Annotated in this window: 55 protein-coding genes and 1 pseudogene (1 of these 56 only partly in view); 28 read left to right on the plus strand and 28 right to left on the minus strand. The window is 70.1% G+C overall.

Translation table 11 applies throughout. The features are described from left to right. Nucleotides 1–177 precede the first annotated feature (177 nt). Together Pka01_RS30570 and Pka01_RS30575 are read left to right on the plus strand one after the other, a co-directional pair. Nucleotides 178–732 (plus strand): SigE family RNA polymerase sigma factor, encoded by a 555-nt coding sequence (locus tag Pka01_RS30570; protein ID WP_239115582.1) that lies wholly within the window; start codon nt 178–180, stop codon nt 730–732. Beyond that, nucleotides 732–1,367 carry a hypothetical protein gene (locus Pka01_RS30575; RefSeq protein WP_203886404.1) on the plus strand — a complete coding sequence of 212 codons (636 nt, stop codon included), beginning with the start codon at nt 732–734 and terminating at the stop codon, nt 1,365–1,367. Before Pka01_RS30570 ends, Pka01_RS30575 begins: the two co-directional genes overlap by 1 nt. Before the next feature lie 43 nt (nt 1,368–1,410). Here the strand turns inward: Pka01_RS30575 and Pka01_RS30580 are convergent, their stop codons facing one another. Further along, nucleotides 1,411–2,118, minus strand: coding sequence for a Clp protease N-terminal domain-containing protein (locus Pka01_RS30580; protein ID WP_203886405.1), 708 nt, complete (start codon nt 2,116–2,118; stop codon nt 1,411–1,413). A gap of 81 nt (nt 2,119–2,199) precedes the next feature. Then, complete coding sequence (locus Pka01_RS30585; protein ID WP_203886406.1) at nt 2,200–3,414, minus strand: acyl-CoA dehydrogenase family protein; 1,215 nt, start codon at nt 3,412–3,414, stop codon at nt 2,200–2,202. Nucleotides 3,415–3,640: 226 nt separating this feature from the next. Between Pka01_RS30585 and Pka01_RS30590 the strand changes: the two genes are divergently transcribed. From Pka01_RS30590 to Pka01_RS30615, 6 genes are all read left to right on the plus strand, one after another. Continuing rightward, complete coding sequence (locus Pka01_RS30590) at nt 3,641–4,090, plus strand: helix-turn-helix transcriptional regulator (RefSeq protein WP_203886407.1); 450 nt, start codon at nt 3,641–3,643, stop codon at nt 4,088–4,090. Between the two features lie 5 nt (nt 4,091–4,095). Further along, nucleotides 4,096–4,506: a VOC family protein gene (locus tag Pka01_RS30595; RefSeq protein WP_203886408.1), complete on the plus strand. Its 411-nt coding sequence runs from the start codon at nt 4,096–4,098 to the stop codon at nt 4,504–4,506. A 109-nt stretch (nt 4,507–4,615) separates the two neighbouring features. Continuing rightward, nucleotides 4,616–7,006, plus strand: coding sequence for an ATP-binding cassette domain-containing protein (locus Pka01_RS30600; RefSeq protein WP_203886409.1), 2,391 nt, complete (start codon nt 4,616–4,618; stop codon nt 7,004–7,006). Nucleotides 7,007–7,112: 106 nt separating this feature from the next. Then, complete coding sequence (locus Pka01_RS30605) at nt 7,113–8,201, plus strand: hypothetical protein (RefSeq protein WP_203886410.1); 1,089 nt, start codon at nt 7,113–7,115, stop codon at nt 8,199–8,201. 205 nt (nt 8,202–8,406) lie between these two features. Beyond that, entirely contained in the window at nt 8,407–9,135 is a 729-nt protein-coding gene (locus Pka01_RS30610; protein WP_203886411.1) for a DUF4232 domain-containing protein, read from the plus strand. Between the two features lie 116 nt (nt 9,136–9,251). Then, a complete protein-coding gene (locus tag Pka01_RS30615; RefSeq protein WP_203886412.1) occupies nt 9,252–9,845 on the plus strand; it encodes a hypothetical protein in 594 nt (197 codons plus the stop codon). Between the two features lie 76 nt (nt 9,846–9,921). Here Pka01_RS30615 and Pka01_RS30620 read toward each other — a convergent pair whose 3' ends face one another. After that, complete coding sequence (locus tag Pka01_RS30620; protein ID WP_203886413.1) at nt 9,922–10,638, minus strand: hypothetical protein; 717 nt, start codon at nt 10,636–10,638, stop codon at nt 9,922–9,924. A 160-nt stretch (nt 10,639–10,798) separates the two neighbouring features. Between Pka01_RS30620 and Pka01_RS30625 the strand changes: the two genes are divergently transcribed. From Pka01_RS30625 to Pka01_RS30645, 5 genes are all read left to right on the plus strand, one after another. Next, nucleotides 10,799–11,968, plus strand: coding sequence for a sensor histidine kinase (locus tag Pka01_RS30625; protein WP_203886414.1), 1,170 nt, complete (start codon nt 10,799–10,801; stop codon nt 11,966–11,968). Continuing rightward, nucleotides 11,965–12,621: a response regulator gene (locus tag Pka01_RS30630; RefSeq protein ID WP_203886415.1), complete on the plus strand. Its 657-nt coding sequence runs from the start codon at nt 11,965–11,967 to the stop codon at nt 12,619–12,621. Before Pka01_RS30625 ends, Pka01_RS30630 begins: the two co-directional genes overlap by 4 nt. An 80-nt stretch (nt 12,622–12,701) precedes the next feature. Next, nucleotides 12,702–13,019, plus strand: a complete 318-nt coding sequence (locus tag Pka01_RS30635; RefSeq protein WP_203886416.1) for a hypothetical protein — start codon at nt 12,702–12,704, stop codon at nt 13,017–13,019. Between the two features lie 69 nt (nt 13,020–13,088). Beyond that, on the plus strand, nt 13,089–13,523 hold the full coding sequence (locus Pka01_RS30640) for a hypothetical protein (protein ID WP_203886417.1): 435 nt from the start codon (nt 13,089–13,091) through the stop codon (nt 13,521–13,523). Next, entirely contained in the window at nt 13,523–13,897 is a 375-nt protein-coding gene (locus tag Pka01_RS30645) for a cupin domain-containing protein (RefSeq protein ID WP_203886418.1), read from the plus strand. Before Pka01_RS30640 ends, Pka01_RS30645 begins: the two co-directional genes overlap by 1 nt. Nucleotides 13,898–13,946: 49 nt before the next feature. Here the strand turns inward: Pka01_RS30645 and Pka01_RS30650 are convergent, their stop codons facing one another. Then, entirely contained in the window at nt 13,947–14,435 is a 489-nt protein-coding gene (locus Pka01_RS30650; RefSeq protein WP_239115584.1) for a lamin tail domain-containing protein, read from the minus strand. A 151-nt stretch (nt 14,436–14,586) separates the two neighbouring features. Next, complete coding sequence (locus Pka01_RS30655) at nt 14,587–14,877, minus strand: hypothetical protein (protein WP_203886419.1); 291 nt, start codon at nt 14,875–14,877, stop codon at nt 14,587–14,589. 149 nt (nt 14,878–15,026) lie between these two features. Between Pka01_RS30655 and Pka01_RS30660 the strand changes: the two genes are divergently transcribed. The 3 genes from Pka01_RS30660 to Pka01_RS30670 all read left to right on the plus strand — a co-directional run bounded on the left by Pka01_RS30660 (nt 15,027) and on the right by Pka01_RS30670 (nt 18,237). Then, the gene (locus Pka01_RS30660) at nt 15,027–16,232 is read left to right on the plus strand and encodes an NAD(P)/FAD-dependent oxidoreductase (RefSeq protein ID WP_203886420.1); all 1,206 of its coding nucleotides are present in this window, start codon (nt 15,027–15,029) and stop codon (nt 16,230–16,232) included. Then, nucleotides 16,229–17,149, plus strand: coding sequence for an RNA polymerase sigma-70 factor (locus Pka01_RS30665; protein ID WP_203886421.1), 921 nt, complete (start codon nt 16,229–16,231; stop codon nt 17,147–17,149). Before Pka01_RS30660 ends, Pka01_RS30665 begins: the two co-directional genes overlap by 4 nt. An 80-nt stretch (nt 17,150–17,229) precedes the next feature. After that, a complete protein-coding gene (locus Pka01_RS30670; protein ID WP_203886422.1) occupies nt 17,230–18,237 on the plus strand; it encodes a glycosyltransferase in 1,008 nt (335 codons plus the stop codon). A gap of 66 nt (nt 18,238–18,303) precedes the next feature. Here the strand turns inward: Pka01_RS30670 and Pka01_RS30675 are convergent, their stop codons facing one another. The 5 genes and pseudogenes from Pka01_RS30675 to Pka01_RS30695 form a co-directional block, all read right to left on the minus strand. Next, a complete protein-coding gene (locus Pka01_RS30675; protein ID WP_203886423.1) occupies nt 18,304–19,182 on the minus strand; it encodes a GNAT family N-acetyltransferase in 879 nt (292 codons plus the stop codon). Between the two features lie 190 nt (nt 19,183–19,372). Next, a pseudogene (locus tag Pka01_RS30680) lies at nt 19,373–20,118 on the minus strand (IS5 family transposase); the annotation flags it as partial. Between the two features lie 69 nt (nt 20,119–20,187). Further along, the gene (locus Pka01_RS30685; protein WP_203886424.1) at nt 20,188–21,279 is read right to left on the minus strand and encodes a WxL protein peptidoglycan domain-containing protein; all 1,092 of its coding nucleotides are present in this window, start codon (nt 21,277–21,279) and stop codon (nt 20,188–20,190) included. Nucleotides 21,280–21,354: 75 nt separating this feature from the next. Further along, entirely contained in the window at nt 21,355–23,328 is a 1,974-nt protein-coding gene (locus Pka01_RS30690; RefSeq protein WP_203886425.1) for a purple acid phosphatase family protein, read from the minus strand. A gap of 127 nt (nt 23,329–23,455) precedes the next feature. Then, entirely contained in the window at nt 23,456–24,661 is a 1,206-nt protein-coding gene (locus Pka01_RS30695; protein WP_203886426.1) for a HupE/UreJ family protein, read from the minus strand. A gap of 173 nt (nt 24,662–24,834) precedes the next feature. Between Pka01_RS30695 and Pka01_RS30700 the strand changes: the two genes are divergently transcribed. Then, nucleotides 24,835–25,506, plus strand: a complete 672-nt coding sequence (locus Pka01_RS30700; RefSeq protein WP_203886427.1) for a type 1 periplasmic-binding domain-containing protein — start codon at nt 24,835–24,837, stop codon at nt 25,504–25,506. A gap of 20 nt (nt 25,507–25,526) precedes the next feature. On the opposite strand, the gene Pka01_RS30705 is transcribed toward Pka01_RS30700, so the two are convergent. The 3 genes from Pka01_RS30705 to Pka01_RS30715 form a co-directional block, all read right to left on the minus strand. Beyond that, nucleotides 25,527–26,213, minus strand: a complete 687-nt coding sequence (locus Pka01_RS30705; protein ID WP_203886428.1) for a hemerythrin domain-containing protein — start codon at nt 26,211–26,213, stop codon at nt 25,527–25,529. A 273-nt stretch (nt 26,214–26,486) separates the two neighbouring features. Next, nucleotides 26,487–26,981 carry a plasmid transfer protein KilB gene (gene kilB, locus Pka01_RS30710; protein ID WP_203886429.1) on the minus strand — a complete coding sequence of 165 codons (495 nt, stop codon included), beginning with the start codon at nt 26,979–26,981 and terminating at the stop codon, nt 26,487–26,489. Nucleotides 26,982–26,986: 5 nt separating this feature from the next. After that, nucleotides 26,987–27,970 carry a DUF2332 domain-containing protein gene (locus tag Pka01_RS30715; protein WP_203886430.1) on the minus strand — a complete coding sequence of 328 codons (984 nt, stop codon included), beginning with the start codon at nt 27,968–27,970 and terminating at the stop codon, nt 26,987–26,989. A gap of 88 nt (nt 27,971–28,058) precedes the next feature. On the opposite strand from Pka01_RS30715, the gene Pka01_RS30720 reads away from it, so the two are divergent. Continuing rightward, complete coding sequence (locus Pka01_RS30720; protein WP_239115586.1) at nt 28,059–29,240, plus strand: metallophosphoesterase; 1,182 nt, start codon at nt 28,059–28,061, stop codon at nt 29,238–29,240. A 21-nt stretch (nt 29,241–29,261) separates the two neighbouring features. On the opposite strand, the gene Pka01_RS30725 is transcribed toward Pka01_RS30720, so the two are convergent. The 4 genes from Pka01_RS30725 to Pka01_RS30740 form a co-directional block, all read right to left on the minus strand. After that, nucleotides 29,262–30,092 (minus strand): NPP1 family protein, encoded by an 831-nt coding sequence (locus tag Pka01_RS30725; RefSeq protein ID WP_203886431.1) that lies wholly within the window; start codon nt 30,090–30,092, stop codon nt 29,262–29,264. Between the two features lie 162 nt (nt 30,093–30,254). Then, nucleotides 30,255–31,886, minus strand: a complete 1,632-nt coding sequence (locus Pka01_RS30730) for a dolichyl-phosphate-mannose--protein mannosyltransferase (RefSeq protein WP_308442299.1) — start codon at nt 31,884–31,886, stop codon at nt 30,255–30,257. Between the two features lie 105 nt (nt 31,887–31,991). After that, nucleotides 31,992–32,435, minus strand: a complete 444-nt coding sequence (locus Pka01_RS30735) for a type II toxin-antitoxin system PemK/MazF family toxin (RefSeq protein ID WP_203886432.1) — start codon at nt 32,433–32,435, stop codon at nt 31,992–31,994. A gap of 54 nt (nt 32,436–32,489) precedes the next feature. Beyond that, nucleotides 32,490–33,335 (minus strand): helix-turn-helix transcriptional regulator, encoded by an 846-nt coding sequence (locus Pka01_RS30740; protein WP_239115588.1) that lies wholly within the window; start codon nt 33,333–33,335, stop codon nt 32,490–32,492. A 214-nt stretch (nt 33,336–33,549) separates the two neighbouring features. On the opposite strand from Pka01_RS30740, the gene Pka01_RS30745 reads away from it, so the two are divergent. After that, nucleotides 33,550–34,974 carry an aldehyde dehydrogenase family protein gene (locus Pka01_RS30745; RefSeq protein ID WP_203886433.1) on the plus strand — a complete coding sequence of 475 codons (1,425 nt, stop codon included), beginning with the start codon at nt 33,550–33,552 and terminating at the stop codon, nt 34,972–34,974. 37 nt (nt 34,975–35,011) lie between these two features. Here the strand turns inward: Pka01_RS30745 and Pka01_RS30750 are convergent, their stop codons facing one another. From Pka01_RS30750 to Pka01_RS30760, 3 genes are all read right to left on the minus strand, one after another. After that, nucleotides 35,012–35,755 carry a hypothetical protein gene (locus tag Pka01_RS30750; protein WP_203886434.1) on the minus strand — a complete coding sequence of 248 codons (744 nt, stop codon included), beginning with the start codon at nt 35,753–35,755 and terminating at the stop codon, nt 35,012–35,014. Nucleotides 35,756–36,018: 263 nt separating this feature from the next. Beyond that, nucleotides 36,019–36,921, minus strand: coding sequence for an RNA polymerase sigma-70 factor (locus Pka01_RS30755; protein WP_239115596.1), 903 nt, complete (start codon nt 36,919–36,921; stop codon nt 36,019–36,021). 109 nt (nt 36,922–37,030) lie between these two features. Continuing rightward, nucleotides 37,031–37,726: a sensor histidine kinase gene (locus tag Pka01_RS30760; RefSeq protein WP_203886436.1), complete on the minus strand. Its 696-nt coding sequence runs from the start codon at nt 37,724–37,726 to the stop codon at nt 37,031–37,033. A 213-nt stretch (nt 37,727–37,939) separates the two neighbouring features. On the opposite strand from Pka01_RS30760, the gene Pka01_RS30765 reads away from it, so the two are divergent. The 3 genes from Pka01_RS30765 to Pka01_RS30775 all read left to right on the plus strand — a co-directional run bounded on the left by Pka01_RS30765 (nt 37,940) and on the right by Pka01_RS30775 (nt 40,502). Beyond that, nucleotides 37,940–38,866: an RNA polymerase sigma factor gene (locus tag Pka01_RS30765; protein ID WP_203886437.1), complete on the plus strand. Its 927-nt coding sequence runs from the start codon at nt 37,940–37,942 to the stop codon at nt 38,864–38,866. Between the two features lie 167 nt (nt 38,867–39,033). After that, nucleotides 39,034–39,858, plus strand: coding sequence for a GNAT family N-acetyltransferase (locus tag Pka01_RS30770; protein ID WP_203886438.1), 825 nt, complete (start codon nt 39,034–39,036; stop codon nt 39,856–39,858). Between the two features lie 170 nt (nt 39,859–40,028). Continuing rightward, a complete protein-coding gene (locus Pka01_RS30775) occupies nt 40,029–40,502 on the plus strand; it encodes a hypothetical protein (RefSeq protein ID WP_203886439.1) in 474 nt (157 codons plus the stop codon). Here Pka01_RS30775 and Pka01_RS30780 read toward each other — a convergent pair. Together Pka01_RS30780 and Pka01_RS30785 are read right to left on the minus strand one after the other, a co-directional pair. Beyond that, entirely contained in the window at nt 40,499–42,793 is a 2,295-nt protein-coding gene (locus Pka01_RS30780) for an LLM class flavin-dependent oxidoreductase (RefSeq protein ID WP_203886440.1), read from the minus strand. The genes Pka01_RS30775 and Pka01_RS30780 overlap by 4 nt on opposite strands. A gap of 124 nt (nt 42,794–42,917) precedes the next feature. Beyond that, entirely contained in the window at nt 42,918–44,354 is a 1,437-nt protein-coding gene (locus tag Pka01_RS30785) for a hypothetical protein (protein WP_203886441.1), read from the minus strand. A gap of 62 nt (nt 44,355–44,416) precedes the next feature. Between Pka01_RS30785 and Pka01_RS30790 the strand changes: the two genes are divergently transcribed. Next, nucleotides 44,417–45,157 carry a TetR/AcrR family transcriptional regulator C-terminal domain-containing protein gene (locus Pka01_RS30790; protein ID WP_203886442.1) on the plus strand — a complete coding sequence of 247 codons (741 nt, stop codon included), beginning with the start codon at nt 44,417–44,419 and terminating at the stop codon, nt 45,155–45,157. 33 nt (nt 45,158–45,190) lie between these two features. On the opposite strand, the gene Pka01_RS30795 is transcribed toward Pka01_RS30790, so the two are convergent. Further along, nucleotides 45,191–45,742, minus strand: a complete 552-nt coding sequence (locus Pka01_RS30795) for a DinB family protein (protein WP_308442300.1) — start codon at nt 45,740–45,742, stop codon at nt 45,191–45,193. 93 nt (nt 45,743–45,835) lie between these two features. Here Pka01_RS30795 and Pka01_RS30800 point away from each other — a divergent pair, with 93 nt between their 5' ends. Continuing rightward, nucleotides 45,836–46,789, plus strand: a complete 954-nt coding sequence (locus Pka01_RS30800) for a helix-turn-helix transcriptional regulator (protein ID WP_203886443.1) — start codon at nt 45,836–45,838, stop codon at nt 46,787–46,789. 9 nt (nt 46,790–46,798) lie between these two features. Here Pka01_RS30800 and Pka01_RS30805 read toward each other — a convergent pair whose 3' ends face one another. Further along, nucleotides 46,799–47,170, minus strand: a complete 372-nt coding sequence (locus Pka01_RS30805) for a gamma-glutamylcyclotransferase family protein (RefSeq protein ID WP_203886444.1) — start codon at nt 47,168–47,170, stop codon at nt 46,799–46,801. Between the two features lie 285 nt (nt 47,171–47,455). On the opposite strand from Pka01_RS30805, the gene Pka01_RS30810 reads away from it, so the two are divergent. Further along, complete coding sequence (locus Pka01_RS30810) at nt 47,456–48,871, plus strand: dihydrolipoyl dehydrogenase family protein (protein WP_203886445.1); 1,416 nt, start codon at nt 47,456–47,458, stop codon at nt 48,869–48,871. Between the two features lie 41 nt (nt 48,872–48,912). After that, on the plus strand, nt 48,913–49,308 hold the full coding sequence (locus Pka01_RS30815; protein ID WP_203886446.1) for a DUF488 domain-containing protein: 396 nt from the start codon (nt 48,913–48,915) through the stop codon (nt 49,306–49,308). Nucleotides 49,309–49,350: 42 nt separating this feature from the next. Here the strand turns inward: Pka01_RS30815 and Pka01_RS30820 are convergent, their stop codons facing one another. The 3 genes from Pka01_RS30820 to Pka01_RS30830 all read right to left on the minus strand — a co-directional run bounded on the left by Pka01_RS30820 (nt 49,351) and on the right by Pka01_RS30830 (nt 52,468). Then, nucleotides 49,351–50,145: a maleylpyruvate isomerase family mycothiol-dependent enzyme gene (locus Pka01_RS30820; RefSeq protein ID WP_203886447.1), complete on the minus strand. Its 795-nt coding sequence runs from the start codon at nt 50,143–50,145 to the stop codon at nt 49,351–49,353. A gap of 116 nt (nt 50,146–50,261) precedes the next feature. Beyond that, a complete protein-coding gene (locus Pka01_RS30825; RefSeq protein ID WP_203886448.1) occupies nt 50,262–51,131 on the minus strand; it encodes a polysaccharide deacetylase family protein in 870 nt (289 codons plus the stop codon). A 188-nt stretch (nt 51,132–51,319) separates the two neighbouring features. Next, complete coding sequence (locus Pka01_RS30830; protein ID WP_203886449.1) at nt 51,320–52,468, minus strand: methyltransferase; 1,149 nt, start codon at nt 52,466–52,468, stop codon at nt 51,320–51,322. A 119-nt stretch (nt 52,469–52,587) separates the two neighbouring features. Here Pka01_RS30830 and Pka01_RS30835 point away from each other — a divergent pair, with 119 nt between their 5' ends. Then, complete coding sequence (locus Pka01_RS30835) at nt 52,588–54,681, plus strand: sensor histidine kinase (RefSeq protein WP_203886450.1); 2,094 nt, start codon at nt 52,588–52,590, stop codon at nt 54,679–54,681. Here Pka01_RS30835 and Pka01_RS30840 read toward each other — a convergent pair. After that, nucleotides 54,678–55,286 (minus strand): response regulator transcription factor, encoded by a 609-nt coding sequence (locus Pka01_RS30840; RefSeq protein WP_203886451.1) that lies wholly within the window; start codon nt 55,284–55,286, stop codon nt 54,678–54,680. The two genes, Pka01_RS30835 and Pka01_RS30840, sit on opposite strands and share 4 nt — an antisense overlap. Nucleotides 55,287–55,384: 98 nt before the next feature. Between Pka01_RS30840 and Pka01_RS30845 the strand changes: the two genes are divergently transcribed. Next, nucleotides 55,385–56,013 carry the 5' portion of an ABC transporter ATP-binding protein gene (locus Pka01_RS30845; RefSeq protein ID WP_203886452.1) on the plus strand. The gene runs 103 nt beyond the window's last position, so only the first 629 of its 732 coding nucleotides appear in the window; it begins with the start codon at nt 55,385–55,387; its stop codon lies off the right edge, out of view.

Here is a 56,013-nt window from a genome sequence, read left to right on the forward strand (position 1 = left end):
AGCCGCACATGAAGACGTTCGCCGACGTCATCGCACTCCTGCGCTGACCGCCGGCGAAGCCGTGGCGATCTCGGCGGTGGAATTCCGCACGATTCTTCGCTGGGCTTCAGCAGATCGGCCTCTCGGACGTCTTACTGGATAGAACCTAGGGACTTTTTCAGGAAGGCGGCTCAGGGAGTGCCGACGACGGATCACCTGTCTTCGCCGCATGGCGACCGGTCGGCGAGCGCCGGACCACCACCGGTCCTCGCGGATCAGCTCACGCTGTTGTTCCAAGCCCATGCCGGACCCCTCGTCCGGGTCGCGGTGCTGCTGACCGGCGACGAGGGACTGGCCGAGGAGGTGGTGCAGGACGCCTTCATGGGTCTGCACCGCCGCTGGCAGCGCCAGGGGCCGCCGGACAGCCCGCCGGCGTACCTGCGCACCTCGGTCGTCAACGGATGCCGGTCGGCGCTGCGCCGGCGTCGGCTCGCCTCACTGGTCGGGATCGAGCAGCCGATCCAGGAGACATCGGCGGAGACCGCGGTCCTGCTCCAGGAGGAGCACGCCGCGGTCTTCGCCGCGATGAAGGACCTGTCGCGGCGGCAGCGGGAGGTCCTGGTGCTCCGCTTCTACCTCGATCTCGACGATCCGCAGATCGCCGTCACGCTCGGGGTGAGCCGCGGCACCGTGTCGTCCACGATCTCCCGTGCCCTCGCCGCGCTCGGCGCGCGTCTGGAAGGTGTCCAGTGATGAAGGAAGATCTCCAGGCGCGGGTTCGGAGCGCGTTTCAGGCTCGTACGGCTGCCGTGCCGGACCCTCAGCCGCCGAACTGGACGACGGCCCGCGGGCGCCGGGGCGGCTGGAGTCGTTTCGCTCCGCTCATGGCCGCGGGCGCCGTCCTGGGCGTGCTGGCGGGCGGGGCCCTGATCAGCGTCGCCGTCGGCTCCGATCAGACCGGGCCCGTGACCGCCGGCCCGGCTCCGGTGACCGCGTCGCCTGTCGCGTCCTGCGCCGCCGACCTGCCCAGCAGGGTGCTCCCGAAGTGGGCACGGACCGGCTTCACCGACCCGGAGCCCCGCATGCCGTACGTGCTGGGCGATCGCGGCGACATCGCCGCGATCATCTTCGGCTACCCGTTGACGGCGCCGCCGCTGCCCGATCGCAGCAACAAGATCCTCTGGGTCTCGCGGGTTCCTCTCGACCCCGGTGACCCGCTCCGCATCGAAGCTCGGCTCGCCGGCTCGGGAACGGTGGTCGAGCGCACGGTTCTCGGTGGCCCCGGCCCTTCGGGCATCGACCTTCCCCGCAGCGGCTGCTGGCATCTCACCCTGAGATGGTCGGGACACACCGACACCATGAGTCTGCGCTACAGCCCGCGGAACTGATCGACGGGGAGCGGGCTCGCGATCGGCCCGCTCCGGGTCGCCCCTACGGTTGGAGCCGCGCGATCTCCGCCTCGGCGCGTTCCTTCGTGACGCCCGCCTGTTCGAGGACGGCCACGGCCGGGCTCTCGCTGATGGACAGGACGCCGAGCAGGAGGTGCTCCGCGCCGACGTGCTCGTGGCCGAGGCGCAGAGACTCGCGTCCCGCGAGCTCCAGAGCCTTGACGCTCTGCGCGGCGAACGCGATGTGGCCCTGCAGGGCGGACTCCCCGGCAGGCCCGAACGTTCCGGCGAGCGACTCGCGTACGGCGTCGGACGCTCCGCTCAGCGTTTCGACGATCCGGGCCGCCGGCGACTGCGACTCGTTCAGCAGCGCGAGGAGGAGGTGCTCCGGGCCGATGCGGTCGTGCCGCGCCTGCCGGGCCGCCTCTTGGGAGCCGACGACCGCGCGGCGGGCCGCGTCGTCGAAACGGGCGAACGTCTTGAGGTGGTCCTCCATCGTGCCGTCGCGTTCCTTGGCCACGAACCGCTTCTGCGCGGCCTGTTTCGTGACGCCCATGCTGTGGCCGATCTCCGTCCAGGAGGCGCCCGAGTGCCGGGCCTGGTCCACGAAGTGGCCGATCAGGTGGTCGGCAAGCTCGCCGAGGTGCTCGCCGAGCACCACGGCGTCGGTCAGTTGCCGTAAGGCGTCGCCCTCCGGGTGCCGGGTCTTGATCACTGCGATGAGGTCGTCCAGGCGAGGTGTGTTCTCCATGCGTCAACCATAAGTTGACGATACCCAGATCGTCAACCTCGGGTTGACGAAATCGGTTCAGAGGTGGTCGCGCAGGATCCGTCAGTACGACCGGGGCAGCCCGAGGACGTGCTGGCCCAGGAACGCCAGGATCAGGTTGTTGTTGACGGGAGCGACCTGGTACATGCGGGTTTCGCGGAATTTACGCTCGACGTCCCAGGTGTCCACGAACCCGTTGCCGCCGTGGGCGTCCAGGCAGATGTTGGCGGCCTGCCAGCTGGCCTCGCTGGCCAGGAACTTGGCCGTGTTGGCCTCGGCGCCGCACCTGCGCCCGGAGTCGAACAGGGCCGCCGCGCGGGTGCGCATCTGGTCGGCGGCGACAACCTGGGTGTAGGCGCGGGCCAGGGGGAACTGCACGCCCTGGTCGGCGCCGACGGGGTGGCCGAAGACGTCGCGCTCCCTCACGTAGCCGATCGCCCGGTCCAGGAACCAGTAGCCGTCGCCGACGGCCTCGGACGCCAGCAGGATGCGTTCGGCGTTCCAGCCGTCGATGACGTAGCGGAAACCGCTGCCCTCCTCGCCGATCAAGCTGTCCGCGGGGATGCGCATGTCCTTGTACCAGACCTGGTTGGTGGCGTAGTTGAACATGGTGCGCACCGGCTCGACGACCAGCGTGCCGGGCTGCTCGGCGCGGATCCGGCGCAGGTCGATGAGGAACAGGCTGATGCCCTCGGCTCGTTCGGCCGGGTCGTCCGGCAGCGGGCGGGTGCGGGCCAGCAGCATCAGCAGGTCGGACTGGGTGATGCGGCTCGTCCAGTTCTTGTGGCCGGTCACCACGTAGTCGTCGCCGTCGCGCACCGCCGCGGTGCGGATCCGGGTGGTGTTGGAGCCCGCTTCCGGCTCGGTGATGGAGAAGGCCTGCAGCCGCAGTCCGCCGGTCGCGATCTCCGGCAGGTAGCGGCGCCGCTGCGCCTCGGTGCCGTGCCGCAGCAGCGGCGCCATGGTGTACATCTGGGCGTGGCAGGCGGCGGAATGCCCACCGGAGCGATTGATCTCCTGCAGGATGATGCCTCCCTCCGTGACACCCATCCCCAGCCCGCCGTACTGCGCCGGAATGAGGACGGACAGATAGCCGGCTCGGGTGAGGGCGCTCACGAACTCCTCGGGGTAGGCGCGTTCGCGATCACGGTCGCGCCAGTACTCGTCGCGGAAACCTCGGCAGAGATCGCGCACGTCCGCGCGTAACCGCTGGTGGGCGGGGTCGGTGTCCTGGATGGCTATGTCCTGGGTGGCGGGGTCGTGAGTGGTGTCGCTCATGGCCGCCTCCTTCTCGGGATCTGGTCACGCCCGGCGCGTGGGTGCGGCGAGGCGGGCTTCGAGGAAACGCGGCTCGGCCTGTCTCCAGTCTTCAACTCGACGCGTCGGGAAACGACGGCCGGGCCCCTTTCGCCGATGCTCGAAAGAACGTTCACATATCGCGGGTGGTGGTGGCCGTTTTCTTGTGGCGGAGCTGGACAAGTCAGGCGCGACGTACCATTCGCATATGACCAGCAGACCCGCCACGGAGCATCACCTGCGCGATCTTGCGCTGCTGCGGCGCGTCCGTGACCGGATCGATCGGGAGTATGTGCAGCCGCTGGACGTCGAGGCGCTCGCCCGTGGCGTGAACATGTCGGCCGGGCACCTGAGCCGGCAGTTCAAGCTCGCGTACGGCGAGTCGCCGTACACCTATCTGATGACGCGGCGCATCGAGCGGGCGATGGCGCTGCTGCGCCGCGGTGACCTCAGCGTCACCGAGGTCTGCTTCGCGGTCGGCTGCTCGTCACTGGGCACCTTCAGCACCCGCTTCACTGAACTGGTCGGCATGCCGCCCAGCGTCTACCGGGACCAGGAGGCGCACACGACGGACGGGATGCCCGCCTGCGTGGCCAAGCAGGTGACGAGACCGGTCAGGAATCGAGAAGCGCAGGTCACACGGGCCCAACTAGCCTGACGGCCATGGACATCACCATTCACAACACGTTCCTTCCGCACGACGACCCGGAAGCGTCCCTGGCCTTCTACCGCGACGTCCTCGGCTTCGAGGTCCGCGCCGACGTCGGACGCGGCAAGATGCGCTGGATCACGGTGGGCCCCGCCGGCGGGTCCGGCACGTCCATCGTCCTCTACCCGCCGGGCGCCGACCCCGGCATCACCGAAGACGAGCGCCGCGTCATCGCCGAGATGATGGCCAAGGGCACCTATGCCATCGTCACCCTGGCCACCCCCGACCTCGACGGCGTCTTCGATCGACTGCAGGGCGGTGGCGCCGAGGTCGTCCAGGAGCCGACCGACCAGCCGTACGGGATCCGCGACTGCGCCTTCCGCGATCCCGCCGGCAACCTGATCCGGATCAACCAGCTGGGCTGAGCCGTCCGGCGATCACCGCCATGACCCGCACGGAACGCACTGCCACATTGCCCCCGCACGACGCCGACGGAGGCCGCGAACGCGGCCCCGTCCGACAGATGGAGACACGATGAGCATGGCCTCGAGGACGGACTCGCAGTCGTCTGCGCCGCACGTCGCCGACAGCCACGACCTGATCCGCGTGCACGGCGCGCGCGAGAACAACCTCAAGGACGTCAGCGTCGAGCTTCCCAAGCGCAGGCTGACGGTGTTCACCGGCGTCTCGGGCTCGGGCAAGAGCTCTCTGGTGTTCGGCACGATCGCCGCGGAGTCCCAGCGGATGATCAACGAGACCTACAGTGCGTTCGTGCAGGGCTTCATGCCGACGTTGTCCCGGCCCGAGGTCGACGTGCTGGACGGGCTGACGACCGCGATCATCGTCGACCAGGAGCGGATGGGCGCCAACCCCCGTTCCACGGTCGGCACCGTCACCGACGCCAACGCGATGTTGCGCATCCTCTTCAGCCGGTTGGGGCGCCCGCACATCGGCTCGCCCCAGGCGTTCTCCTTCAACGTCGCCTCGATCAGCGGGGCGGGTGCGGTCACGCTCGAGCGTGGCGGGGAGACCATCAAGGAGCGGCGCGAATTCAGCGTCACCGGCGGCATGTGCCCGCGCTGCGAAGGCATGGGCAGGGTCTCCGACATCGACCTGTCCCAGCTGTACGACGAGAACCTGTCGCTCAATGAGGGCGCGCTCACGATTCCCGGCTACAGCATGGACGGCTGGTACGGCCGGATCTTCAGAGGCTCCGGCTTCTTCGACCCGGACAAGCCGATCCGCGAGTTCGACAAGAAGGAGCTCCAGGCCCTGCTCCACAAGGAGCCGACCAAGATCAAGGTCGAGGGTATCAACATCACCTACGAGGGCCTGATCCCGAAGCTGCAGAAGTCGATGTTGTCCAAGGACAAGGAGGCGATGCAGCCGCACATCCGCGCCTTCGTCGAGCGGGCGGTGACGTTCAACACCTGCCCCGACTGCGGCGGCACCCGGCTCAGCGAGGTGGCCCGGTCGTCGCGGATCGGCGGGATCAACATCGCCGACGCGTGCGCGATGCAGATCAGCGAGCTGGCCGAGTGGGTCCGAGGCCTCGACGAGCCTTCGGTGGCGCCGCTTCTCGCGAAGCTGCATCACACCCTCGACTCGTTCGTGGAGATCGGGCTCGGCTACCTCTCGCTCGACCGGCCGTCGGGCACGCTGTCGGGCGGCGAGTCGCAGCGCACCAAGATGATCCGCCACCTCGGGTCGTCGCTGACCGACGTCACCTACGTCTTCGACGAGCCGACGATCGGGCTGCACCCGCACGACATCCAGCGGATGAACGGCCTGCTGCTGAGCCTGCGCGACAAGGGCAACACCGTGCTGGTCGTGGAGCACAAGCCGGAGGCGATCGCGATCGCCGACCATGTCGTCGATCTGGGCCCGGGCGCGGGCACGGCCGGCGGCGAGGTGATGTTCGAGGGCACCGTCGACGGGCTGCGGGCCAGCGGCACCGTCACCGGCAGGCACCTCGACGACAGGGCCGCACTCAAGGACTCGGCGCGGAAACCGTCGGGGGTGCTGGAGGTCCGCGGCGCCAGTGCGCACAACCTGCGCGACGTCGACGTCGACATCCCGCTCGGCGTGCTGGTGGTGGTGACCGGTGTGGCCGGGTCGGGCAAGAGCTCGCTCATCCACGGCTCGGTCTCCGGCCGGGACGGAGTGGTGGCGATCGACCAGGGAGGGATCAAGGGCTCGCGGCGGAGCAACCCGGCGACCTACACCGGACTGCTCGACCCGATCCGCAAGGCGTTCGCGAAGACCAACGGCGTGAAGCCGGCGCTGTTCAGCGCGAACTCCGAGGGCGCCTGCCCCACCTGCAACGGCGCCGGCGTCATCTACACCGACCTGGCGATGATGGCCGGTGTCGCCACCACCTGCGAGGAGTGCGAGGGGAAGCGGTTCCAGGCGTCGGTGCTGAACTACCACCTCGCCGGCCGCGACATCAGCGAGGTGCTCGCGATGTCGGTCACCGAGGCGGAGGAGTTCTTCGGCGCCGGAGAGGCGCGCACGCCGGCCGCGCACGCCATCCTCAAGCGGCTCGCCGACGTCGGACTCGGCTACCTCAGCCTCGGCCAGCCGCTCACCACCCTGTCCGGCGGCGAGCGGCAGCGGCTCAAGCTGGCCACCAACATGGCCGGCAACGGCGGCGTCTACGTCCTCGACGAGCCGACCACCGGCCTCCACCTCGCCGACGTCGAGCACCTGCTCGGCCTGCTCGACCGGCTCGTCGACTCCGGCAAGTCGGTCATCGTCATCGAGCACCACCAGGCGGTCATGGCGCACGCAGACTGGATCATCGACCTCGGCCCCGGCGCCGGTCACGACGGTGGCCGGATCGTCTTCGAGGGCACACCCGCCGACCTCGTGGCCGCCCGCTCCACCATCACCGGCGAGCACCTCGCGGCCTACGTCGGCTCCTGACCCGGGGCCTCGCCGAACCCTGCGTCGCGTGCCGGCCGGGCCCGGCCACGCGTCGTAGGGTTTCTGACGGCAGTCACACTCCTTTTCTCCCCGGGGGAGCACGCACGTGAGCACGCAATCGCACAGATCGCCATCCGCCTGGCGCGACGTGCGTCGTCACCTCAACGAGCACCGTCACGAACTGGCACGAGCCGCCGACCGGCTCTATCCGGACGTGCCCAAGGTCGGATCCACGCAGCTGCTGACCAGACCGGCATGGACGCCGGCCCAGCCCATCGAGCTGCACAGGATCGGCCTGCGGTGGGACGACGGGCCTTCACCCGCGGCCGTGACCGGTCGCGAAGCGGAGGCGCTGGCCGTGCTTCCACCGGGCATCTCGTCGTACGCCGAGGCGATGGAGGCACTGGACAGGCCCCGGCTGTTCGAGAACCGTACGTGCTATCGCCTGCTCGACGTGGCCTGGCCGGAGATGAGCTTCACCCGCGGCCACTATTTCGACGGAGTCGACGTCGGCGAGACCGTCGCCCACGAGTTCGCGTCGGCCCGGCTTCTGGGTGAGGCCGAACTGCCCTTCCGGGGACTCGTCCCCGATCCCACGAGCCTGCGCGCCCGGGTCGCGCTCCCCGCGGTGTCCATGCTGACGTTACGGCGCGACAGCCATGCCGGGACCATGACGTTCGTGCTCCACTGGCGTGACCCCGCGCGGGTCGCGCACGGAGGAGGGCTCTACCAGGTCATGCCCGTCGGGATCTTCCAACCGGCCGAGGAGGGCTCCCACGCGGAGACCGCCGACTTCGACCTGTGGAAGTGCGTGGTCCGCGAGTACGCCGAGGAGTTCCTCCGGCGTTCGGAGGTGTACGGCGACGCCTTCGACTACGAGACCTGGCCTCTCTACCGGCAGTTGACCGACGCCCGCGAGGACGACCGGCTGCGGTCCCTCGTCCTGGGCATCGGAGTGGACCCCCTCACCTTCGCCACGGACATCCTGGCGGTCACGGTGATCGAGGCGGACACCTTCGACGCCGTCTTCGGCGACATCGCCACGTCGAACGAAGAGGGACGCGTCATCGGCGCGCAGGGCATCCCGTTCGATGACGACTCGGTGAGCCGGTACGTCCACGACGAGCCGATGCAGGCGGCAGGCGCGGCCGTACTCGAACTCGCCTGGAAGCACTGCCGGACCCTCGTCTCCTGATCGCCCGGTCCGTCCCTGAACTTCCCCGCATGGTGACCTGGGGGCGGTTCGCGCGAACCGCTGCGCTACATTCTCGCCCGGCGTGCTGAACCGGTTCCGGCGCCCGAGCCGTGCCGTGCCCGGACCCTGTTCACTGAGCCCGTGTGCGATGGAGACCGGGCGCTCGGCCATCGTGATTCACCAACCCAGAGATCGGAATTTCGCAGTGTCGCGACGTCGTACGACCCGCTGGACCGTCAACCGCGCCAAGGCGGGCGCGCTGCTGCTCGCCGTACCGGGGGCGATGATCCTCGCCGGCGTCTCGGCCTGCGGGAATTCGGCGCCGGTCGGTCCCGTGGCGGCGAGTTCCCCGTCGGAGACCTCACCGGTCGCGTCGACCCCGGCCGACGCCGTGCCGAGTGCGAGCGAAACTCCGATCGCCACACCGCCTGCCACGCCGTCCGCCGGGTCGCCCGCCCCAGCCGAGGAAGGGACCCCGGCGGCCGCGCCGGCCTGCGAGGCGACCGACCTCAAGGTGACCCTCACCGAACAGCCGCAACGACGTGAGGGCGACAGCCGGATGGCGCTCGTCCACCTGATGAACACGTCCAGCCGCACCTGCAACGTGGGCGGCTGGCCGGTGATCGCGCTCGTGAACGCAGCCGACGAGGCGGTGACCGTGCCGGCGAAGAACGTCGCCGAGCCGGGCAAGTCGGTGCCGGCCGACCTGGTTTCGGGCGGGGGAGCGTTCGCCGGTATGAAGTGGACGATCTGCGACAAGGCGGCCCCTGATTGCCCGACCGGCAACACAGTGAAGGTCGGCCTCACGAAGGGCGGGCCGCTCGTGGTCGCGACCCTGGAGGGCTTCCCGAACCCGGAGCAGTCCGGCCTCACCTTCAAATCGCTCCAGGTCGGCACGATTCAGCCGGCCGCCCAGGGCGTCGTCGCCTGGTGACCCCGCTCCCGGCGCGGGCGGCGCCGATCGCTCCCTGATCACGCGTCGCCCGCCGCTGGGCAATCGTGGTTCTGTCGTCCAATGTGGACGGTGTGGACCTACGCCGGGGGGATGCCGTGGACAGGCGGCGAGCCGTACAGACGCTGCTTCTTGGATTGGCGGCAGCGGTCGGACTACCGCTCCTGATGATCATCTTGGCGCTCGCGACCGGCTACGCGTGGGGTCTGTGGCCGGGAGCCGTGGGTATGGTCGTCCTGGTCGTGGTCGGCCTGGTGGCGATCGGCGTCTGGATGTTCGTCACAGAGTTCAGCGACTTCCGCCTGATCGCCTACGCGTCCTGCGTCACGATGGCCGTGGCGTACATCGCCGCGTTCGGCGGCCTCTCCGTATGGATTCTGGCCGCACGTGGTGTGGAGACCAGTTGCTCCGTGACGAGCCGGGAGCCATGGGGAGCCATCGAGGACAGCAGCTCCGAGATGCGGCTCAGCTGTGCCGACGACAGCCGTCAGGTGTATCGCGGAGGCACCCTCGAGATCGGTGAACGGATCGACATCGTCTACGACCCCGACCACACGATCATGTCCCTCAGGGCGGGCGAGGTGTCGGCCGCCCCGATCTACACATGGGTGGTCGCCGTCGCCCTGGGCGGGACGGTGCTGCTACGTCTGGTCGAGGCCGTGGGGGGCGAGGATCGCGGCCTGCCCTGGTGAGATCTCCTGGTCCCGAAGCGGGGCGCCCCCGTGCCGGATCATCCGCGAAGGGCTTCACACCATCCGGTTCCCCGGATCACGCCGCGGCGACCCCGGAACCGGCGGTCTCGGGCACTCCGGGCATCGCGGGCTTCATGCCGCCGACCCGCCAGAGGCCGTACGCCGCGACAGCGGCGCCGAGGGCCATCACGCAGACGCTCGCGACCTCGGGGACGCCGCCTGTGACGACGTTGTCTCCGACGAGGCCGGCCGCGAAGAGAACGGGCGCGATGAACGAGGTCACGCCACGGCGCACCAGCGCGATCAGCACCAGCAGCAGGGAGAGCATCCCCAGGAACACGTAGTAGGTCACCGGCACGGCCCACAACCCTGGGCCCTGGAAGCGCTCCACGACGAATTGCTCCATCGCCGTCTGGTTCAGACCGGAGGCCCCGGTCTCGACCAGAATCAGGTGGAACATTGCGAATGCGCCGGAGCACGGGACCGCGGGCACCAGCAGGGCCCACCCGATCCGCCCCGCGACGCTGCCTCGCATGACGGGCCCCAAGCCGGCGAGGGCGAGCCCGAGCAGGGCCGCGGCGCCGAGCTGGATCAGACCACCGGCGGTGAGCCGGCCGCTGCCCTCGGCGATGGCCGCGATGGAGGTGGTCTCGTCGAGGTTGCCGAAAACCGACTCCGTGATCGCGACGCACAGCCACGATCCGAACAGCGCCAGCGCGGTGATCCGGAGCGACGGCGCCTGACCCGCACCCTCGCCGGGCCGGTACGGGGGTAGGGGCTTGAGGAGTTTCATGAACTTGCTCCGATAGTTCGGGAATGGTGCGGCCACACTAGGTCGCCGCCGGCCGCCGGGGCCTCAGCCGCGACGGACCTTCCCTCTCATACGCGCGGAGGAGGCCACCGCCATCGGGGGCATGATCCGCCGGCAGCCGGCCCCGCACTACAGTTCGCCCATGCACAGTGCGTTGTCGCGGCGCCAGTGGGCCTTCGACCTCTTCCTCGCGGTGGTCGCCGCGGCCGCGGCGATCGCTCAGCTCGTCATACCGAACAACGACGGCTACTTCGGCGGGCCGATGTGGCTCAATGTGGTCGTCTCCCTGCTGAGGACCGTCCCCCTGGCCGCACGCCGGGTCTGGCCCGTCCCTGTCGCGGTCGTCGTGTTCGGGTCGGACATCCTCACGAGCCTGTGCGTTCCCCACACCTCCACCTTCTGGGGCACGGTGCTGCCGATGGCGACCGCGACGTACTCGGCGGCACGCTGGAGCGACATGCGACGGTCACTGCTGGTACTGCCGCTGCCGGTGGCCGCCTTCGCGCTGTACCCGATCCACATGCGGAGCTTCGGAGGGTGGGAGGACATCCTCTTCCCGCTGATGATCCTGTGGCCGACTTTCATCGCGGGATACCTGATCAACCGGCTCCTCCAGCAGCGTCACGACCTCAAGGAAGCACTGCGCCAACTTGCCGAGCAGCGCGACGAGCACAGCCGTCACGTCCTCCTGGAGGAGCGGACCCGGATCGCGCGTGAGATGCACGACGTGCTCGCGCACGGCGTGACCGTCATGGTCGTGCAGACGGGCGCGGCGCGGATGGAGCTCGACGAGTCGGCGACCGCGGCCCGCGAGTCGCTTCTCGCGGTCGAGGCGACCGGGCGGCAGGTCATCGGGGAGTTGCGCCGGACGCTCAGCCTGCTGCGGCTGGGCGACGATCTCCCTCCGTCCGGGCATCCCTCACCCGGCCTGGCGGACCTGCCCGAACTCGCCGAGTCGATGCGCAAGGCCGGCCTGACGGTGGACCTGCACGTCCCTGGGCAGGTCGAAGCCGATCCCGGGCGAGAGCTGGCGGTCTACCGGGTCGTCCAGGAGGCGCTGACCAACTCGCTGCGGCACGCGGGCCGCACACGTGTGCGCGTACGCGTCACCGCCGACCCGCACCTGGAGGTCGAGGTGTCCGACACGGGACCACGCCATCGTGACGACAGGGGATCCCGGCTCGGGGGCGGCCACGGGCTGATCGGCATGAAGGAGCGGGTCACGATGTACGGCGGGCGGCTGCTGGCGGAACCACGCGGATCAGGATTCGTCGTGCACGCCGCCTTCCCGCCCGTGGAGCGTGTGCGGTGATCCGGGTGCTGGTGGTCGACGATCAGGTGCTGGTGCGTGCCGGTTTCCGCTCCATCCTGGAGAAGCAGCCGGACATCGACGTCGTGGGGGAGGCGGGGGACGGGATCGAGGCCGTCTACATGGCCCGAACCCTGCGGCCGGACCTGGTGCTGATGGACATCCGGATGCCCCGTCAGGACGGGCTGTCCGCCACGGAGGAGCTGATGACCGCCGAGGCGCCGCCCCGCATCGTCGTGCTCACCACCTTCGACGCCGACGAGTACGTCTACGCGGCGTTGCGCGCCGGAGCCACCGGATTCCTGCTCAAGGACATCTCCCCGGAGGACCTGGCCGCCGCCGTGCGCAGTGCGATGTCCGGGGACGCGATGCTCTCCCCGCGGGTCACCCAGCGCCTGATCGAGTCGTTCGTACGCACCCCACCGCCGTCGGCAGGCGTACCGGAGCAGCTCCGCGGCCTCACCGGCCGTGAGCTCGACGTGCTACGCGAGCTGGCGACGGGGGCGACGAACACCGAGATCGGGGCCCGGTTGTGCCTGGCGGAGACCACCGTCAAGACCCACCTGGCGCATGTGTTCGCCAAGCTCCAGGTGCGGGACCGGGTGCAGGCCGTCGTGCTGGCCTACGAGTCCGGGCTGGTCCGTCCCTCGGCGTGATTTTCGCGTGCCGCCGGTTGCACTGTGAACCGACACCGGTATACGTTCATAGCTGGTGTCGACATGACGGGGAGGTAGCCGTGATCATGAGGACCTGGCGCGGATGGACGCGGGCCGACGACGCCGACGCCTACGCGGCCTACCTGATGGAGACCGGCCATCCGGGCTACACCTCGACGCCGGGCAACCGGGGCGTCACCTTCACCCGCCGCGACGACGGCGACCGGGTGGAGTTCCTGCTGACCTCGATGTGGGACTCCTGGGAGTCGGTCAGGGCCTTCGCCGGCCCCGACCCCGAGCGCGCAGTCTTCTATCCCCAGGACGACCGCTTCCTGGTCGACCGTGAGCTGACCGTCGACCACTACGAAGTGTTCGCCGTCGGACACGGGACGGTGTGAGGCTGGGGGACCTTGGCGATTCCCCGCAGGGAATCGCAATCCTGCGGGCCGGACTCCACACTGCTGCGCATGAGCAATCCACTCGATGTGAAGCAATGGGGTCACCGATATGTCGCCCAGTGGAACGAGCCCGATCCGGAGACGCGTAGAGCGCTGATTCGCGAGCTGTGGGCACCCGACGGGATCCAGGTGCTGGTCGAACCCCCCGAGACGATCCGTGACGCCGCCTCGGCTCTCGCGTTTCCCGTGCCGCCGCTGGAAGTCCGCGGCCACGACGCGTTGGACGCCAGGGTGACCCGGGCCTATGAGATGTTCGTCGCGCCGGGCGAGCACGTCTTCGAGGCCGCCGGAGAGCCTGTGCTTCTTCTCTCCAATGTGCTCGCGCTCCGGTGGTCGATGGTGTCTGCCCGTACGGGGGAGGCGGTCGGCGGCGGCCTGGACGTCCTGGCCTTGGACGGCGACGGCCGGATCGGCACCGACCACCAGTTCATCGGAGTGAACTGATGCGATTCACCAGGATCGCCCGGGCCGGGGACGGCGGGTCGGCCTTCGAGGACGGCGAGATCGCGCTCGAGCAGCGGAATGTCGCCGAAGGCGTGCCCGCCATGGCGGTCGCCGGGCTGCCGTCGAGCGGCGGCGTGCAGTACCTGCGCAGCGCCGTCTTCGACAGCAGTGCGCACCCGGCGCCTCGTGAGCAGTGGGTGGTGATGCTGCGCGGGACGATCGAGGTCACGGTGAGCGACGGCAGCCGGCGGCGCTTCGGTCCCGGTGACCTGGTGCTCGCCTCCGACACCACGGGAACGGGGCACGTCACGACCGGCGTCGGCGACCCGCCGTTCGAGGCGCTGTTCATCCCCGTCCGGGCAGACGGCGCATAGACGGACGCCGCTCCTGCAGGTGAGCGGCGTCCTCATGGTCCGGCCGGGCTCAGCAGGCCTTGGAGTAGACCGTCGACTTCGACTTGTAGGAGCAGGAGTCCTTCAACGTTCCGGACGCGTTCCGCAGGTAGGCGGTGTCCGAGGTGTTGTTCCAGATGTAGGCGAAGGTCCCCTGGCTGCTGCTCCTGCCCCAGTACCGGTTGGCCGAGGTGTTCTTGCCCTTGCCGGTCCGGACGGTGACCGTCTTGCCGGCGCCGAGGGTGAACGTGCCGAACTTGAAGATGTGGCCCGAGGTGGTGCTCTGCTTGTCGCGGAGGGTCCAGCCCTTCAGGCTGACCGCCTTCTTCGTCGTGTTCTTGATCTGTACGTACTCGCCGTTGAGCTTGGTGTTCGTGACAGGGGTGTCCGAGGTGCGGCCGTACGAGTTGTAGTAGATCTTGGTGATCTGGATGGCCGGGCCCGCCGCGTAAGCCGGCTGGGAGATGACGACCGCGCCGACGCCCAACGTGGCGGCCAGCAGCAGGGAACGAACACGCACAGGAGGCTCCTGAGGTGGGGGATGTGTCCAGCGATTCGATCGTAATGATCGCAATGGTTACCGATGGACCGTTCCTGCATCGCTTTGGTATCTCTGGTCGCCTTTTGCGCCGACGCCACGGCCGCGCGGGCCGGCCCGCGCGGTGGGGTGGTCAGGCGGGGGAGAGCGCGTCGAACCGCTCGGCCAGCGACAGGTACCGCCCGGACCAGCCGTTGCCGATGGCCAGTTCCTGCAGTCGCCCGGTGGGGGCGAACAGGAAGCGAAGGTCGGGCCACCTGCTCAGATCGCCCAGCCGGAGTCGCTCGACGTGGTCGCGGATGTCGGACACCGCGGCGTCCCAGTCCTCATAGCTCGTCCAGGTCGTGTCGTGCGGAACCGACCGGACGATGGCCAGCACCTCTTCCATGATCAGCAAGGCTTCCCTGTCGTCGGCCGTCTCCATGTGTTCGACCCTCGCACGCCTCCGCGCGGACACCAAGGGCCTGAGAGCGCGGACCCGAGTGTGTTGCGCGTCACATCGATGTCGAGTCACGAACGGATGGGCCGCATCCATCACGTGGTCGTCAGCTCGATGAGAAGGAAGGCACGACGATGACCACACGGCACGGGTCCGGCACGGCGGCGACGCACCACGTTCTGGTTCTCGGGGCGGGCTACGCCGGCATGGCCGCGGCGATCCAGCTCGCGGCCCGGGTCGGGCGGCGCGAGGGCGTGCGGGTGACCCTGGTGAACCCCCAGGAGCGGTTCACCGAGCGGTTGCGGCTGCCCATGACGGCGACCGGGCAGCGGGTCGCCGAGATGAACATCCCGGAGCTGCTGCGGGGCACGGGCGCGCAGTTCGTCCGCGGATGGGTGACCGCCGTCGACGCGGACGCGAAGACCGTGCGGATCGACGACGACCGGGTCCTCCACTACGACACGCTGGTGTACGGCCTGGGCAGCGTGGCCGACACCGCGGCGGTGCCGGGTGTCGAGGACCACGCGCACACCCTGGACGGCGCCCAGGACGCCGAGGTGCTGGCCGACCGGCTGGCGCGGCTCGGCAGCGGGACGGTGGTGGTCGGGGGCAGCGGGCTCACCGGCATCGAGTCGGCCGCGGAGATCGCCGAGCGGCACCCGGAGCTCGACGTCGTGCTGCTCGGCCGGGGTGAGCCCGGTGCGGCCATGCACCCGAAGGCCAGGGCGTACCTCCAGTCGGCGCTCGAGCGCCTGGGCGTGCGGGTGCGCAGCGGGGTCGAGGTGGTGAAGGTGCTGCCCGGCGTGGTGGAGTTGGCGGGCGGGGAGAGCGTCGCCGCCGACGTGGTCCTGTGGACGAGCGGCACACGCGTGTCGCCGCTGGCGGCCGCCGCGGGCCTGACCGTCGACGAGCGTGGTCGCATCGTCACCGACGCCTCGCTGCGGTCGGTCTCGCACCCCGACGTGTACGCCGTGGGCGACGCGGCCGCGATCCTTCAGGGCTACGGCGTCATGCACGGGACCTGCCAGGGTGGGATGCCGACCGGCGTGCACGCCGCCGTGTCGATCTGCCGCGTCCTGGACGGCAGGCGGCCCAAGCCGTTCCGTTTCGGCTACTACCACACGCCGGTGAGTCTGGGCAGAAACGACGCCGTCGTTCAGTTCACCCACCCCGACGACAGCCCGCGACGGGTCTATCTGGCCGGGCGCATGGCGGTCCGCTATAAGGAGACGGTGACCGCATCGCCTTGGCCGACCTATGCCCGTATGAAGAGGATGCCCGCCTCAGGGGCGTTCTGGCCCCGCGGTGGTCGCTTCACCCGCATCCGGGGGACACGATGACCCACCCGTCCGCCGACCACGACCAGCAGGTGTTCGACCGGCACCGCAACCTGCTGTTCTCGGTGGCCTACCGCATCCTCGGGACCGTGGCCGACGCCGAGGACGTGGTCCAGGACGCCTGGATCAAATGGTCGGCCGCCGATCGTTCGCAGGTCGCCGACCCGAAGGCGTATCTGGCGCGGATCGCGTCGAATCTGGCGCTGGAACGGTTGCGCTCGGCCCGGTATCAGCGGGAGACCTATGTGGGCCCGTGGCTCCCGGAGCCGATCCTCACCAGCGGCGACACCGCCGAGGCGGTCACCGGCGCCGATTCCGTGTCGACGGCAATGCTGGTGGTGCTGGAGACCCTGAGCCCGCTCGAGCGTGCGGTGTTCGTGCTGAAGGAGGTCTTCGACTTCAGCCACGCCGAGATCGCCGAGGCGGTGGAGCGCTCCGAGGTCGCGGTGCGCCAGGCCGCGCACCGTGCCCGCGAGCATGTGCGGGCCCGGCGTCCGCGCTTCACGGCGGACCGGTCGCGGCAGCGAGAGGTCACAGAACGGTTCCTCGCCGCCGCGACCGGGGGCGACATCAACGCCCTCATGGAGCTGGTCTCCCCGGAGGTCACCCTGTGGACCGACGGCGGCGGCAAGGTCCGCCAGGCCCTCAAGCCGGTCGTGGGAGCGCGGGTGGTGGCCGCCTGGTTCGCGGCCATCGGCACGGTCACCTACCAGGGCGTCGAGCCGGCCGACATGAACGCCCGGCTGGTCGAGATCAACGGCGGCCCGGGCATGGTGTTCAGCGGTCCCGACCGCGTGATCGCCGCCGTCACCTTCGACTTCGACGCCGACGGCCGCATCACGGCCATCCACAACATCGCCAACCCCGACAAGCTGGGGGCCATCGCCGACGGGATCACCCGCGACGTGGCCACGCCCTGAGAGCGGCGGAGGTGGTCGAGTCGCCATCGCCGTGAGCGAACAGGTCATCGAAGCCAGGTCGGTCTGCGTAGATTCCTGGCATGCGTGTGCTGTTCGCGAGCCTTGCGTCGGTCGGTCACACCTACCCGCTGATCCCGCTCGCGATCGCCGCGCGGGACGCCGGGCACGAGGTGCATTTCGCGGCCGGTGAGGACGTGCACGCGCCGCTGGCCGCGAACGGACTGCGCCCGTTCCGACCCGCGGACTCGTTCTATGAGATCTACGCCGAGGATCTCGAACCGGAACTGGCGCGGCTGCGACCCGACCTCGTGGTCCATGAATGGGGACTGCCGGGGGCGGCGATCGCCGCGCACCGTGCCGGCATTCCCAGTGTCTGGCATGGCTTCGGCCGCATGTTCCCCGAAGGAATCGGGCTGGAACCGCCCATGAAGATCGCCGAGGCTCCCGGGCGGCCGCACATCGACATCTGCCCGCCGTCCTTGCAGGACGAGGACTTCCTCGCCACCGCGGACCGCATCGTGCTGCGGCCCGTCCCGTACTCGCCGCCCGCCGCCCTGCCCGCCCGGGTCGGCCGGCACGATTCACGGCCGCTGATCTATCTGACGCTCGGCACCGCGTTCGGCACCACGGAGTTGCTCACCACGGCCATCGAGGGGCTGGCGATGCTGGACGCGCGCGTGGTGGTCGCCGCGGGCCGGGTGCGCCCGGAGCAGTTGGGAGACATGCCGGCCGACGTCACCGTGCGGAGCTGGGTGCCGCAGGCGGAGCTGTTGCCGCACGTCGACGTGGTCGTGCATCACGGTGGCAGCGGCACCACCCTCGGCGCGCTCGCCGCCGGAGTCCCGCAGCTGATCCTCCCCCAGGGAGCGGACCAGTTCGCCAACGCCGACGCCGTCAGCGCCGCGGGCGCGGGGCTGCGCCTGCTCCCCGAAGAGCTGAGCGCGAACGCCGTCGCCGCGCACGCGGGGGTGCTGTTGCCGCGCCACGGCCGCTCGGGCCACCGTGAGGCGGCCCGGGCGATCGCCGAGGAGATCGCCCGCATGCCGTCCCCTGACGAGGTCGCCCGCCGGCTGCCGGAGTTCGTCTAGGGCCTGTTGTGAAAGTGCCGACGGGCCGGACGAGGTGATGCCCAGGTCCGGCCCGTCCGCTCGTCTCTACAGGTCGAGCTGATACTGCAGGGTCGTGTGCGTGGGCACGTAGCCGAGGCTGTCGCTGATGTGTCTCATGTGCGTGTTGCTGTCGGCGGTGTCGGTCAGGAGGCCGCCGAGGTCTGGATAGCGCCCGTGGGCTTGCCGGATCGACTCTGCCTTCATCCATCGGCCGAGGCCGTGCCCGCGGTGCTCGGGCAGTACGCCGGTGCCGTAGTGCTGGCCATCACCCGTGCCATTGCCGGGGACGACGAGTTCGGTGAATCCGGCGATCGAGTCGTCGCAGGTGTCGATGGCGACGACCGTGTGCAACTGGTCGCCGCGCTCTTCGACGGCCTTCGCCGCAGCCCGGACCCGGTCCACGTCCCAGGCCACGGTGCCGTAGTCGGTGTCTTCCATGGGCATGTCGTCCATGGCGCGGCGTGAGGCGGCAAACGTCTGGGCGAGGGCGTCGGGGACGGTTCCCTGCCATGATGCCAGCCGGTAGCCGGGATGTGGACGCTCGATGATCTCGGCGATGGCGATGGTGTCCACGTCGGCCAGTGGCAAGCGGGCGTACCTCAGGGTGAGGACCTTGCGGAAGCCGCGGGCCGGCAGGAATTGGTCGCCGGGCGATCCGGCCTGGGCCTGCGCCATGACGCAGCGTCGGGCGTTGTCCCGGGCGGCGGCCACGGCGGTGCCGAGGAGCCGGGAGCCGACGCCCTTGCGGCGCTCCACGGGATGGACGTGGAGGGTCAGTTCGGCCAGGTGCTGTTGTCCGCCATCGAACAGGCGCAGAAAGGCCGTCCCGACGGGGATGGAATCGGCGTCGGACGCCAGCCATGCAAGGCGTCGGCTGTGCGCCCCGTGAGCGGGGTCGGTCAGTGGGGTGATGCGGAGCGACAAGGTGTCTCCGTCGTGAGGAGGTGGCAAAGGTCAGTACGCGGGCTCAACTGCTGGGCACTCCTGCGCATGTGCTCCACACCTCCTCGTCGACAGCGCCGGTCCGGATCAACATGGACGGCTGCGACAACTTAGCTGGCCTATCGGTTCCTCGGCAAAGGGTTAAGTGAAGGCTGGTGCGGCAGTTTGGTGACAGCCACTCATTGATGGCCGCGACCAGCACGGTTGCTTCGTAGCGGACGGCGAGTTTGTCGTATCTCGTGGCCACGGCCGGTGGCGCTTGAGGCGATTGATCCCGCATTCGACCGCGTGCCTCTCGCGGTAGTCGGCCTTGTCGAACGTCGGCGGCCGACCCCCGCGGGAGCCGAGCTTCTTACGGTTGCGGACCTGGTCCTTCTTCTCCGGGATCGTGCACCGGATCCCACGTCGGCGCAGGTAGGCACGGTTCTTCCGGGAGCCGTACGCCTTGTCGGCACGCACCCGATCGGGACGGACGCGCGGCCGACCCGCCCTGATACGGGCCACGCGGACCTTTCTCAGCACGGGTTCGAACTGCGGCGAGTCGCCGCGCTGCCCGGCCGTTACCACGATCGCCATGGGCTTCTGTCCTTGCTCGACGGCCAGGTGCAACTTGGTGGTGAACCCGCCGCGCGAACGTCCCAGTCCATGATCAAGGAGCTCGGCCAGGGACTGGAGCTGGCTGAAGATCCTGTGCCGGGTACCGTTCCGCTGCCATCGGCGGAACAGGTCGTAGATACGGCCCCACGGCCCGTACTCGGCGGGCACGTCCCGCCACGGGACGCCCGTTGCGACCCGGAACCGTATGCCGTCGATCAACTGCCGCCGGGGCCAGACAGGCGGCCGCCCCGCCTTCGTCCCTTTCGGCAGCAACGACTCCATCATCGCCCACTGTTCATCAGTGAGATCTCCCCGCCCCATGAACGAAGATCATTCATGGGGTGAGATTCATTTCGATACAGGCCCTGGTACATAAGAGCCCGCGGGCGGTCAGCGCGCCTGCGCCTCCTGGTCGCGGAGCGCCTGCTCGACCGCCTCGCGGACGCGCTCGTCCTCACGCAGCTTGCGCCGTACGCGGTTGCGGCGCGTGCGGAAGATCGCCCAGACGATGGCGGCGATCACCACGATGACCAGCAGCGACAGCGTCCACGGGACGGCCCAGCCGTGCGCCGTGGTCTGGGTCGGCTTGAGAGCGCTGGTGGAGCCCGACGCGTCGGTGATCAGGGGCGTGAGAGTCACGGTCGCGGCCAGGTCGACGGCGGGCGTCACGCCGTGGACGGGCACCTTCACCTTCCAGCTCTCACCCGGGAGCAGTTCCGGCGGGGAGGCGAGCTTGCTCGCGTCGGTTCGCAGCCATCCGAACGGTCCTGAGACCGACACCGCCTGCTGGGTCGACAACATGGCGTTGCCGGTGTTGTGGATCGTGTAGGTGATCGTGGCGTCACCTGTGCCGAACGGGTTGAACGTGCCGGAGTAGTCGACGTCGAAGTCCTCGACGGAGAGGTTCGGCTTGAGCTCGCCGCTCACCCGCAGCTTGACCCGGATGCCGAGGCGCCGGTCCACGTTGATGCCCTCGGCCTGGTCGGCCTGCGTCAAAGAGGTGAGGACGCCGCCCACGTAGTCGCCGGGCGTGGCGTTGTCCGGAACGGAGACCGTGAAGGGGACCTGGGCGGTCTTGCCGGGCTGGACCGTGACGCTGTCGCGGCCGGCGTGGACCCAGACGCCGATGCCGACCGACTTCTTGTCCTTGGTGAGCAGGTCGAGCTGGCCCGTGTCGGTCGTGAAGCCGTCCGCGGCGTAGACGGTGAGCGTGAGCGGGGTCTTGCTGCGGTTGGCGACGACCATGGCGTCCTTGATCTGGCCGCCGGGGTTGACGTCATAGCTGAAGCTGGAGCGGTCGGCGCCGAACCCGTTCGAGGCCGTCCTGACCGTCCAGGTGACGTCGCCGTCGTCGGCCATGGCGGGACCGGCACTCACACCGGCACTCACACCGGCGATCGCGATGGCCGTGAGCACGGCCAGGGCGGCGGTGCGGACGAGGGTGCCGACGGTGGCCGTCCGGCGCGGTGCGGGCGCTTTCATGCGGGTTCTCCTGGAAAGGGGGAGGCGGGGCAGGCCACCCGAAGGCGCCTGCCCCGCCAGGTGAAACGGATGCGATCAGCTGCTCAGGGCAGTGATCGTCAGAGTGGCGCGGTAGCCACCCTTGGTGACGCTGTCCGGGATCTTCAGGTCCAGGTCGGCGCCCAGCTTGGCCGTGCCGCGGGCGTGACCCTGCTCGGCCGAACCGAGGGCGCGCGAGATCGACAGACCCTGGCCCTGGTCCACGTAGCCCGAGGCGACCGGCTTGGCGGCCGTGGCACCCGCGCCGCCGTCGAGGACGTACGGCGTCCAACCGAGGTTGGCGCCGGAGAACGTCTTGTCGGCGTCCTTGAAGTCGCTGACGTTGGCCGCGATCGACCACGGAGCGAGCGAGCGGCGGCTGTCCGACACGAGGATCGGGTTGATCTTGCCCGACGCCTCGAAGTGGTCGCCGTTGGTCTCCTTGGCGGTGCCGAGGTCGACCAGGCCGTTGTAGCCGTCGATCGTCCAGCCGAACTCACCCGGAGCGACGTTCGGCACGTTCACCTGCAGGGCCTGACCGTCACCGTTGTACGGGTGGACGGTGACCTTGTCGACGAGCGAGCCGACGGGCTGGCCCTCAGCGGTGTTGGTGCACGAGAGGCCCTTCTCGACCGCCGCGTTCGGGGCCGCACAGGTGCCGCTCCGGACGTTCTCGACGACGAGCTTGTCGTTGCGCACCTGCACCTTGACGTAGGTGCGGACGTGCTCCTGGTTCTGGACCGAGTTGTACCAGTAGCGGTTCGGGTCCAGCGGGTCGGCACCGTTGCCGGCGCCACTCGTGCCGCTGCTGTCCGGCTTGGTGATGTCGTAGTACTTCGAGCCCGAGGCCGAGTTGCCCGTCACGTAGAGGACACCGCCGGGGCCGGCGTACACGTCGGCGGCACCGGGCTGCTCGTCCGGGTTCGCCTTCTCACCGTTCTTGATCAGGTAGCTACGGGAGTAGCTGTGGTCGTGGCCCTGCAGGACCAGGTCCACGCCCAGCTTCGAGAAGGTGGTCGGGAAGTCGACACGCCGGACCTTGTTGTCGCCGTCCTTGGCGTGGTCGGCGGGCGAGTAGATCGCGTGGTGGTAGGTGAGTACCTTCCACTTGGCCTCGTTGCCGTGCTTGTTGATGACGTCGGTGACGAAGCCGATGTGCGCCGCGTCGCCGCCGCCGTTCGCGGAGTTGTAGCTGTTGCTGTTGAGGTCGATGAACAGCACATCCTTGTAGATGTACCAGTAGTCACCGCCCGACTTGGTTCCCGCCGGGTTCCCGTTGTCGTAATACGGGGCCGTGCGGTCCGTGTTCGGGGTGGTGAAGTGCTGCTCGTAGGCCTTGCCGCCGACGTCGTGGTTGCCGATGGTGGCGGCCCACGGGTACTGGCGGAGCTTGTCGGAGGTGAGGAAGGCGTTCCACTGGGACTCGGTGTTGGCCGTCTCGACCTGGTCGCCGCCGGAGACCAGCAGCTCAGCGTTCGGGTTGGCCGCCAGCGCGACGTCCAGGGTGTCCGCGAAGCCGGCCCCGTCCTTCACCGCGTCGCCGGACGAGCCGATCTGCGGGTCGCCGAAGAACAGGAAGTCGTAGTTGCCCTCGAAGTCCTGCGTCTTGAAGGAGTACGCCGGGGACCAGTTGCCCTCGGAGCCGACACGGTAGGAGTACGCCGTGTCCTCCTTCAGGTTGCTGATCGTCGCGTGACGGTTGAAGCCGCCGCTGGTGGCGATGTTCGCCGCGCCGGTGGCGTCGAAGGTGGCGGCGTCAGCCGGGAACTCGCCGTTCACGACCTGCGCGGTCGGGGCGAGCTGCACCTTCTGCGCGGTGTCGGCCGAGGAGTACCAGGTCACGGTGCGCTGCGCCTCGTTGGCGCCAACGCCGAGGACGATGCCGGTGAGGGTGGCCGAGTCGGCAGCGCTGGCGGGGGTCGCCATGCCGCTGACCGAGGCGACGGCCAGGCCCAGGAATGCCGCAGCGGCCCCAGCGGCCACGCGGCGCCGCACGGACCCGGGGGCCTGCGCGGAGTTGCTCGATGTCATCGGTGATGTTCCTTTTGCCGATGGGTGTGGAGAGAAACGCCCATCAACTTCTCGCTGCTGGGTAAACCGACCGTTAATTAGATCTACCGGGTGAAGTGAACCTCCCAGGAACCTGTGACCTCACAGGTCACAAGCCGAGCACCCGTTGCACGAACCAGATCAGTCCCATCACGGAGACGCCGGCGGCTATCACGCCGGTGGCCCACAGGCCCGCCCTCGGCGAACGGCGGCGCAACACGGCCAGCAGGGGGAAGACGAGAGCGATGATCGTCAGCTGCACGACCTCGATGCCGACGTTGAACACCAGCAGGGACCACAGCAGGGTCCACGACCACGCCTCGTCGATCCCCAGCGCGCCCGCGAAGCCCAGGCCGTGCACGAGGCCGAAGCAGAACACGACCGCGAGGCGGGTCCAGCCCGCACGGTCCAGACTGAAGTGACTGCGGCCCAGCGTGGCGATCTCGGTGGCGTGGTCGCCCCGGCGCCAGATCTGCCACAGATGCCAGCCGGCGACCGCGGCGATCGACAGCGCGATGACGGGCTCCACGACCGCGGCGGGCACGTCGACCAGGCCGAGGGCGGCGAGCATGAACGTGACGGAGTGCGCCAGGGTGAAACTCGTGGCCGCGAGCACGATCTCGCGCAGGCGCCGTGACCCGGCGATGAGCGCCAGCAGGAACAGGATGTGGTCGATCCCGGTCAGCAGATGCTCGGCGCCCAGGCGGAAGAACTCCCAGAACCGCTCGTACCACGCCTGAGCGGTCGAGAAGGACGGGTGCGCAGCATCGAGCGCGGCGCTGCCCGAGCGTCCGTCGAGCTCGTAGGTCAGGATCGTCTTGGTGCCCTTGACGTAGGTCTCCGCGTCGGGGAACAGCCCACTGCGCACCTCGTGGTCGTCGCCCTGCGCGGGACAGGCCCAGTCGATCAGCAGCCGGGCGTACGGCACGCCCTCCTGGGCGGTCATCGTGAAGTCGCCGACCTGCGCCGACGTGCAGGCCCTGCCGCCCGAGGCGACGGAGAAGCGATCGGTGACGTACTTGACGGCCGACTGCGTGTGCGCGTTGAGCGCCGCCGCCTGTGCCTGGGTGTCCTGGGCGTCGAAAGCGGCGGTTCCCGCCTGGAAGAGCGGATCGTCCTTCTCGTAGTCGGCGGCGGACACGACGAGCAGGTCGTACTCGAGCTCCAGCGTCGTCCGTACGTGACCCGCGTCGCCCCCGGCGACGTTGACGTAAACGGTCGACGTGAACCCGTGGGCGAACGCCGGCGCGGCGCTCAGCAAGGTGATCACCGCCGCGGTGATCCCGATGACGACGCGGCGGACAAGTCGAGACAATGTGACTCCTTCAGTTGCGAGTGCACGTTGCACGGGTCGGGTTAACGACAGCCGCACCATCGGCGAACTGCGGAAAAACAAACTCCAGAACGGGGCCCGCGGCTTGTAGGCGGCCTGACCTGGGATAGCAGGATGGACGTGCATCATCCGCAACCACTCGGAGGACGATCACTTTGCGCCCCCCGTTCCTGGCCGTGGCCGCGCTGGCCGCGGCCGCGACTCTGGTCACCGGATGCGGATCCGGCGACGACTGGTCGCAGCCGCACCCCAAGCCCAGCGCCGTCGGCAATCTCGACGCGGGGTTCATCGATCCCTCGGCCACGCCCGTACCGGAGTCGACCGTCACGCCGCGGCCCGGCTCCTGGACCCGGGTACGCCCGTCGGAGGGCTACCGCGTGGTGCTGCTCACCGCGGGTGACGACGGCCCGACCAAGGCCCTCGTGACGGCGGTCAAGGACTGGGCCGAGCAAGAGGACGTCGACCTCAGAACCGTGGTCGCCAACGGTCCGTCCGACCTCGTCCCCAGCATCACCAAGGCCCTCGCGATGGGTCCGGACCTCGTCGTCAGCGCGGGCAACGACCTCATCGACCCGCTCGCCCTGGTCACCGCGAACCACCTGTCGCAGCAGTTCCTCGTCGTGGGCGCGGAGCTGGCCGAGCCCACCCACAACGTCACGGCCGTCGACTGGTCCGGTGCGTCGTTCCGCGGGGAGGGGCTCGGCATGTCCTCGACCTACGATCCCGGTTCGTTCACCGCGGAGCGCTGCGCGGCCGCCATCAGGGCGGGCGTCGCGGCCGTGCTCAACGACCGGACCGGGATCGTGATCTGGCTCGACCGGACGTAGGGCTCCGGGCCGTCCGCCGGTCAGGCGGCGCTGCGGGGCGGGGTGGCGGTGCCGTACAGGCGCCGGGCGTAGGAGGCGTAAACCCGGGGGCCGACGAACGGCATCGTCAGGCGCGCCATCAACGGCGCGAAGCTGAGGACCTCCTTGATGACCTCGGGGTCGCCCTCGTACATCGCCATGCCGAAGGCCAGGGGCAGCTTCTTCTTCGGCACGCCGGCCATCGCGTGGGTGCCGAGCTCCTGCCATTCCGCGGCGGTGATGTACTTCTCCGCCAGCGGGAGGATGTGCTGCTCCTCCAGGGCGGTGTGCTCCACGAGCACCACGTTCAGCTTTTCGAGTGCGTCGGCGAGCGCGTCACGGTGGACGACGCCCGCTGTGGCGCGCCAGAGGCCGACCTCCCTGCGGACCTCCTGGTACGCCGCGTCGATGGCCTCGTGATGCCCCTCCATGAGGTGCACGATGTCGGCGACCTCCTCGGACCCGCGATCCAGGAGCTTCGGCCACAGCAGCGCGTCCTCGGCCGCGTGATGGCTGTGGACGAGGTCGGAGATGAGCTCGATGTGGTCGGCTACCAGGTCCGCCCGGCTCACGTCGCCCTCGTCGACCGCGCGGACCACGGCGGGTGCCAGGCCGAACTCCCTGCGCATCAGGATGTGCGCCATGTACATGTCGCGGATGTCGGCCATGGGCACCTGCTCGATCGCCATCTTCGTTTCCCCGATGATCGCCGGAGCCGTACGGGTTTCCATAGATGTACGGCGCCTATTGGTGAACAAACAAGGGTGAAGAATGACAGGGCGACAATATCGGAGTCAAATGATGATCGCGCTGGTCAGGCCCATTGTTTCGGCTGTGTGAATTCTTTCTCACTAAAAGTGGCCTCGGTCACTCCGCGTCGAGTACCCGATGTCCGCGCCGTGAATGGCCGCTGTACGCGATGCGAATTCATTGCTAATCCGAGTGCTCGCCGACTTCCGGAGTCAACGGCTCCGGGGCTTGGCGGCCGTCAGCCGGAGCTGGTCCGACGAACGGGACACGAAGGCCTCGATGGCCTCGCGGACCTCCTCGGACCTGGCCGTGAGGGCATCCCGGTTCTCCGCGTGGTGCATGTCCGTCGCGAGATCCATCGCGGTCTCGGCGAGCCTGATCGCTTCGGGGTCGTCGGCGATCAGCCGGACCCGATAGAGGGCGTGCCACATCGAGGCCCGGAGCCGGGACGACTCCGCCCTCGCCTCTATGTACTCGGCCTCCTGGCCTTCACGCCCGCGCAACATGCCGCGGCTGTACTGCGCACCGCGATACTCGAGCGCGGCGCCGGCGAAACCGCTGTATACGGCCATTCTCTCCTCACGCAACCGCGTGGCCAGGGTGAAGCGCTCGGCCCTGTCGTTCGTCTTCCGCTGGAAGACGAATGTGAGAAGAGAGCCCAGCAGAGTTCCGGCGACCGCGGTGATAGCGGTGAGAACGGCTTCCACGCCCGTTAGTCGATCACATGCGGAGGCTCGGTGACCCTGGGACGCAGAAAAGCCTCGGCGAACCAGATGATCTCCTGCCCGTGCGGGCGGGTCCAGGCCAGCGGCGTCCCGTCCAGTGCGAGGACGTTGTGCAGCGCGACGCCGGGCGGCGTCGGCAGCGTCTCGTAGGGGAGAACGCCCGGGCTCTCGTTGGCGACCCAGTGACCGGGCAGTCCGCGCACCACCTCGGCGAACGCCCGCCTGCGCGGAGTCGGCACGTAGAACATCACGGAGCTGTGGAACACCACCAGCGTCGCGCCTGCCGGTGCCTGTGCGGCCAGCGCCGGGAGGTCGTCCACCACGTCGCCGCGCACGAGGAGCGGCGGGTCGGCGGCGGCGACGGCCGCGGCGGCCCGCAGCCGGGCGCGCCGGTGCGTGTGCTCCGGCCAGATGAGGGCGTCGAGCCACGCGACGTCGGCGGGGTCGGTCACGTCGAGCGGGTTCAGATCGAGGCCGGCGCGCCACACCACCTCCGGCAGGACGGCAGGCGGCCTCATCCCGCTCGCCGCGCAATCGAGGACCGGTTCGCCGGACCCGACCACGTGCTCGCCGTACCGGTAGGCGTACCGGTCGGGGAACAGGCACAGGCCCGCGGACGCGCCGACCTCGAGCAGCGCGAGCGGCTGCGGCAGCGCGGCGAGCACCGGCAGCAGGACGGCGCACCGCCCGGCCTCGTTCGTCTGCGTCGCCCGGGTGCGCAACAGCGCCTCGACCGCCGGCCAGTTCGCCACCGCGTAGTCGGCGAACGCGGCCGGGTCCCCGACCGGGCCGCCGAGGAACCGTACGACGCCGAACAGCAGGTTGGGCTGCCGCTTGGCCGGCGGCACCGTGGCGAGCAGCGCGAGCAGGCCGTGGTCGCGGGAGACCGCCAGCGCCAGGCGCTCGTACGCGGGCGACACTCCGTGCGCCTCCCGCGCGGCGAAATCGACGTACTCCTCGGAGATCGTCATGAGGCGATGGTCGCACCCACGCGGGCCTGTGGTCGATCGTGCGCCGGAAGTGTCATGATGCACGGACCCGCGACCGAGGAGTCCAGCCGTGTCAGTCAGCGAAGCGGCGCAGGCGGCGCCCAGAAGGCGATCGGTGCGGCCGTTGGCGGCCGTGCTGACGATCGTGGCCGTTCTGCTGCTGCTGTTCGGCGTCCCGTGGTGGACGTTGGTCGTCGCGGGTGCGCGATGGCCGGCCGCCGTCGTCGTCGTGGGCACGGTCGTGTTCGCCGGCGCCCTCGCCGCGTTCCCGGCGCTCATGTACCTCGGGCACGGCCGCCGCCACCGGGACTGGGCGGCACGCGCAGGCGACACGATCCTGGGCGCGATCTGGGTGGTGTTCGTCTGGGCGGTGCTCGGGAACGTGCTGCGGGTCGCGCTCGTGCTCGCCGACGTCGCCGACCCGGCCCGCTCCCGGATCGTCGCCGCCGCCACCGTCGGGGTGTCGCTCCTGCTGCTGCTCTGGGGCTACGCCGAGGCGATGCGCGTGCCGCGCGTCAGGCGGGTGGACGTCGTGATGCCCCGCCTGGGCGCGGGTCTGGACGGCGTCCGGGTCGTCCTGCTGACCGACACGCACTACGGGCCGATCAACCGGGCGCGCTGGTCGGCCGGCGTCGTCGCGGCCGTCAACGAACTCGACGCCGACATCGTGTGCCATACGGGAGACATCGCCGACGGCACCGTGTCAGAACGGCTGGAGCAGGCAGCGCCTCTCGGCGACGTCCGTGCGCGGCTCGCCAGGACGTATGTGACCGGCAACCACGAGTACCTCGGCGAGGCCCAGGGCTGGCTCGACCACATGCGGGAACTCGGCTGGGAGCCCCTGCACAACCGGCACATCGTGGTGGAGCGGGCAGGCTCCCGGCTCGTCGTCGCAGGCGTCGACGACGCGACCGCGGCGTCCTCCGGCCGTCCTGGTCACCATGCGGACCACGCCGCCGCGCTGTCGGACGCCGACCCTGACCTGCCCGTGCTGCTGCTCGCCCACCAGCCGAAGCAGGTCGACGCCGCGGTCGCCCACGGCGTCGACCTGCAGATCTCCGGGCACACCCACGGTGGCCAGATCTGGCCCTTCCACTACCTCGTACGGGTCGACCAGCCCACCGTGCAAGGCCTGAGCAGGCACGGCGAGCGGACCCAGCTCTACACGAGCCGGGGGACGGGTTTCTGGGGACCACCGTTCAGGGTCTTCGCGCCGAGCGAGATCACCGTGCTCACGCTCCGGGCGGCGTAGCTCCCCGCGGGAGGTCCACGGTCAGGCGTAGGGGTCGAACGGGATGCCGACGGGCTTGGCCTTCGCGAGCTCGCCTTCGAACCAGCCGTCCCTGAGGCCGAACTGGGCGCTGCCGAAATCGGCGTTGACCAGGCGGTCACGGAAGCCGGGCGGGTAGCCGTCCCAGCCGATCAGCGGCGGCCACTGCCACCACCCCTTGTGGTTCTCCGGCTGCTCCCCGAAGTTCGCGAAACGGAAGCAGTGCGTGCTGATGCCGTCCTTGTGGTAGACGATCAGCGGGTGCTTCCCCGTCTCGTCCCAGGGGATGTCGTTTCTCGCGCGGGTCGAGTATTTGCCGTGGGCCGACGCGGACACGTACATGCCCCATTCGCCCTGCACCCATACGACGACGTGTTCCCAGTCGTGCCGGTGCCCGGCGCTGCCGGGTCCGAGAGCCGCCTGGTCCTTCTCGAAATAGAGCGCGTACATGTACGCGCACCATCCGTTGTTGCACTTGACGCGTGAATAGGCGTTGGTGTTGTCGAGGTCCCACGAGTCGCGGCAGTGGCCGTTCTCCGCGCCGCCCAGAGCCAGTCCGGGAGCGATCGTGCCGTCGCGCCCGATGGCCGGGGTGGGGTAGCAGCCGTCGCCGTCGTAGTCGAAACCGGGCTCGTAGATGCGGTCGGGCCACGGAGCCGACCAGTCGAGGGCGGTCGGCGGATCCGCGAACGCGACTCCGGGGAAGGCCACGACCATCGCGACGGCGGCCACAAGGGCGCGCGCGGCGAACGACGGCCATCCGAATCGGCGCCGGCTCCGTTTTCCCCCTGTCGATGAGTCGTCGGTCGATTCCTCGGGTGACACCTGTCGCATCGAACCTCCTCGTACCGCCTGGGAGATTGACATGGCCATGGCCCCCGAGAGGTGCTGCGCACCTTGATCAAGGATCACGTTAAGATCTTGACATTCTTGAGTCAAGACAGAAATGCGCGGGAGTTTACGGGCGTGTGAACCTTCGGCGTCGAGGGCGTCCCGTCAGATCCACGAGGAGAAGAGCATGCGGGCGTGCCAGAGGTCATAGGGGACGTTCTCGCCCGTGAGCACCGGCGCGAGCCACCAGAAGTCCACCAGCACCAGCAGCGCGAACGCGCCCACGGCCGCCGCACCCAGCGTCCGTCGCAGCGGCGAAACCGTCCGGGTGCCGAGGACGAGCCCGGTCGCGAGAACGATCGCGAGAACCATGAAGGGAACCATCGGCAGCGCGTAGAACAGGAACATGGTCCGGCGGTCGGACACCGCGTAGTAGAACCACGGCAGCCAGCCCACCGCGTAGGCGAGCAGAACCGCGCCGGCCCGCCAGTCGCGTGACGTGACGTACCACCCGATCATGACGAGGAGCGCGGCGATCGCTCCGTACCAGATGAGCGGCGTTCCCGTGCCCAGCACCGCCTGGGCGCAGTTCGCCGAACCGCACCCAGGAGCCGACTCGTAGAAGTACGGGACCGGTCGCAGCAGCAGGGGCCAGCTCCACGGTTCCGACATGTACGGGTGGTGGGCCGTCAGGCCGGTGTGGAACCCCAGCACGCTCGTCTGGTAGTTCCACCACGACCGGAGAGAGTCGACGACGAAGTATGCGGGACCGGCCGACGTGGCCTGATCCCAGTTGCGCCCGTAGCCTCTGCTCGAGGCGAACCAGCCCGTCCAGGAAAGCAGGTAGACGAGGCCGGGGAGCACGCCCAGCATGACGGCGGCGCCCGGGAGGCCTCTCGTGGACGTCCCGGCGTACGGCCGGCGGATCCCGGCCGTCTTCCTGGCGCCGGCGTCCCAGACCAGCGACAGGATCGCGAAAGCGATGAGGAAGAAGACGCCGCTCCATTTGACGGCGCAGGCCGCGCCGAGGCACAGGCCCGCTCCCAGGCGCCACCACCGGACACCCGGTGGCGGGCCCGTCGCCGGTGATCGGCCGGATTCGTACCAGTCCGTGATCCGCTCCCGATATCTGTCGCGGTCGACGACGAGACAGGCGAACCCGGCCAGGACCCAGAACATCAGGAACACGTCGAGCAGGGCGAACCTGCTCGAGGTGAACTCCAGGGCGTCCAGTGCGAGCAGGAATCCCGCGAGGCAGCCCAGGAGGGTCGAACGCGTCATGCGGCGGGCCGTACGGGCCATGATGAGGAGGGAGAGCGACCCCACCAGCGCGGCCATGACGCGCCAGCCGAAGGGGGTCATCCCGAAGACGAGCTCACCCAGCCCGATCATCCACTTGCCCAGGGGCGGGTGCGCGACGTACGCGGCGCAGTCCGAGAGCGGCTGGGGCGGACAGTGCACGAAGACGTCGGTGTTGCCGGCCAGCAGCCGGGTGTCGGCGATGGGATCGTCGACCGTGCCCAGCGTCGACTGCTCGACGCCGAACCGGATGAGACTGTACGCGTCCTTGGCGTAGAAGGTCTCGTCGAAGACGACCGCCTTGGGCTCTCCCAGCCTGAAGAAGCGCAGGTAGGCGCCGAAGGCGGTCACCACTAACGGGCCGAGCCAGCCCCACAGGACGTTTCCCGGCATCGCCGGTAGCAGCCGCGCGCGTACGCCGAGATCGCGGGCACCGGTATCGCCGGAATCGTGTAGCTGCTGCTCAGGCGACAGGGACGGGGAATCTCGCAGTGCCACGCGGTCATCGTAGTGGTGGCGGGAACCCGGCTCGAAGGCCTCAACGAGTCGGGTGGACGGCCGGCCGGGGTGCGGGCGCGACCGCCCGGCCGGGCTGAGCGGCAGTTACGCGAAACCCCAGCCGAAGCGGTGGTGCAGGACCGCGGCGACCCGGGCGAACCGCTCGCCGTCGAGGACGGCGCCCTCACGGCGGATGTCGTCCTCGTCGAGGTCGAAGATCCGGTCCAGCCGCAGATAGGAGACGCGGCCGTCGCGATCCCAGGAGCCCGAGCCGAGCTCCAGTGACTCGTCCTCGTAGCCCCGGTCGGGTTCGCGGCTGGTCAGCATCATGCCCAGCACCCGGCGGCCGTGACGGCCGACGAGCAGCAGGGGCCGGTCCTTGCCTCGGGAGGAGTCCTCCTCGTACGGCACCCAGGCCCACACGATCTCGCCGGGGTCGGCCAGGCCGTCCAGGTCCGGGGAGTACTCCAGGGCGGCCGCCCGCCTCACGTCGTAGACCTCTCGGACCGCGCCGCGAGCGGGGCGCGGATCCTCGCCGTGATCACGCATGCCCCGCAGCCTAACGGCATCCCGCACCCGGGTTTTCCCTGGGCCTGCCCGTCCTCACTCCAGTCCCGCTCCGATCACGGACAGCAACTGGAGCTTCTCGTGGCTCTCGCTTCCCGGTGTCGCGGTGTAGACGACCAGCATCTGGGACTGCTCCGGGTCGAGCAGCGTCTGGCAGTGCAACTCGAGCAGGCCGAGCTGCGGATGCAGCACTCGTTTGGGCGGGCAGTAGGAGCCGGTGACCGGGTGCTCGCGCCAGAGCGCGGCGAATTCGGGGCTCCGCGCGAGCAGGGCGTCGACGATCCCGGCGGCGCGGGAGTCCTCGCCGTCGCGCGTGTGGACGCGGTGCAGGTTCGCCGCGATCAGCCTGCTGTGGATCGGATGGTCGTCCTCGGGATAGATCGACCGCGTCGCCGGATCGGTGAACCACCGATAGTGCAGGCTGCGCGCGGGCCCGGTGTGCACGCTCTCGTCGCCGATCAGCGCCTTCGACAGCCGCGTCTGCGTCAGCGTCTCCCCGACGTGGTTCACGACCTGGGCCGCGGCGTCCTCGAGCCCGTCGAAGATGCGCATCATGCCCGGCTCGATGTGATCCGTTCGAGGGGCTCGCCGAGGGGTGGCGTAGCCGGCGAGGCGGAACAGGTGATCGCGTTCCTCGAGGGACAGGCGCAGGCCGCGGGCGAGCGCGGCGAGCATCTGCTCCGACGGATGAGGCCCGCGTCGCTGCTCCAGCCTGCTGTAGTAGTCGACCGACATGTCGGACAGCACGGCGACCTCCTCGCGGCGCAGGCCGTCGGTACGCCGCCGGCGGCCGCGGGGGAGCCCCACGTCCTCCGGTTGCAACGCCTGCCTGCGCGAGCGCAGGAAGTCGGCGAGTCTGGCCCGGTCCACGGCTCTGTCCACGGCTCTGTCCTCCTCTCCGAGGTCTCCGTCGGGCGGGTGCCACGTTCAACGCATGCACGGTCGGGGATGCTTCCCTCGCGATGCCGAGCATGACGGGACCGGGGCGGCGCATCCATGTACCGCCGATCCTGGGATGAGCGCCCGAAGGAGGGGGCCCGGATCCGGGTATCGGGAGGACATTCCTCCCGTCACCCGCGACCGCGACGGTGGTCGCATGAGTACGAAAGCGCCGAGTGCGCCAACCCATTGGATCGGCGGCGAAGCCGTCGCCGGAACAGCTGACCTGATCGACGTCGTCAACCCGGCGACCGGTGAGGTCGTGGCCCAGGTGCCGTCGGGAACCGCCGCCGACGTCGACCGTGCCGTCACCGCCGCGACGGCGGCCTTCCCCGGCTGGGCCGCCACGGACCCGGCCGAGCGTGCCGCGATCGTCGGCCGCATCGCCGAGGGACTGGAAAGGCGAGCCGAGGAGATCGCCACCACGATCACCCGCGAGATGGGCGCACCCATCTCCCTGTCCCGGTTCGCGCAGGCGGCCTTCCCGGTCAAGGTGGCCGCGTCGTTCGCGGCGCTGGCCGCCGACTTCGCCTGGACGGAGGAGATCGGGAACTCGCTGGTGGTCCGGGAGCCGATCGGCGTCGTCGGCGCCATCACGCCGTGGAACTTCCCCCTCCAGCAGGTCGTGTCGAAGGTCGCGCCCGCCCTGGTCGCGGGTGACACCGTGGTCCTCAAGCCGTCCGAGATGGCGCCGCTCACGGCGGGGATCCTCGCGGAGGTCGCCGCCGAGGCGGGGGTGCCCGCGGGGGTGTTCAACGTCGTCCACGGCACGGGCCCGGTGGTCGGCGAGGCGATCGCGGCGCACCGCGGGGTCGACATGGTGTCGTTCACCGGCTCGACCCGGGCGGGCAGGCGGGTCGCCGCCGTCGCCGCCGGCACCGTCAAGCGGGTGGCGCTCGAACTCGGCGGCAAGTCCGCCAATGTGATCCTCGACGACGCCGACCTCGCCCATGCCGTACGGCACGGCCTGGGCATCGCGTTCGCCAACGGCGGCCAGGTCTGCGGCGCGTGGCCGCGGATGCTCGTGCCCGCGTCGCTCCAGGACGAGGTGGTCGAACTGGCGGTGGCCGCGGCCGCCGAGTACACCGTGGGCGATCCGGCCGACGAGGCCACCCGCATCGGCCCGATGGCCTCGCAGGCACAGCGCGACCGGGTCAACGGTTACATCGAGCGGGGCGTGGCCGACGGAGCGAGGCTCGTGTTCGGCGGGCCGGGAAGGCCCGAGGGCCTGCCCGAGGGCGCCTACGTCCGGCCGACGATCTTCGCCGACGTCGCACCGGACTCCGTGATCGCGCAGGAGGAGATCTTCGGGCCCGTCCTGACGATCATTCCGTACATCGGCGACGACCACGCCGTCGAGATCGCCAACGGAACCATGTACGGGCTCACCGGCGGCGTGTTCGGCGGCGAGGACCGTGCGCTCGCGATCGCCCGGCGGCTGCGCACCGGGCAGGTCGACGTCAACGGGGCCGAGTGGAATCCGCTCGCGCCGTTCGGCGGGTACAGGCAGTCCGGCAACGGCCGCGAGTTCGGCCGTCACGGCCTCGAGGAGTTCCTCGAGACCAAGTCCATCCAGCGCTGACCTTCTGCCGGCGGCACCCGACCGTGCCGTCGTACGGCTAGCGGGGCATCGGGTTGAACGGAAGGTCTTCGGTGAACCGCACGAGCCCTCGTGGATCGCTTCTGAGGGTCGCCCAGTGCCGCAGTTCGGCCAGGGCCGGCCGCGTCTTGCGCGACCTCACGGTCACCGCACCGCCCGCCTCCGTCTCCCGCTCGGCCTCGTCGAGGACGGCGGTGGGCGCGAGGCGGCGCCGCCAGGCGTCCCGAAGCCGCGCGGCCCAGATCGCCCCCTGTGCGGTGGCCGCGTCGCCCATGGCGGTCCGCGTCAGCCACCCGGCGGCCTCGTCCTCGTCGTTCGCCCAGACCATGCCGAGCACCTTGTCGTCGGCGTCGACCACGTGGACGTACTGGACGGGGTTGCCGGTGCTGGAGCGGTACGCGAAGTCCCAGTCCTCCCTGGCCAGTGCCTTGAGGGAGGGAAGGTCGCCGGCCTCGGTCAGCGACCCGGCGACGGCATGACCGGTCCCGATGTGTCCCGGCTCCTGGAACATCTCGCCGAGGGCGGCGATAGGAGCGATGCCGCGCGCCTTGAACTCGCGCAACCTCCTCGACCACAGCCGGCCGGCGTCGGACGCCTCGGGACCGGCGGAGGGCCGCGGCTCCCACGCCGCGGCGTCGTCTCCGTGTGCGGCCCAGACGTAGCCGAGTACGGCACCGGCGTCGTCCGCCACGGCGAAGTACCGGATGAACGTGCCGGTCGTGGATCTGTACTCCGCAGGCCCGTCGCGGCCCTCGTCGTTCATCTGCTCGCCCGTTCTCGCTTACGCGGACTCGGCGGCCCGGGTGAGCCGCTCCGTCACCGACTCGATGAACGCGGCGGCCTCGGGCTCGGTGATCTCGATGTGGTCGACGTCGTCGTGTCCAAGATCGTACAACCTGAGGTATTCGTGCTCCCAGCCAGCCAGGCGTCATGCGCGCCGCAGTGCCGCGCTCACAGAGCCGCCCGGCGCAGGTACTCCCGCATGAGGAGCGCCCGTGCCTGTCCGCCGACGCCGTGACGCACCGATCATCCGGCGTGCGCCGCTGAGATACGGGCGAGCTTGGCCGGGTTCATCACCCACAGAAGCTGATGGATCCCCTCCTCTGAGGCGTTCACGGTCACGAAGGCCACGAGGGTGTCCCCCTGCCAGATCAGCGCCCCCGGATGCCCGTTCGCCTCGATCGGCTCGATCGTCTTGTCCGGCCAGAACCGCGGGGCGAACGCCCGCATGAACTTCGCGACACGGGTGCGGCCGAACACGGGGATCCGCGAGACGTTGCGCACGGTGCCGCCGCCGTCCGAGTAATTGACGACGTCCGAGGCGAAGAGCGCCTCCAGCACGGCGAGGTCACCTGTCTGGGCGGCGGCGAGGAACGCCGTCAGAAGCCGCCGGTGCGCGGCCGAGCTGACCGGCGCGCGGCGCCCCGCGGCGATGCGCTTGCGCGCGCGGCTGACGAGCTGCCGGGTGTTCGCCTCGCTCACCTTGAGGATGGCCGCGATCTGGCCGTACGGATAGTCGAACGACTCCCGGAGGACGTACGCGGCTCGCTCCGTTGGCGACAGCCTCTCCAGCAGGAGCAGCACCGCGAGCTCGAGTTCCTCGCCCCGCTCGGCCCGTGCTTCGAGGTCGGACCCCGCACCGGTGTCCACCGGCTCGGGAAGCCAGGGACCCACGTACGCCTCGCGGCGCTTCCGCGCGGACCGGGCGACGTTGATCGCGAGCCGCGTCGTCGTCGTGGCCAGGAACGCCGCCGGGTCGATCACCGTCGTGCGGTCGGTGGCCTGCCACCGGACCCAGGTCTCCTGGACGACGTCCTCGGCCTCGGTGGAACTCCCGAGCATGCGGTACGCGATGGCGAAGAGGCGAGGACGGAGGCCGAGGAACTCCGTGGCGGCCTTGTCGAGCTCATCCGCCGCCGTCGGATCCACTGCTGGCATGATCGCGACTGCCCTCCCCCTGTTCCCGTCACCTCCAGCGTACGAACCGGGGGGTGGCCGCCCCCGCACCGGCGTTGCGGGAGCGCCGAGGCGTGGATCATCACGGACGGACGGTACGACCCGCGAGGGGGAGCCGGAGCACGAACCGTGCGCCTCCGCCGGGGGCCTCCTCCACGTGCAGGGTGCCTGCGTGGGCATGGGCGATGTCGCGGGCGATGGCCAGGCCGAGGCCGGCGCCGCCCCGGTGGCGGCACCGCGCGGCGTCGAGCCGCGCGAAGCGCTCGAAGACCCGTTCGCGGTCCTCGACCGGAATGCCGGGCCCGTCGTCGGCGACGCTGAGCTCGGCGAGGGCGTCGTCGCGGTCCACCTGGACCTGGATCGACCGCCTCGCGTGCCTGCGGGCGTTGTCGAGCAGGTTGGTCACCAGCCTCCCCAGGTGCGTGGGAGCCGCGTCAACGGTGACCGCGGGCACGGTCCGCAACCGGATGCAGGGGCCGCCCGCCTGCCTGACGGCCTGTGCCCGGACGGTGTCGGTGAGGTCCACGGGACGTTGGTGAAGGCAGGTGCCCTCCGCGACCTGCGCGAGCAGGAGGAGGTCCTTCGTGATCGCTTCGAGCCGCCCGATGTCACCCAGCGCGGCGTCCAGGAGCCGCGGCAGGTCCGTCTCGTCGGGATGCAGGCGGGCCTCCTCCAGCTGAGCCCTGAGTCCGGCGAGCGGGGTGAGCAGCTCGTGGGCCGCGTCGGCGGCGAACCTGCGCTGCCGGGCCGCCCACCCGGCGGGTACTGTCGCGATCATCGTCACTCCCTCGGTCAGTCCGGGCCATCGGCGTGAACGGCCGGTTCGTGCGTCACCAGCTATGACCGGGCAGCCCCCGGGTTCGTGACAGCGTTCGTGACAGCGTTCGTGATAGGGGCGGTTCGCGCCCTCCGGAGGCCGCCGCACAGTCGGGCCGGATGGCGGTGTCCGCCCAGTAATCGCAGGTAAAAGGGGTTTTGTAGCCTTGGCGGCATGAGGAACGCCGTTCCCGACGACGCCGATCTGGTCCGAGAGGCGCAATCCGGCGACGTCCGAGCCCTCGGGCTGCTGCTGGCCCGGCACCAGGCGGACATGCGCGCGGTCGCGCTGAGCATCCTGGGGTACGGCCCGGACGCCGAGGACGCCGTCCAGGAGGCCGCCCTGATCGCGGTACGCCGGATCGGCGACGTCCGCGATCCCGCCGCCATGGCGCCGTGGTTGCGTGCGGTGGTCCGCAACGCCTGCCGGATGCAGGTCCGGACCAGGACGGCCGTGCCTGTCGGAGATCTTCAGGCGCTCGCGCCGCCGAGCGCCGAGCTCGATCCTGCGGAGGTTCTGGAGCGGTACGCCATGCGGGACTGGGTGTGGCACGCCGTCGACCAACTGTCGCCCGCTCTCCGCCTGGTGACGATGTTGCGCTATTTCACCGGGATCACGGCCTACGAGCACATCGCGGAGGTGTGCGCGGTGCCGGTCGGGACGGTGCGCAGCCGGCTCAACCAGGCGCGGTCCAAGCTGTCCGAGGCCCTGCTGGCCACGGCGGGCCTGGCCCATGATGACGCCGCCGCGCTGACCGAGGCTCGCCGCAAGGAGGCGGAGGAGGCGCTGCGGGCCGCGCATCACGGCTCGTTCGCCGAGGCGCTCGCCGAGCTGTGGTCGCCGGCGGTCGAGGTGATCTGGCCCCAGGGCAAACGCACCAGGGGATTCGACTACATGGTGCGGGCGATGGAACGCGACCTCGGCGACGGCGTACGGCATCGCCTGGCGAACGTCGTGGCCGGCCGCGAGGTGGTCATCTGGGAGGACGACCTGATCAACCCGCCCGATGATCCCTTCCACTGCCCGCCCGGAGTGGTGTGGGTCAACTTCCTCGAAGAGGGACGGGTGCGGAGGGTCCGGCTGTTCCATCCGGTCCGATGACGGGCTCCCCGCCGCACCGATCCGGAGGGCCCTCGGGCGGCCGTGACCACAGTGGATTCGCCGGGAATCGAACTTTCCGCATGGCCGCTGCATCTTGCGGTGCGTAAGGACCCGTCCCGGACGTACGCCATCGGTGACGTACCGAGGCCATCACCGCAAGGAAGATCATGTCGTTGACAGAGCCGACCGCTCTCGCCGAAGGCGCCGAGGCGGAGTTCATGTACCAGTACGAGTCGACCATGCCGCCGTCCACGCGGTCGGCGTTCGGGGTGACGACCACCCGCATCGGCGGCGGCGTCGCCCTGTCGATGCGCCGCGATCCGACCGGCTACTGGAGCAAGGCCCTCGGGTTCGGCTTCGGCGAGCCCGTCACCCGCGATCTCATCGACCGTGTGATCGACTTCTACCGGGCCGAGGGAAGCACGGGTGCGGTGATCCAGATCGCTCCCGCCGCGCTGCCGCCCGACTGGGAGGACATCCGCGCCGGGCACGACCTGCGGCCGGGGTCGGAGATCGTGAAGTTGTGGTGCCCCGTCGGCGACTTCACCTCCGGGGAGACCGCGATGCGGGTCGGGCCGGTCGGCCCCGGCGACGCGGAGGAGTGGGCCTCGGTCGTCCTGCGCGGGTTCGGCATGCCGGAGGAGGGCATCGCCGACATGCTGGTGGCCAGTGTCGGGCACCCGGACTTCCGCCCGTTCGGGGTCTGGGACGGCGATCGCCTGGTCGCCGGCGCCAACCTCTTCGTCAACGGCGAGGTCGGTTCGCTGAACACCGGTTCGACCCTGCCGAGCCATCGCGATCGGGGTGCGCAGTCGGCCCTGCTGGCCGCTCGCGCCAAGGAGGCCGCGAACGCGGGCTGCCGCTGGCTCGTCGCGGAGGCCGGACGGCCTGCGGACGGCCAGAGCAACCCGTCGCTGAACAACATGCTCAGAGCGGGGCTCCGGCAGCTGTACATCCGGCGGAACTGGATCTGGCGGCCGGAAACCCCCTGACTTCGGAGAACCATCGGGGACGGCCGGGCGCCGATTCTCGGCGCCGGCGGAAAAGAATGGCGGACAGGATTCGATCAGGTGGCGTGACGCACTTCTTCGGAGAGTGCGACGGAACTAAAATCGTCGTCGACCGTGCCTTTGGAATGTCAATTTCTGTGGCTGGTGATGGCGTGCCCCTGGCGGACTGGCTCCAGATCGTCTCCGTGCCCCTGGTCGTGGTCGCCCTCGTTCTCAACGGCCTGCAGGCCCGGGAGGTCGGCCGCCAGTCCAAGGCGCTCGGCCTGTCCCTCGACCAGGGCGCCTACCAGTCCCTGGTGAAATCCCACACCGACTTCCGTTTCACGTTCTTCTACGACGACCCGGAAATGCTCGCGTGGCATCTGACCACCCGCGGCTATCCGTGCACATCCGAGGCCGAGAACAAGCGGCGACTGTACGTGCTCATAAAGATCGAGGTGCACGAGGAGAACTACGTCAAACATCTCAGGGGCCTGCTCGACTCCGATGTCTGGGATGCGTGGCTGAACGTCATCCGGGCCGACTTCGCCATTCCCGTCTTTCTGGAGATGTGGCCGCCTTCACGTCGGTACTTCGCACCGGCCTTCGCCGCGTTCATCGACGGGGAAGTGCTCGCGCCCGGCTAGACGTCCTCGTCCGACGGAGACGGTTCGAGAGCGGGCGTGATGTTGAAGTTGCGGTCGAAGACGTCGTCGGGATCCCATTCGGCCTTCAGCGCGCGCAGGCGGGTCAGGACCGGTTCGGGGAAGGCGTCGAGCAGGCGGCCGGGGCCGGTGCCGGTCTCGAAGCTGAGGTACATGCCGTCGAGGTACGGGTACAGCGTGGCCCAGTTCTCGTCGAGACGACCGACGTAGGTGGGGGCGGAAGCGGCGATGACGGAGAAGTTCTGCGTCCGGTGCGACCACGCCATGGCGTCCGCCGGTACGTCGCTCACCGCGCCGCCCATCGAGCGGAACTGCATGATCATGACGTCGCCCGACTTGATCAGCTTTTCGACGGCCTCCGCGCTCTCCCTCGTGATGTGCTCGAGAAGCCCGCTTCTGGTCTCCTCCAGGCCCTGGCCGTGGTGCTCGTTCTCCGGGGGAGCGACGATCATGTAGTACGGCGCGAGCTGTGCCTGCTGGTCGAGGACGGGACCCACGCCGAGGAAGGGCGTCAGCGCGTTCTGCGCGTCCTCGACGTCGTCGCCCGCGTACACGAGGGTGATCCGTGCGGTCACCGGGCCGCCGCGACGTTCGGGGAACAGCGACAGGAAGCTCGTGATCTCACGCGGGGCGGCCTCGACCAGCCGTCCCCATTCGACGAGGAAGTCCGCCGTGTCGGACGCGTCGACGATCAGCGTCGCGATGGCCACGTTCTCGACCTCGTACGCCTCGAACTCGAACGCCGTCACGATGCCGAAGTTGCCGCCCGCGCCGCGGATCGCCCAGAACAGATCGGGGTGGTGGTCGGCGTCGACGCGCAGGAGGCGTCCGTCGGCCACGACGATCTCGGCCGCCGTGACGTGGTCGATGGTGAGGCCGTGCTTGCGTGCCAGGTAGCCGAGCCCCCCGGCCGTCGCGAGACCGCCGACGCCGACGTCGCCGTAGTCCCCCGAGCTCATCGCGAGGCCGTACGGCGCGAGCGTGCGGGCGACGTGCCCCCAGCGGGCGCCCGGTTCGACGCGGATGCGCCTGGCGGCCCGATCGAGCACCTCGACGGAGTTCATCTTCGACAGGTCGATGACGACGCCTCCGTCGTTGGTCGACCGTCCGCTGATGCCGTGCCCGCCGCTGCGGACCGAGATCTCCACGTTCTGGCCGCGCGCGTAGCCGAGGGCCGCCGCGACGTCGCCGGCGTTCTCGGCCTGGATGACCAGGGCCGGCGATCCGGTGCGGATGTAGGTGTGGCGGACGCCGTCGTAGGCCCGGTCGCCCGGCTCGACGACCTTCTTCGCGAGCGATTCAGGAAGGGCGTCGTAGTCGATGGTCGCGTGCCGGCTGCCGAGCGCGACCGCCGACCGCCTCGGCCCGGTGCTCGTGCCGGACGCCGCGCGTTCGCGCGCGACCGCCTCGCGCAGGGCGGGCCCGACCTCCTCGCCGAACATGCGGATGAGGTCCGGATCGTCCCTGCCGATGAAGAAGGCGGAGAAGCCGTGTTCGAGCACCAGGGGGAGCAGCTCCTCCACCCACTGTTCCGGCGGCCCCTGCAGCCCCGGCCCGGCCGGGGACGAGCCCACCCCGAAGATGTTGAGCAGCCGCCGGATCTCGCTCGGGTCGCGGCCGGCAGCGAGGGCGGCCTCATCGATGATCTTGTTCGACTCCACGATGCCGGGGGTCTGGATGTATTCGAGCGTCGGCAGCCAGCCGTCCGCCTTGCGTCCGGTGAGGCGCAACATCCGCGGCTTGTACGCGCCCAGCCACACGCCGATGTCGTGGGCCGGCCGTGGGCCGCGCCGCATGCCCGGGACCGAGTAGTGCGTCCCCTCATGGTGCAGGAGGCCGGGCTCGCGGTCGTTCCAGACCCCGCGGATGATGTCGATCGCCTCGTCGAGGGCCTCGACGCCCTGGCCCGGCGTCATCCGGCGCCCACCCATGCCCTGGACGGAGTCGGGGAAGGCGCCCGCGCCGAGACCCAGCTCGAATCGGCCCTCCGACAGGAGGTCGAGGCTCGCCGTCGCGCGGGCGAGCACCGCGGGCGGCCGTAGGGGGAGGTTCATGACGTTCGCCGACACGTGGATGCGCCGCGTCTTGGCCGCCACCCAGGTCAGCAGTGTGTAGGTGTCGAGGAAGTCGGCGTTGTAGGGGTGGTCCTGAAACGTCGCGACGTCCAGGCCGGCGGCCTCCGTGAGCTCGGCCAGCCGGACGGCCTGAGCCGGGTCGTGCGCGGAGGGGGTGATGAACGTGCCGAGCAGCAACTCGTGGCCGTAGTCGGGCATTGAAGATCCTCAAGTTTGCGTGGGAGAGAATTTAATCTATCTGACAACCTTTATGGCTGCCAACAGATCTACTCACCAACGCATTCCTGGAGCCGCCGAGCGGGCCGGTCACCCGTGACCGCGGTCAGACGGTGACGAAGATCGGTGTGATCGACACCTCCAGCTCGATGCGCCCGTCGTGGAGCTGGACGGACGGGACGCCGCCGAGCGCGTCGGTCGCGGTCGCCGACGTGGCGGGCCAGGGCCAGGTCACGGCCACCGGGGGCGCGTCCTCCCCGTCGAACATGTCCCGGTGGTCCCAGAGCACGAGCAGCGGTTCGCGGCCGGCGCGGTCGACCTCGAACGCGTACAGGGTGGGCCGGTCGGCGACCTCCACGCGCGTGACGCTCCGCACCCCGTCGAGCTGTTCGGCCAGCAGGGCGAAGGTGTCCGCCGCCGGATGCCGGACGCTGAGCGTGACGCCCTCGTAGTCGAGCAGGGCGAGCTTTCCGAACATCAGGTGCATCACCTGGCGGGGGTCGACCGGTCCGGGAACCTCCGGTGCGAGGTTCCAGTACACGGTGCGGCCGACGCCCTCGGCCAGCGCAAGCAGGTTGCACATGACGAGCTGGCGGCAGTTGATCCGGTGTCGCCTGGCCTCCAGGTCCGCGGGGCAGCCGGCCATGAACATCTGCAACTTCGGCGGCAGCTCCGACATCCGCTCGTAGAGCGCAGTCATGGCACGCCGTTCGGGAGTGTCCCGGCCCGCCCGCTCGCCGAGCTCCGCGGTGCTCTGCGTCGCCGGGGGCTCGGCGAACGCCTGGGCGAGCGTCTCGTACATCACCGCCCCGACCTCGGGGAACTCGAACGGCACCGGCGCGGCGTATTCGCCGACCACGATCGGCTTCAGGTAGCCGTGGGCGCGCATCAGCTCCCGGGCGACGCCGAGGCTCCGCGGGACCTCGGCGGCGTCGCCGTACAGGTGCACGTCGAACAGGTCGAAGGCGTCATGTCCAGCGGACACCACGTGATCGAAGAACTGGCGGGGGGCGTCCGACTCCTCGCTGCTGAACACGTCGTATCCGCAGCCGCCGAGGACGACGGCGGCCTCGGGGTCGGCGTCCTTGACCGCGGCGTACATGACCTTGAGCTGCGCGACGTACTCGGCGGAGGTGCCTGCCCACAGCAGGTCGGTGTTGCTCGGCTCGTTGTCGCACTGCCAGTAGTGGACGCGACCCCCGCAGTGCCGTACCAGCCGGCGGACGAACTCGCCGTACGCGCTCAGGTCGTGCGCGGGAGACGGCGGCAGGAAGTCGGTCGGCAGCCGGGTCCCCCACGGAGAGCTGGAGCACACCGTGATCCAGACCTCCTCGTCGCCGTCGAACTGCCCGAGCAGCGCGTCGACGGTGTCCCAGGTGTAGCGGCCGGGCTCCGGCTCGACCTGGCTCCAGTACACGTACGCGCGCACCAGGCGCGCCCCCAGCGAGCGCGCCGCGGGGACGAACTCGTCGGGCTTGCCGAACAGGCCGTAGCTGATGCCGCGCACGATGCCCAGCCGGACGTCCTGGAGTTCTGCGGCCATGGGGGAATCCTCCCTGCAAAGTTTACGTGATATACAATTCATATATAACGTATACTCGTGCCATGAGGAAGACCACCTCCGGTGAGATCGACTTGATCTGGACGCAACCCCCGCCCCCGCCGCGACAGCGCGCCCTGGGCCGGGACGAGATCGTGACGGCGGCGATCGCCGTCGCCGACGAGTCCGGGCTGGACGCGATGACGATGAAGGCGGTGGCCGCGCGGCTGGGGGACTACACGCCGATGGCGCTGTACCGGTACGTGCACAACAAGGACGGCCTCGTCGACCTGATGCTCGACGCGGCCGCCGCGGAGATACCGCTGCCGGCCCGGCCGGGTCCGGACTGGCTCGAGGATCTGCGCACTCTGGCCATGGACAGCAGACGGATGATCGGCAGGCACCCCTGGTTCGCCCGGCTGGTCCACACCCGGCCCCCGGCGGGCCCGCACATGATGCGCCGGCTGGAGTTCATGCTCGCCGTGCTCGTCCGGCAGGGCGCGACCGTCGCGGCGGCGATGACCTACGCGGCGCTCATCGACCGGCACATCACCGGCAGCGGGCTGCAGGAGGCCGAGGAGGCCCGCATCGAACGGCGCTACGGCCTGGACGACCACGCGAAACTGTTCGCCGCTCTCGCGACCCTCCACGACCTGGCCGCCGCGGACGGAGGTCTTCCGCACCTGACCGGCTGGCTCGCGCAGCCCTTCGGCCCCACCCCCGAGGAGCAGTTCACCCTCGGGCTGGGCTTCCTCCTGGACGGCATAGCCGGCCGGTTGTCCGCACACGCCTCAGACGGCGTCTGACCCCCACCCGGCCGGGACCGCGCGGCACGGTTGTCAGCCCATGCTTTTGGCGCCGTCAAGGGATTCGCGGATGATGTCGGCGTGACCGGCGTGCTGGGCGGTCTCGGCGATGATGTGGAGCAGCACCCGGCGGGCCGACCACCGCGCGCCGGGCTCGAACCACGGGGCCTTCGGCAGCGGCTGGGCGGCGTCCAGTTCGGGCAGGGTGGCGACCAGCTCGTCGGTCCGGTGAGCGACCTCGGCGTAGGCGGCCAGCACACCGGCCAGGGTCTCGCCGGGTAGCAGCCGGAACTCGTCGGCCCTTCTGGTCCAGTCGGCCTCGGTCATGGCGGTGAAGTCGCCCATCGCCGACGGGCCGTCCAGGATGAAGTCCACCCAGTTCCGTTCGACCGCCGCGACGTGCTTGATCAGCCCGCCCAGGCACAGCTCGCTGGAGGTGGTCCGCCGCCCGGCCTGCTCGTCGGTGAGGTCGCGGGTGGTGAAGCGCAGGAAGTGCCGGTGCTTGGCCAGCATCGCCAGCAGGTCGGCGCGCTCGCCGGTGATGTCGCGGGTGGTCGGCTCGTCGACGGTCGTGGTGTCGCCCACAGTCTCCGCCTTCCGTTGTTGTTCGTCGGTCAGGACCAACGCTAGGCCGCATAGCGGTCACTTTCTGACCTGAATTGCGGGAAGAATCAAAACATGGCGAACACGAGCACCCGGACGTTGCGGCTGCTGTCCCTGCTGCAGACCCACCGATACTGGCCGGGCACCGAACTGGCCGAGCGGCTGGGAGTCTCGGTCCGCACCCTGCGAAGGGACATCGACCGGCTGCGCGAGCTGGGCTACCCCGTCGAGGCGCACCGCGGCGTCGACGGCGGTTACGAGCTCGCCGCGGGCGCGGCACTGCCGCCGCTGGTGATCGACGACGAGGAGGCGGTCGCCCTGGCCGTGGGGCTGCAGGCCGCCGCGCAGGGCGCGGTGGAGGGCATCGCCGAGTCCTCGGTGCGGGTGCTGGCCAAGGTGGTGCAGGTGATGCCGGCTCGGCTGAGACGCCGAGTCGATGCGCTGCGTACGATGACCGTGCCCGCCGGCTGGGACGGCTCGGCCAGGGCGGGCATCGAGCCGGGCGTGCTCACCGCGGTGGCGCTGGCCTGCCGGGATGGCGAACAGCTCCGTTTCTCCTACACCGCCGCCGACGGCCGGCGCACCGATCGTCACACCGAGCCGCATCGGCTGGTCTGTCTCGGCCGCCGCTGGTACCTGGTCGCCTACGACCTCACGCGCCACGACTGGCGCAGCTTCCGGGTCGACCGGCTCACCTCGCCGCACGGCACCGGTTCCCGGTTCCGGCCCCGGGACCTGCCCGCCGCCGACGCCGCCGAGTTCGTCCGGGCCGGACTGGACAACCTGCCCCGCTCGTACCGGGTGGAGGTCCTCGTCGACGCGCCGGCCGCGACCGTGCGCGAACGGATCGGCAGATGGAGCACGGTCGAGGAGATCGACGCCGAGCGCTGCCGGGTGCGCATGACCGCCGACTCCCTGGACTGGCCGACCATGGCACTGGGCGTCATCGGCGCCGATTTCCGCGTCCTCGATCCGCCCGAACTACTCGAGCAGATCCACAACTGGGGCGCCCGGTTCACTCGCGCCTGAGGTGAGGGGTCACTCGTCGTTCTGGTCCGCCTCCACGTACACCCACGCGTGCGTGCCGGAGGCCAGGGTCACCCCGATCCGGATGTAGTCCGACACCTCGTATTCGTCGGCCGCGGCCAGCTCGGACTCGGTGATCATGAACACGGTGCCCTGGACCTGGTCGGCCGGGTCGCCGGTGGGCGTCACGATCGGGTGCCATGCGGCTCCGCTGACCGCGAGGACCTCGGGATCGGTGATCTGGACGATGGAGCTCCTGTACCCCGGCAGGGCATCGGGCCGCCCCTCGAGCAGACGGCCGAAATTGGCCTTCTGCACGGCGGGATCCTGCAGTGTGCCGTACGAGAACAGGTTGACGTCGCGCTTGCCGTCCGGATCGGTCATGGGGAAATGAGTACCATCCGCGCACGCTCACGTGTGCCGGCGGGCCGGCCGGCGAAACCGCGTCCGGCGGCTTCCCCCGGCACCCGTGATCACTGATCCGCCCGTGGAATTTTGCGGAAACGTGCCCATACCCGAATCGCGGCATCACTCGGCGGCGCGCCCGAATTGATCCGTGATGCGCAGCTGTCCATTGCTTTCCGTTCCGTCGCCCCTGTGGATGAAAGACTGACCCGAGATGTCCGTGACTCGGCGGTGTGACCTGCGACATCGGGGGGTGCAGGTTCCATGGCGGACGACGTCTACGACGTGATCGTGATAGGTGCGGGACCGGTCGGCGAGACCGCCGCCGCACGTGCCGTACGAGGTGGTCTGACGGCGGCCGTCGTCGAGGAACGCCTGGCCGGCGGCGAGTGCGCCTATTACGCGTGCATCCCGAGCAAGGCGCTGCTGCGGCCGATGGGGCTGGCGGCAGAGGTGGGCCGAATGCCGGGACTGGGGTTGCGCGGCCCGATAGACGCCTCCGCGGTGCTGGCCCGCCGCGACGAGACCGTCTCCGGCTACGACGACGGCGGCCAGGTGAACTGGATAGAGAACATCCCCGCGACGTTCGTCCGTGGCCGTGGCCGCCTGGCCGGACCGATGAGCGTGGAGGTGACGAAGCGGGACGGCGGCGTGCGGACGCTGCGGGCCAGGCAGGCCGTCATCGTGGCGACCGGCAGCGACCCCCTGATCCCCGACGTGCCCGGGCTCCGGGAGGCGCGCCCGTGGACGAACCGGGAGGCGACCGGCGTCCAGCGGGTGCCGAAACGACTGGTCGTGATCGGCGGCGGCGTGGTCGCCTGCGAGATGTCGCAGGCGCTGCACGCCCTCGGCGCCCAGGACACGACCATGCTCGTGCGAGGCGATCGCCTGCTCGCCCGGACCGAGCCCTTCGCGGGCGACCTGCTGGCGAAGTCCTTCCAGGAGACGGGCATCGACGTGCGCTTCGGCCGGTCGGCCACGCGTGTCGAGCGCCCGACCCCGGACGATCCGGTGACCGTCCACGTCGACGACGGGTCGGTGATCGAGGCCGACGAGATCCTCGTCGCCACCGGCCGCCGGGTGGCCGCGGACATCGGCCTGGAGACGATCGGGCTCGCGCCCGGCAGACCGATCGAGGTGGACCCGAGCATGCGGGCGACGGGGGTGTCCGAGGGGTGGCTCTACGCGGTCGGCGACGTCAACGGCCTCAATCTGCTCACGCACATGGGCAAGTACCAGGCCAGGATCTGCGGCCAGGTGATCGCCGCCAGGGTCGCGGGCCTGTCCGACAACCTGCCGGCGATGCGTGACACCGCCGACTACCGCGGCGCACCCCAGGTCATCTTCACCGACCCCGAGGTCTGCGTGGTCGGGCGCACGGAGTCCCAGGCCCGGGCCGACGGTTTCCCCGTGCGCGTCGTGGAGTACGACATGAGTGCGGTCGAGGGGGCCTATCTCATGGCCGAGAACTACACAGGAAGGGCGAAGGTGGTCGTCGACGAGGACCGCCGGGTGCTCCTCGGCGTCACCTTCGTCGCCCCCGCCGTCGTCGACCTCCTCCACTCGGCCACCATCGCCGTGACCGCCGAGGTCCCGCTCGACGTGTTGTGGCACGCCGTGCCGTCGTTCCCGACCGTGAGCGAGGTCTGGCTCAACATCCTGGAGGGGTACGGCCTGTGAGCCGTCCATGATGAGACTGCGACGAGCCGGAGGGTGGGGCTATGCCGGAAGACGACCGGGTGAAGGTGGCCCCGGGGGTGCGGGTGGCGCGGGTGTACGACGGGCCGGCCCCGGACGACGGAGCGCGTGTGCTGGTGGACCGGCTGTGGCCGCGCGGGCTCGCCAAGGACGCGGCCGCTCTGGACGACTGGTGCCGGGAGATCGGGCCGTCCGCGGAGCTGCGCACCTGGTTCGGACACGATCCCGACCGGTTCGAGGAATTCGTCGTCAGGTACCGCGACGAGCTCGATGAGCCGGTGCGGGCCGCCGCGCTGGCCCACCTCATCGAGCTCGGCAAGCGTGGGACGCTGACGCTGCTGACGGCGACCAAGGCGGTCGACGTCAGCCACGCGCTCGTGCTGGCCCGGCTGATCTCCCGCCGCGTCCGCGGATCGTGATCCGCCGGGCCACCCGTGCACGAACGGGGCTCTGGACGGGGTTCAGAATCCGGGGAAGACCCTGCGCAGATCGTCCAGCGTCACCGCGTCTCCGGTGATCTCCACGGCGGCCGGAGTGTGCTCCGGGGCGTGGCGGCCGGAGACCAGGCGCAGCCACCACTCCGCGGGGGCGGTGAGGACGGCGTCCGGCTCGGACGGGACGTCGACGATGGCCACGGCCTCCCGGATGTCGAGCCCGAACGCGCGCTCCGGAGAGGTGGTGTGCACGGCGACGGTCGCGTGGCGGCCGCCGAGGCCCTCCGGCTTGCCCAGGAACCCGACGAAGGCGTCACCACCGGCGATCAGCAGGTCGAGAGCCTCCGCGGTCAGCGTCGCCGCCGGGTCGAACGCCACCTTGACGTCCCACATGTGGTGGGTGAACTCGCTGACCCGCATGGCGGCGAACTCTGCGACGTCACGGGGCTCGGACGGGAACCAGAGCTCGACGTGGAGGTCTTCCCGAGCCTTCGAGTCGAGGCCCTCGAAGCGGCCGACCAGCGCCTCGTTCGCGCTGATGACCTCTTCGGCCCGCTGGGTGCGCGACATCGCGTCCCATCGTGCCCATACGCCCTTGATGAACTCGAAGTCCGGCGAGCCGGTTCCCCGCAGCGCTCCCTCGAGAGCGGCGAGGCTGATCTCCGCGCCGCTGCCCAGGTGGCTCAGCACCTGGGATATGTCCCATTCGGCGGCACCGGACTGACGGGCGAGGTCGTCGGGTCCGAAGCCGCTCACCAGCGCGGCGAGCTCGTCGAGCTCGGAGCGCAGGACCTTGATCGTCTGATCCGCTCGGTCGGTCATCGTGATCTCCATTGATCGATGCGCAATTGTGCGGACCACCATAAAGGAGGTTCCTCCGCATCTGTGGAGCGGGGAATCCCGGAGGGAGGCGGACGAGGCGTCCCCCGGGCCGTCCACTAACGAGGGCCGGCGGTCTCCAGTTCGGCCGCGCTGATCGGGGGGTGCACCGGACCACCGATGACCTGCCCCGCCGTACGGATGATGATCGACCCGTCGTCCACGCGTTCGCGCAGCCACGTCAGCAGGTCGGCGAAGTCCGAAGGCGGCATCGAATATGTGGGGCAGGTCTCGCAGATGTGATGGAGGTAGATGTTGTACCAGCCCCCGCCGTGGCTCTGCGCGGCCGTGATGCCGGCCTTGATCTGAGCCAGCACCTCCTTCGGGGGGTAGTTCGTGCTGTGCGCCCTCACCACGAAGGGCGCCGTCGGCGGAACGGTCTCGGCGAACGTCCTTTTGTCATCCACACCGCCTGTGCGCCGCGCGCTGTTGTATCCGCACGCGGCGGCGGTCGCGGCGGCGTCGTCGTCGTAGGAGCCGTACGGGTAGGCGAACGAGACCGGAGCGTAGCCCTTCTCGAAGAGGGCGACGCGATCGTCGCAGATCTCCTGGCGCAGCTTCGTCCGACTCAGGCCCGCGAGCTTGGCATGACTCAGGGTGTGCCCGCCGACCTCGTGGCCGGCCGCCGCGAGCTCGGCGACCTGCCCCCACGTCATGAAATCCTTCTGGCCGACTTTTCCGCTGTTGATGTAGTAGGTGGCCGGGAAGCCTTGCGCGCGAAGCAGCGGCAGCGTCTGCATCTGATCGGCGGTGCCGTCGTCGAATCCGATGGTGACGATCGTGACGGAGTTCTCGGGCGCCGGCGGCAGCGCGACAGCCGACGAGTCGTCGCTCGTGACCGCGCGGGCGGTCCAACCGGCGCCGGCCGTGACGAGCAGGACGACAACGGCCGACAGTGCCAGGATCCAGCGCGATCGGATCTTGCTCATCAACGTGGTCTCTCCGTAAACCGCTGGACCCTGCCGATGCCATGCCCGGCGAGGTGTGTGCCTGACGTCCGATCACAAGCGTCCCGGAATGATAACCGCCACGAGTCGAATGGGAGAATTTCGTAATAGGCGGATTTCCTGCCGCATTCCCGGGTGTGTGATCATCCGGTCGCGGTCGAAGTGTGGCCTCAGCGCTTGACGGCCCGCAGCACGACGAACTTCGGGTCGCTCGCCGCGACCTCGCAGTTGCCGAAGAGCCGGCGCAGCTTCGCGTGGTAGCCGAGGTGCCGGTTTCCGACCACCCACAGCTCCCCGCCCCGGCGCAGAGCGGCCCGTGAGCCGTTGAACATGCGCCAGGCCGTCGCGTCGGTCGTCGCCCGATGCGAATGGAACGGCGGATTGTTCAGCACCAGGTCCACCGACCCGGCCGGCATGCCCGCCAGGCCGTCGCCCGCCACGAACTCAACCCGGCCGTCGAGGTTCGCCCGGCACGTCGCCTCCGCCGACGCCAGCGCCTGGTAGGACTCGTCGACGAAGACCACCTCGGCCTCCCGGTTGTCCAGCGCCGCCGCCATGCCGACCACTCCGTTGCCGCAGCCGAGGTCCACGACGCGCTCGGGGCCGACGCGATGCGGGAGGTTCCGCAGGAGGAAGCGGGTGCCGACGTCGAGGCGGTCGGCGCAGAAGATGCCCGCGTGGTTGACGACGGTCAGTCCCGACGCCGGCCCGATCCCGTCGGGCAGCGCGTAGGTGCGCGGCCACGGGCCGGCGTCCCCCGCGAGCGGCGGATCGGGGGAGCAGAAGATGAGCCGGGCCTTCTTCACCGCCAACGACGTCGTGGTCGGCCCGAGGATCCGCTCGAACAACCGCAGCGTCGAGGTGTGGATCTCGGTGACCATTCCCGCGCCGACGACGAGGGTGCCCGCGTGCACGTGGGGTGCGAGGCGGTGCAGTTGGTCCTCCAGGAGCGCGAGGCTCTTGGGCACCCGGATCAGCAGCACGTCGATCCGGTCCGGGGGAGCGTCCTGGGTCGTCAGCAGCCGTACGGCGTCCGCTCCGACGCCGCCCCGCGCCAGGTTGGCCCGGGTCGCCTCCTGGGTGAGGAAGGAGTCGGTGACCTGCGTCGGGCGGTGGTCGGCGAGCGCGGTGACGAGGGCTCCCCACCGGTCGCCCAGCACGACCACGGTGCCGGACAGGTCGGCGGGCTCGCCGTCGATTCCGTCGAGGTGCCGCAGCAGGTACTCGTCGGCGGCGTCCCACGCGCGCAGCGGGTCGCGGGGATCCTCGGGGAAGCGGGTGAGCTCCAGCTCGCCCCTCGACGTCGTCAAACGGTTCATCGCGCCTCAGGCTAGCGAGTCGTGCGACGTGCCCGGGCGGTCCCGTGGCCTGCCGCGGGCTCTCCCCGTGCCGGGAGACGGTTTCCGAACCGACCCGCGCACTAGGATTTCGTCCCGGTATGCGAATTCGGGGAGATCGGCAGCCCGCGGTGGCGCGGGGCATCGTCACCGTCGTGCTGGCCGGATTCGCGAGCATCTACGCCCTCGCCGGCTCACCCCTGGCGATCGTGGTGTTCGGGCTCCAGCTCGTCTATGTGTTCCCCGGCCTTCGCAGGTGGCGAGGGCGGGTCCTGCTCGCCGTACAGGCCGTGGCCGTCTACACGGCGACGTTCGGCTTCGGCACCTCCGTCGGGATCGTCGGCTTCCTCGGCGGGTCGCTGCTCCTCACCCCGTGGTGGCCGCTCGCCGTTCCGGTCGCGGCCGGCGCCGCGCTGTTCGGGCCCGTGGATTCGGCGATCAGCATGATGGCGATCAGCCTGGTGATCTACGGTCTGACCAGGCTCACCGAGCGGGTCGACGAGGTGCACGCCGCGCGGTTGGCCCTGGCGATGGCCGCGGTCGCCGAGGAGCGGTTGCGCATCTCCGCCGAGCTCAGCCGGGGCCTCGGCAACGGGCTCGCGGAGATCACCAAGGGGGTGCGGCTGGCGCTCGCCGACCCGGAGCTCGCTGCGCGCACGCTGGGCGAGGTCACCGACGCCGCGCGCGTCTTCCTCGCCGACGCCAGAACCGCCGCCGCGAGCTACCGTGCGACGTCGCTGAAGCCGGAACTCACCACCGCCCGCGTGATGCTGACCGCCGCGGGGGTGACGGCGGACGTGCGAGCGGGTGACGTCGAGCCGGCGGGCCCGGCGGGGGCGTTGCTCGCCACCGTGCTGCGCGAGGCGGTGACCGAGATCCTCAGGCGGGCCACGGCGCGCACGTGCGTGATCGAGGTCCTGTCCTCCGGGGGGACCGTACGGCTCCGGGTCGTCAGCGACGACGCCCGTACCGCTGAGGACGAGGGATTCGGCGACCTTCCCGACCGGATCGCCGCGGCGGGCGGCACCCTGTCCACGGGGCTCACGCCCGAGGGCCGGCTGGTCGTCGAGGCCGTGGTACCCGAGATCCGGCTGCCGGTGGAGGCCGCCGAGGAACGGGGAGCCTATGCGCTCACCGTCGCCCTGCTGGCCGCCGTCCTCGTCGGCTTCTCGGTCAAGGCGCTGCTCCTGATTCACGGCGCCGGACTCCTGCCCGCCGCCGTCTGCCTCACGGTCATCGTCGTCATGCAGCTCAGATCGGTCCAGGGGCGTCACATGGCGGCGCTGGCGCTGATGGCGCTGCTCACCTACCTCCCGATCCTCGCGTTCGGCCGCGCGTGGCTCGGCGTGGGCGGGTTCCTCGCCGGTCCGCTCCTGCTCGCCCTCCCGTGGGCGGCGGCCTGGCCGCTGGTCGCCTGCGTGACGGCGAGCGTCGCGGTGATCGCGGTACGGCTCGGCCTGCCGCCCGCGGCGACGCTCAACTACGCCGTGAGCACGCTGGTGACCGGGCTCGTCGTCTACGGGCTGATCCGGCTGGCCCGGCAGGTGAGGGAGCTGCAGATCGCACGGCAGGAGCTCGCTCGCGCCGCGGTCGTCGAGGAACGTCTGCGCGCCGCCCGCGACCTGCACGACCTCCTCGGGCACAACCTCGCCGCGATCCTGCTCAAATGTGAACTGGCCCGTCGCCTGGACCCGCCGCGCGCCCGAGCCGAGCTGGAGGACGTCCTGGTCATGGCGGAACGGGCCGAAGCCGACATGCGGGCGGTGTCAGGCGAGACGCAGGGGCTGTCCCTCGACGAGGAGGCCCGGTCGGCCCGCTCCGTGTTGTCCGCCGCGGGCATCGAGACAGAGCTCGACCTCGTGGCGGACGACCTGCCCGCCGAAGTGGAGTACGTGCTCGCCGTGGTGCTGCGGGAGGCGGTGACGAACGTGCTCAGGCACAGCGTCGCCGGCCGGTGCCGGATCTCGGCCGTGGCGGCGGACGGAGGGATCCGGCTTCGGGTCCGCAACGACGGGGCGCGCCCGGCCGCCCGCAGGCGGGGCTCGTCCGGCATCGGCAACCTGACCGTCCGCCTCGCGGCCCAGGGGGGAACGCTCACGGCCGGAGCGGACGACGGCTGGTTCGAGCTCGAAGCCTGGGCGCCCCTGTCGCCCTCGGATGTGACCGGTCCCGTGGCCGTGGGCGGGCGGGGCTAGATCCAGCCGGCCTCGGCCGCGATGCGGACCGCGTCGGTGCGGTTGCGGGCGTTGAGCTTGCCGACGATCGTCGTGAGGTAGTTGCGCACCGTCCCGGCGCTGAGGAACAGCCGCCCCGCGATCTCGGTCGCCTCCGCGCCCCCGGCCACCAGGCGGAGCACGTCCACCTCACGTGAGGTGAGCGGGTTGTCGGCCAGATCCCACGCGGTGAGAGCCAGTGACGGGTCGAGCACCCGCCGGCCCGCCGCCACCTCACGGATCGCCTCCACCAGGCGCTCGGGAGCCGCGGTCTTGAGCAGGAACCCGTCGACCTGTGCGCTGAGCGCCCTGCGCAGATGCCCCGGCTTGCCGTACCCGGTCAGCATGAGCACCCGGCAGCCGGGCAGCTTGGCGCGGAGCTCGGCCGCGGCGGCCAGGCCGTCGAGCGTGCCGGGCATGTCGATGTCGAGCACCGCGACGTCGGGACGGTGCACCAGGGCCGCGGGGACGACGGCGTCGCCTGATTCGACCGATTCCACGACCTCCAGGTCGGGTTCGAGACTGAGCAACGCGACCAGGGCGCCCCTGATGATGTGCTGATCCTCCGCCAGAAGCACATGAATCACAGAGGAATGTCTATCAGCGTCCGATTCATGATGACGTCATGGTGTACCGGTGATCACGTACCTGGATCGTCCTTCCACAGGTCAGCAGGGTGGAAGCCATGACAGACGTGGTGTCCTTGGACACGGTGAGCAAGGTGTACGGCAAGGGACAGGGTGCAGTCGCCGCCCTGAGAGAGGTGTCGGCGGGCTTCCCTGAAGGCAGCTTCACGGCGGTGATGGGGCCGTCCGGCTCGGGCAAGAGCACGCTCCTGCACTGCGCCGCCGGGCTCGACACGCCCACCTCCGGATCGGTACGGCTCGGCGGCACCGAGCTCGCGGGCATGAACGAGACGCGGCTGACCGAGCTGCGCAGGCGTCGCGTCGGATTCGTGTTTCAGGCGTTCAACCTGGTCTCGTCCCTGACCGTGGCCGAGAACATCACCCTTCCCCTGCGGCTGGCCGGGGCCGGGGTGGACCGGGCCTGGCTGGAGGAGGTCGTGAAGCGGGTGGGCCTCGGCGGCCGTACCGGTCACCGCCCGGCGCAGCTCTCGGGCGGGCAGCAGCAGCGCGTGGCGATCGCCAGAGCGCTGGTCACCCGGCCGGAGGTGGTGTTCGGCGACGAGCCGACCGGCGCGCTCGACACGATGACCGCCCGTGACGTGCTCGCGCTGCTGCGCGAGGTCGTCAGCGGCATGGGCCAGACGGTCGTCATGGTGACGCACGACCCGGTGGCGGCGTCGTACGCGGA

This window comes from Planotetraspora kaengkrachanensis (genome assembly GCF_016862895.1).
Lineage (GTDB): Bacteria > Actinomycetota > Actinomycetes > Streptosporangiales > Streptosporangiaceae > Planotetraspora > Planotetraspora kaengkrachanensis.

What these genes read in the sequence shown, in the direction of transcription:
- Pka01_RS30575 (WP_203886404.1), top strand. Translation starts at nt 732, where the DNA reads ATGAAGGAAGATCTCCAGGCGCGGGTTCGGAGCGCGTTTCAGGCTCGT.
- Pka01_RS30580 (WP_203886405.1), bottom strand. Translation starts at nt 2,118, where the DNA reads ATGGAGAACACACCTCGCCTGGACGACCTCATCGCAGTGATCAAGACC.
- Pka01_RS30585 (WP_203886406.1), bottom strand. Translation starts at nt 3,414, where the DNA reads ATGAGCGACACCACTCACGACCCCGCCACCCAGGACATAGCCATCCAG.
- Pka01_RS30590 (WP_203886407.1), top strand. Translation starts at nt 3,641, where the DNA reads ATGACCAGCAGACCCGCCACGGAGCATCACCTGCGCGATCTTGCGCTG.
- Pka01_RS30595 (WP_203886408.1), top strand. Translation starts at nt 4,096, where the DNA reads ATGGACATCACCATTCACAACACGTTCCTTCCGCACGACGACCCGGAA.
- Pka01_RS30600 (WP_203886409.1), top strand. Translation starts at nt 4,616, where the DNA reads ATGAGCATGGCCTCGAGGACGGACTCGCAGTCGTCTGCGCCGCACGTC.
- Pka01_RS30620 (WP_203886413.1), bottom strand. Translation starts at nt 10,638, where the DNA reads ATGAAACTCCTCAAGCCCCTACCCCCGTACCGGCCCGGCGAGGGTGCG.
- Pka01_RS30625 (WP_203886414.1), top strand. Translation starts at nt 10,799, where the DNA reads ATGCACAGTGCGTTGTCGCGGCGCCAGTGGGCCTTCGACCTCTTCCTC.
- Pka01_RS30640 (WP_203886417.1), top strand. Translation starts at nt 13,089, where the DNA reads ATGAGCAATCCACTCGATGTGAAGCAATGGGGTCACCGATATGTCGCC.
- Pka01_RS30645 (WP_203886418.1), top strand. Translation starts at nt 13,523, where the DNA reads ATGCGATTCACCAGGATCGCCCGGGCCGGGGACGGCGGGTCGGCCTTC.
- Pka01_RS30655 (WP_203886419.1), bottom strand. Translation starts at nt 14,877, where the DNA reads ATGGAGACGGCCGACGACAGGGAAGCCTTGCTGATCATGGAAGAGGTG.
- Pka01_RS30660 (WP_203886420.1), top strand. Translation starts at nt 15,027, where the DNA reads ATGACCACACGGCACGGGTCCGGCACGGCGGCGACGCACCACGTTCTG.
- Pka01_RS30665 (WP_203886421.1), top strand. Translation starts at nt 16,229, where the DNA reads ATGACCCACCCGTCCGCCGACCACGACCAGCAGGTGTTCGACCGGCAC.
- Pka01_RS30670 (WP_203886422.1), top strand. Translation starts at nt 17,230, where the DNA reads ATGCGTGTGCTGTTCGCGAGCCTTGCGTCGGTCGGTCACACCTACCCG.
- Pka01_RS30685 (WP_203886424.1), bottom strand. Translation starts at nt 21,279, where the DNA reads ATGAAAGCGCCCGCACCGCGCCGGACGGCCACCGTCGGCACCCTCGTC.
- Pka01_RS30690 (WP_203886425.1), bottom strand. Translation starts at nt 23,328, where the DNA reads ATGACATCGAGCAACTCCGCGCAGGCCCCCGGGTCCGTGCGGCGCCGC.
- Pka01_RS30705 (WP_203886428.1), bottom strand. Translation starts at nt 26,213, where the DNA reads ATGGCGATCGAGCAGGTGCCCATGGCCGACATCCGCGACATGTACATG.
- Pka01_RS30715 (WP_203886430.1), bottom strand. Translation starts at nt 27,970, where the DNA reads ATGACGATCTCCGAGGAGTACGTCGATTTCGCCGCGCGGGAGGCGCAC.
- Pka01_RS30725 (WP_203886431.1), bottom strand. Translation starts at nt 30,092, where the DNA reads ATGCGACAGGTGTCACCCGAGGAATCGACCGACGACTCATCGACAGGG.
- Pka01_RS30735 (WP_203886432.1), bottom strand. Translation starts at nt 32,435, where the DNA reads ATGCGTGATCACGGCGAGGATCCGCGCCCCGCTCGCGGCGCGGTCCGA.
- Pka01_RS30745 (WP_203886433.1), top strand. Translation starts at nt 33,550, where the DNA reads ATGAGTACGAAAGCGCCGAGTGCGCCAACCCATTGGATCGGCGGCGAA.
- Pka01_RS30750 (WP_203886434.1), bottom strand. Translation starts at nt 35,755, where the DNA reads ATGAACGACGAGGGCCGCGACGGGCCTGCGGAGTACAGATCCACGACC.
- Pka01_RS30760 (WP_203886436.1), bottom strand. Translation starts at nt 37,726, where the DNA reads ATGATCGCGACAGTACCCGCCGGGTGGGCGGCCCGGCAGCGCAGGTTC.
- Pka01_RS30765 (WP_203886437.1), top strand. Translation starts at nt 37,940, where the DNA reads ATGAGGAACGCCGTTCCCGACGACGCCGATCTGGTCCGAGAGGCGCAA.
- Pka01_RS30770 (WP_203886438.1), top strand. Translation starts at nt 39,034, where the DNA reads ATGTCGTTGACAGAGCCGACCGCTCTCGCCGAAGGCGCCGAGGCGGAG.
- Pka01_RS30780 (WP_203886440.1), bottom strand. Translation starts at nt 42,793, where the DNA reads ATGCCCGACTACGGCCACGAGTTGCTGCTCGGCACGTTCATCACCCCC.
- Pka01_RS30785 (WP_203886441.1), bottom strand. Translation starts at nt 44,354, where the DNA reads ATGGCCGCAGAACTCCAGGACGTCCGGCTGGGCATCGTGCGCGGCATC.
- Pka01_RS30790 (WP_203886442.1), top strand. Translation starts at nt 44,417, where the DNA reads ATGAGGAAGACCACCTCCGGTGAGATCGACTTGATCTGGACGCAACCC.
- Pka01_RS30800 (WP_203886443.1), top strand. Translation starts at nt 45,836, where the DNA reads ATGGCGAACACGAGCACCCGGACGTTGCGGCTGCTGTCCCTGCTGCAG.
- Pka01_RS30805 (WP_203886444.1), bottom strand. Translation starts at nt 47,170, where the DNA reads ATGACCGATCCGGACGGCAAGCGCGACGTCAACCTGTTCTCGTACGGC.
- Pka01_RS30810 (WP_203886445.1), top strand. Translation starts at nt 47,456, where the DNA reads ATGGCGGACGACGTCTACGACGTGATCGTGATAGGTGCGGGACCGGTC.
- Pka01_RS30815 (WP_203886446.1), top strand. Translation starts at nt 48,913, where the DNA reads ATGCCGGAAGACGACCGGGTGAAGGTGGCCCCGGGGGTGCGGGTGGCG.
- Pka01_RS30820 (WP_203886447.1), bottom strand. Translation starts at nt 50,145, where the DNA reads ATGACCGACCGAGCGGATCAGACGATCAAGGTCCTGCGCTCCGAGCTC.
- Pka01_RS30825 (WP_203886448.1), bottom strand. Translation starts at nt 51,131, where the DNA reads ATGAGCAAGATCCGATCGCGCTGGATCCTGGCACTGTCGGCCGTTGTC.
- Pka01_RS30830 (WP_203886449.1), bottom strand. Translation starts at nt 52,468, where the DNA reads ATGAACCGTTTGACGACGTCGAGGGGCGAGCTGGAGCTCACCCGCTTC.
- Pka01_RS30835 (WP_203886450.1), top strand. Translation starts at nt 52,588, where the DNA reads ATGCGAATTCGGGGAGATCGGCAGCCCGCGGTGGCGCGGGGCATCGTC.